Genomic DNA, 57,671 nt, shown 5'->3' on the forward strand with positions numbered 1-57,671 from the left:
GAAGCTGCGGATTGATACCAATGGTATCAGTGGTAGGGGAGCGTTCTAAGGACAGTGAAGTCAGACCGGAAGGACTGGTGGAGTGCTTAGAAGTGAGAATGCCGGTATGAGTAGCGAAAGACGGGTGAGAATCCCGTCCACCGAATGCCTAAGGTTTCCTGAGGAAGGCTCGTCCGCTCAGGGTTAGTCAGGACCTAAGCCGAGGCCGACAGGCGTAGGCGATGGACAACAGGTTGATATTCCTGTACCACCTCTTTATCGTTTGAGCAATGGAGGGACGCAGAAGGATAGAAGAAGCGTGCGATTGGTTGTGCACGTCCAAGCAGTTAGGCTGATAAGTAGGCAAATCCGCTTATCGTAAAGGCTGAGCTGTGATGGGGAAGCTCCTTATGGAGCGAAGTCTTTGATTCCCCGCTGCCAAGAAAAGCTTCTAGCGAGATAAAAGGTGCCTGTACCGCAAACCGACACAGGTAGGCGAGGAGAGAATCCTAAGGTGTGCGAGAGAACTCTGGTTAAGGAACTCGGCAAAATGACCCCGTAACTTCGGGAGAAGGGGTGCTTTCTTAACGGAAAGCCGCAGTGAATAGGCCCAAGCGACTGTTTAGCAAAAACACAGCTCTCTGCGAAGCCGTAAGGCGAAGTATAGGGGGTGACACCTGCCCGGTGCTGGAAGGTTAAGGAGAGGGGTTAGCGTAAGCGAAGCTCTGAACTGAAGCCCCAGTAAACGGCGGCCGTAACTATAACGGTCCTAAGGTAGCGAAATTCCTTGTCGGGTAAGTTCCGACCCGCACGAAAGGTGTAACGATTTGGGCACTGTCTCAACCAGAGACTCGGTGAAATTATAGTACCTGTGAAGATGCAGGTTACCCGCGACAGGACGGAAAGACCCCGTGGAGCTTTACTGTAGCCTGATATTGAATTTTGGTACAGTTTGTACAGGATAGGCGGGAGCCATTGAAACCGGAGCGCTAGCTTCGGTGGAGGCGCTGGTGGGATACCGCCCTGACTGTATTGAAATTCTAACCTACGGGTCTTATCGACCCGGGAGACAGTGTCAGGTGGGCAGTTTGACTGGGGCGGTCGCCTCCTAAAGTGTAACGGAGGCGCCCAAAGGTTCCCTCAGAATGGTTGGAAATCATTCGTAGAGTGCAAAGGCATAAGGGAGCTTGACTGCGAGACCTACAAGTCGAGCAGGGACGAAAGTCGGGCTTAGTGATCCGGTGGTTCCGCATGGAAGGGCCATCGCTCAACGGATAAAAGCTACCCCGGGGATAACAGGCTTATCTCCCCCAAGAGTCCACATCGACGGGGAGGTTTGGCACCTCGATGTCGGCTCATCGCATCCTGGGGCTGTAGTCGGTCCCAAGGGTTGGGCTGTTCGCCCATTAAAGCGGTACGCGAGCTGGGTTCAGAACGTCGTGAGACAGTTCGGTCCCTATCCGTCGTGGGCGTAGGAAATTTGAGAGGAGCTGTCCTTAGTACGAGAGGACCGGGATGGACGCACCGCTGGTGTACCAGTTGTTCTGCCAAGGGCATAGCTGGGTAGCTATGTGCGGAAGGGATAAGTGCTGAAAGCATCTAAGCATGAAGCCCCCCTCAAGATGAGATTTCCCATAGCGTAAGCTAGTAAGATCCCTGAAAGATGATCAGGTTGATAGGTTCGAGGTGGAAGCATGGTGACATGTGGAGCTGACGAATACTAATAGATCGAGGACTTAACCATATAATATGTAGCAATGTTATCTAGTTTTGAGAGAACATAAAAAACTTGTTGACTTTTAAAGTAAATAAGTTATAATAATGATTGTCTCAAAAGAATAATGTCTGGTAATGATGGCAGAGAGGTCACACCCGTTCCCATACCGAACACGGAAGTTAAGCTCTCTAGCGCCGATGGTAGTTGGGACCTTGTCCCTGTGAGAGTAGGACGTTGCCAGGCAATATTATTCCGCAGTAGCTCAGCGGTAGAGCTATCGGCTGTTAACCGATCGGTCGTAGGTTCGATTCCTACCTGCGGAGCCATTGGAGAGCTGTCCGAGTTGGCCGAAGGAGCACGATTGGAAATCGTGTATACGTCACAAGCGTATCAAGGGTTCGAATCCCTTGCTCTCCGCCATAGGATTTATAATATTTGGCCCGTTGGTCAAGTGGTTAAGACACCGCCCTTTCACGGCGGTAACACGGGTTCGAATCCCGTACGGGTCACCACTTTGGAGGATTAGCTCAGCTGGGAGAGCACCTGCCTTACAAGCAGGGGGTCGGCGGTTCGATCCCGTCATCCTCCACCATATAAATTTTATATGAATAGTATTATCGCGGGGTGGAGCAGCACGGTAGCTCGTCGGGCTCATAACCCGAAGGTCGCAGGTTCAAATCCTGTCCCCGCAACCAAATGGTCCCGTGGTGTAGTGGTTAACATGCCTGCCTGTCACGCAGGAGATCGCCGGTTCGACCCCGGTCGGGACCGCCATTTTAATAAGGCTCGGTAGCTCAGTCGGTAGAGCAGAGGACTGAAAATCCTCGTGTCGGCGGTTCGATTCCGTCCCGAGCCACCATTTATTTTAATAAAATACGCCGGCTTAGCTCAATTGGTAGAGCAACTGACTTGTAATCAGTAGGTTGGGGGTTCAAGTCCTCTAGCCGGCACCATGTAAGTTTCGGAGGGGTAGCGAAGTGGCTAAACGCGGCGGACTGTAAATCCGCTCCTTCGGGTTCGGCAGTTCGAATCTGCCCCCCTCCACCATTTACATAGGGGCATAGTTTAAAGGTAGAACTGAGGTCTCCAAAACCTCCAGTGTGGGTTCGATTCCTACTGCCCCTGCCAAATATATTTACACAACATGGCGGTTGTGGCGAAGTGGTTAACGCACCGGATTGTGGCTCCGGCATTCGTGGGTTCGATTCCCATCAGTCGCCCCATTTTTATTTTAAAAATTACAAATAATCTAATGGATACTTACATATAATTAAGTAAGAATTCGATGGGCTATAGCCAAGCGGTAAGGCAACGGACTTTGACTCCGTCATGCGCTGGTTCGAATCCAGCTAGCCCAGCCATTTTTGCGGAAGTAGTTCAGTGGTAGAATACAACCTTGCCAAGGTTGGGGTCGCGGGTTCGAATCCCGTCTTCCGCTCCAATAAAATTTAATATGGCGGCATAGCCAAGTGGTAAGGCAGAGGTCTGCAAAACCTTTATCACCGGTTCAAATCCGGTTGCCGCCTTTTCTTTTGTGCCGATGTGGCGGAATTGGCAGACGCGCACGACTCAAAATCGTGTTCCTTCGGGAGTGTCGGTTCGACCCCGACCATCGGTATCATGAACGGCGTAATAAAAGACTCTACACCAAATGTGTAGAGTCTTTTTATGTTTTCATCATACTATAAAATAAGCAAAAATGGTGTGTTGGTGAAATGGTTATAAATGATTAAGGTAAACTTATTCATTTAGTACATGCGATACATTTGGGGAAAGCTACAAAACAATAAAGGGATAAATTTTTATCCCTTTATATAATTTCATTATTTTATAAAGAATTTCTCCAACCTGGTGACATGAAGTTAAATCCGACGCCACCAGTAGATATTAGTACATGATCAGCTGTTAATTTCGTAATTTCTAAGAACTTCTTTTCAAACTCTTCTCTGTTGTATTTGTACATAGTTGAGTGGCATGACCACATGTGCGTTGAAGTACTCAACCAGTCTCCTAATTCCTTTAATTCAGGAAACGACTCAAATCGAATTGGTTCATCTAATTTCATGAATCTCACTTGATAGATAGTTGGGTTTAACTTCTCTCCTATTCCTTTAAAAGCATGTGATTTTTTGTCTTTGGAATGTGTCATAATTCACCCTCCATCTTTTCTTCAAATTTTTTCCTATTTTTATTATACAACAATAGAAAACAATTATGGGAATAATATGGAAATCTTTATTGGCAATATAAAAAGACTGTAACAGAAATGTTAGAGTCTTTTTGTTAAATTATACTATGTGCTTCTAAAATTCGTAATAAACGTAGGAATTCATGTATAATATAACTTGTCGAAAGAACAAAATGATAGTGATTTATATTATGTCTGTAATATGAATCAAAAATGAACTTTTTATATTTCTTTTAAAAATGTGTTGAACACACATTATATTTCATATTAATATTTTTATGTAGATTTAAAACGGGAAAGAGAGTGGAAAGTATGGGCCGTAAATGGAACAATATTAAAGACAAAAAAGCATCAAAAGATGCAAATACAAGCCGTATATACGCGAAATTTGGGCGTGAAATTTATGTGGCAGCAAAACAAGGCGAGCCAGATCCAGAATCAAACCAAGCACTAAGAGTTGTATTAGAGCGTGCGAAAACATACAATGTTCCAAGAACAATTATTGATCGTGCAGTTGAAAAAGCAAAAGGCGGTTCAGAAGAAAATTATGACGAGCTTCGTTATGAAGGATTCGGACCAAATGGAGCTATGGTTATTGTAGATACACTTACAAATAACGTAAACCGTACTGCAGCAGATGTACGAGCTGCATTTAGCAAAAACAGTGGTAATATGGGTGTGAACGGTTCTGTAGCTTACATGTTTGATGCGACAGCTGTTATCGGCCTTGAAGGTAAAACATCAGATGAAGTTCTTGAAATTTTAATGGAAGCAGATGTAGATGCACGTGACATTCTAGAAGAAGAAGATTCTGTTATCGTGTATGCTGAACCAGATCAATTTCATGCAGTACAATCTGCACTTAAAGGTGCTGGCGTTGAGGAGTTTACAGTTGCAGAATTAACAATGCTTGCACAAAGTGATGTAACACTTCCTGAAGATGCTCAAGAACAATTTGAGAAAATGGTTGATGCATTAGAAGATTTAGAAGATGTTCAACAAGTTTATCACAACGTAGACTTAGGAGAGTAATACGATAGATGACCCTTTTCGCTTAGCGGATAGGGTCTTTTTTATGAAGTTAATTAAGGTGATGAAGTATTAAAGGTATTTTGTTGTAGGTAGGGAATATGATTATAGGGATATATAAAATATTCATTATCTCTAGGAGGCTTAATATGGAACATAAGACACCAAAGCATATCGTTGCTGTAGCAGGTTATTTAACAAATGAAAAAAATGAAGTGTTATTAACAAAAGTGCACTGGCGAGCTGATACGTGGGAGTTGCCAGGAGGACAGGTAGAAGAAGGCGAAGCGCTCGATCAAGCTGTCTGTAGGGAAATAAAAGAGGAAACAGGGTTAACGGTGAAGCCTATCGGAATTACAGGCGTTTATTATAATACTTCTATGCATATTCTAGCTGTCGTTTTTAAAGTAGCATATATAAGTGGTGAAATAAAAATTCAACCTGAAGAAATACAAGAGGCTAAATTTGTTGATTTAAATGAAGAGAACATAGATGAGTATATAACGCGTCCTCATATGAAATCCAGAACGCTTGATGCAATGAGAGCAACACATTTTATTCCGTATGAAACGTGGGAAGTACAGCCGTATAATTTAATAGGAAGATTGTAAAGAAAAGAGTAGCCGATTTGAGATACATTCGAATCACTACTCTTTTTTTGTATACTGTTTAAGAAAAAGGTCAAAATAATAATAGCACTAGTATTGATTTCGGGAACGTTTGTTCTGTATAATAAATCTATATGTTATATACATTTAGATTACTAGATAGTCAAAAGTATATATATTTGTAGATGATATAATTAAAGTGTAAAGTGAAAATATAATAGTCTTAAGGGTTTCTCTTTTATTGGTTATTCGTACTTTAACATAACCTATATTCAATATTTCAGATGAATAGTAGATAAAAAAAGACTGTGATACAATACTTTTTTATCCCACTATTTGCTGGGCAGTAAGCTTGATTAATGAGGACCGATTAAAGTTTCACTTTATACCTTACAATGATGTAAGGTACGTGTAAGAGAAATCGATGGGATATTTTTTTACAACAATGTATTCTTAAAGTAAGAGTTATATGCTGTGTGGAAAAGAGGTGTTCAAGATGAAAGAACGAGTATTATCTAGGGTGAACTATCATCAAAAAGTTGCATTAAATCCAATGACTAAACTTTTTTATAAAGCCATTATATTATTATTATTGTTAAGTTGTACGTTATTATTCATTGGAAATGTAATGATTGAGAAAAGTGATATTAGTAAATTACATGTACCGGCTAAGTTAGAGGTGCCAGAATCATTAACACATGCATTTATTGCGACAGAAGATAAAAGATTTTATCATCATAACGGTTTAGATTATATAGCAATTATTAGGGCCTCTGTTGAGAATATAAAGGCTGGTGGTGTCGTGCAAGGAGGAAGCACAATTACACAGCAGCTATCTAAAAATGCCTTTTTAACGAATGAACGTACATTTTCTCGGAAGTGGAAAGAGATTTTTTATACGAAAAAAATTGAACGCACATTTACGAAGGATGAAATATTAAAATTATATGTAAGTAATATTTATTATGGAGAAGGAGCATGGGGAATTGAAAAAGCAGCAAACCTTTACTTCGGTAAAAAGGTGAACCAATTAACGTTGGCTGAAAGTGCAATGATGGCTGCTGTAGTAAAAGCACCTGCTTATTACTCACCTGCCCAAAATTATGATAAAGCAGTAGAGAGACGTAATGTCGTTTTGAGACTAATGGAGAAAGAAGGCTATATAAGCCATGATGAGTATGTTCAAGCAGTTAGTGAGAAATTGGTAATTCGTCATGATATAAAAATAGAGCAGTCGATGTTAAATAGCGCGCGTAAAAAAGCAGTAAGTTAAGAGAAGTTCCTATAGAGGAGCTTCTTTTTTTTGAATAAATTGTGACAAATTGTGACACAATATCGTCACAATTATTGTGTTTTTGTAATTTATGTGAGCGTGTTCATTGCGTGACGTATATAAGTGTTGATATTATGTGTATTGTGTACAATGCTGTATACAGAATATGAATTTAAAGAGGAATGTATATGAAATCAAATAAACTCATGGCTCTTGGTATAGTTTTTTCTATCGCAGTATTGATTGTAATTGGAACAATTGCGTATAGCATCATAAATGACAAAAAAGATAAAGGGAATGAGATGTTTGCTTATTCTACGCAACAATCTTTAGGGAAAGATGATGCTCCAGTTAAGGTAGTTGAATTTGGAGACTTTAAATGTCCTGCTTGTCGTACTTGGGATGTAACAGTATTACCTCGATTAAAAGAAGAGTATATTGATAAAGGCAAAGTGCAGTTATATTTTATTAACTTCCCATTTATCGGAAAAGACTCAGATTTAGGTGCAGCAGCTGGTGAAGCAATTTATAAACAAGATAAAGATTCATTCTGGATTTTCTATGATGAGATTTATCAAAATCAAAAGAAAGATACGGAAGAATGGATTACAGAAGATTTGCTTCTTAGCATTGTGAAAGAGAAACTTCCAAAAGTTGATGTAGAGCAATTTAAGAAAGATTTACACAGTAAAGACATTAAAGAAAAAGTAAGTAAAGATTCAGATCGTGCTCAAAAATTAAAAGTTCAAGGTGCTCCTTCTGTATATGTAAACGGAAATCTTGCAAATCCTGATTTTGATAGTATGAAGAAGGCAATTGATAAAGAATTGAAAAAGTGATGAGGTCTCTCATCACTTTTTCGACTTTTTTCGATAAAATTCTTGCCTCTACTTTTTTTACATGCTATACTATTTTACATAAGTTATTCTAATATCTTATATGTAATTCATATTTGCGGGTGTAGTTTAGTGGTAAAACAAGAGCCTTCCAAGCTCTGGTCGAGAGTTCGATTCTCTTCACCCGCTCCAAATTTTATTAAAAGTTTTTCTATAAATTGTGATCAACGCAGTGTTTCGTTTCCGAGATAAACGAGGCATTGCGTTTTTTAATGTTTGAAAAATATAATTACATGCGAAAATAGAAGTAAATGATAGTATTCCAAACGTGAATTACTAACCAATAGAGTGGTTACATAAGGGGTGGATTCATCTGAGGAGGCGATTAAGAGTGGATTTTGAACAATTAAAGCAAGATGTAATTGCGTATAGTAAAACAATTGGCATAGATAAAATAGGCTTTGCGAGCGCTTCTCCTTTTGAGGAATTAAAGCAGCGCTTAATCCAGCAACAACAATTAAATTATCAATCTGGATTTGAAGAGCCTGATATAGAGAAGAGAACGAATCCGCAACTGTTATTACCGGGTGCTAAATCAATTATTGCGATTGCTTTAGCATATCCTTCAAAATTAAAAAATGCACCATTAAGTAAGCGTGGAGAACGCCGTGGGATTTTTTGTCGTGCTTCTTGGGGACAAGATTATCATCTTGTTTTACGAGATCGTTTGCAAAAATTAGAGGCATATTTAATTGAAAAACTTCCCGATATAGAAGTGAAGTCCATGGTTGATACAGGTGAATTAAGTGATCGAGCTGTATCAGAGCGTGCTGGTATTGGATGGAGCGGTAAAAACTGCTCTATTATTACACCTGAATTTGGTTCGTACGTATACTTAGGGGAAATGATTACAAATGTTCCATTCCCGCCAGATAAGCCGATAGAAGATCAATGCGGAGGCTGTACGAAATGTATCGATATTTGCCCTACCGGTGCTTTAATACAGGGGGGACAGTTAGATTCGAAGAAGTGCATTGCGTTTTTAACACAAACGAAAGGATTCCTACCTGAAGAATATCGCGATAAAATAGGAAATCGCATATATGGATGTGATACGTGTCAGACTGTTTGTCCGAAAAACAAAGGAATGGATTTTCATAATCATCCTGAGATGGAGCCGGATCCTGAGCTAGTTAAACCATTATTAACGCCACTTTTAACAATTAGTAATCGTGATTTTAAAGAGAAATATGGGATTATGTCAGGGTCATGGAGAGGGAAAAAACCACTGCAAAGAAATGCGATTTTAGCATTAGCACATTTTAAAGAAGCATCGGCAATTCCAGATTTAATTGGTGTTATGAAAGATGACCCAAGACCGGTACTACGCGGAACGGCAGCATGGGCACTTGGGAAAATTGGCGGAGATGGAGTAGGCGAAGCGATTGAGAAAGCGATGGAACGTGAGAAAGATGAAGAAGTGCTTCATGAAATGAATCGCGGGCTTGAATTGTTAGCACAGAAAAAAGAGTAGATAATATTTCCCTTTTTCATATTGTAATATGGGAGGGAGACAGAATGGTTGTAAAAACGAAGATTGAAAACCAAGTACAACAATTTTTAGCATATATAACGGAGAAAAGAACGAATGTGGATGGTATTGCTGAGGATTTACTACAAATGGCACTGAGAAAGAAACAATTGTTTCAAAGGCGTAGTGCACATATAGTGAAAGCAACTGCGGATGTTTCTTTCATTAGACAATTAAATAGTAATGACCATCAAGAAATTGATTATCAAATACATTTTAAATATTTAATTAAGCATAAAGAATTATTTTATATTGAAGAGGAACAATTAAAACGAAGAGTTTGTTTAAATAATAGTCGAATTATAGGCGATTCTGCTATTGAAGTGTCAGAAGAAATTAGAATGGGTGAGACATTAGAAAGGGATATTACGAAAGAGAAGTACGGTTCTTATCAGTATAATCGTTTAGAGGCAGTGAAATATGCAGAGCGTTGGTGGGATGACCGGAATCCTATGTATCGTAATTTCCCTGATAATTGTACGAATTTCATTTCTCAATGTCTTCATACTGGAGAAGTACCTATGAACGGGTATCCTAATATTCGTAAAGGATGGTGGCAAAGGGAGAATCAGTGGAGTTGGAGCTGGGCTGTTGCACATTCTTTTTATTGGTATTTGTCAGGTGCTACAACAGGACTTCGAGCAGAGGCGGTAGAGAGGCCAGAAGAACTTATTCTTGGAGATGTCATTGCTTATGATTTCGAGGATGACGGAAGATGGAATCATACGACGATTGTAGTAGCAAAAGATGCAGATGGTATGCCGCTTGTAAATGCACATTCAGCGAATAGCCGTCGACGTTATTGGAACTATGAAGACTCTAGTAAATATACACCACAAATGAAATATAAATTCTTTCATATTATTAATGGGTAGAGATTTTTCGCTCAAGTGGTATAATACGTAGTAGACAAAAAACAGAGGTGAATATCGCGTGGGAGTACATGTTGTTTTATATCAGCCAGAAATTCCAGCAAATACAGGGAATATTGCTCGTACTTGTGCAGCAACTGGAACAGAATTACATTTGATTAGACCGCTTGGATTTTCAACGGATGATAAAATGTTAAAGCGTGCAGGATTAGATTATTGGCAGCACGTAAAAATTACGTATTATGATTCAATTGAAGAATTTTATGAAAAAAATAAAGACGGTGAATTCTTCTATTTAACAAAGTATGGCGAGAAAGCTCATACAGCGTTTGACTATAGCAAGCGTGAGAAGGATTACTATTTTGTATTTGGAAGAGAAACAAACGGCTTACCAGCTAATGTAATCGAAGAAAACTTTGATCATTGTTTACGTATTCCAATGACAGATAAAGTACGTTCATTAAATTTATCTAATACAGCAGCAATTTTAATTTATGAAGCGTTCCGTCAACAAAATTACCCTGGATTAGATTTAGAAATCGTTTATTAAAAGTCGCCATATGGCGACTTTTTTTTATAAAATAAAAATAATATATAATCATACATTTAAAAGAGAGGACATAATCATATAGAATGGGATATATGATTAAAAATAGATAAGACGGGTTGAGATAAATATGAAGGAAGAATATAGTAATCAAAATACCTTTTTAAGTATGATAGATATGGATTTAATTAGACAAGGATTATTACATGCTATTCAAGATTTAGTATTCATATTGAAAGTTATTGATAATGAAACGTTTCAATATATGTATGTGAATAAAATAGGAATGGATTATGCTAGGTTAAGCGAAGAGTGCTATGGAAAAACTTTTGCAGAAGTATTACCAAAAGATATAGCGGGGATATTGCAAAGGCAATATGCAAAAGTAGTGAGAGAAGCGAAAGCACACACCTTTTGTGATGTAGTCAATTTACCAAAAGGTGAGATACATTATGAATCTTCACTTAATCCTGTCTGCGACGAAGAAGGAATATGTCAATTTGTTATTTGTATTACAAGAGATATTACAGCTCAAATTGAGGAGAAGACAAAGATAGAGGAAAAACAAATGTTATTTAAGTCGTTACTGGAATATAATAATGACTCAATTATATCTATAGATTCTATAGGGAGAGTTACATATGCAAATCCGGCAACGTATGAAATATTTGGATACCGGTATGAGGAATTAAATAATAAATTTATTTTTGAATTCATTAATAAAGAATATGAAAAAGATTTTCAAATTATATTTAAGGGATCGATGCAAGGAAAAGCAAAACAAATTGTTTCAAAGAAATATGTTCATAAAGAAGGGTACGAGCTATATATTTCTTTGAGAACTATCCCGATTATTGTGAACGGTGAAATTGTTGGGATTTATATTGTTACGAGAGATGTTACAAGGCAAGTATTAAACGAAATGCGAACAGAATATTTAGCTTACTATGACCAGTTAACGGGATTAATGAATAGAATTTCATGTACAAATAAGTTAAATACTTTTTTAAATGAGAGTGTAAATTTTGCGCTTGTATTTATAGATTTAGATGAGTTTCATCGTATTAATGATACATTTGGTCATAAAGAGGGAGATAAAGTATTACAAAAAGTTACAGAATGTTTAAGCAATCTAAAAATAGAAGGTATGCACTTATTTAGAGAACACGATGATCAATTTGTTATGTTGATAGAAAATATAACGAAAGAATATGTAGAGGAAGTTGCAAAAAGCATACTGAAAAATATTAGTGAATATTTTGTAATCGAAGAAGAAGATGTATATTTAAGTGCATCAATTGGAATTGTAATGGCTCCAGCAGATGGAGAAGATGAAAAAATACTATTTCAGAGGGTCGATGCTGCTTTAGAAAAAGCAAAAGAAAAAGGAAAAGGACATTATCATTTTTATTGTAGTGGATTAGACTGTGAGCGTGAACAAAGGTTTATAATAGAAAACCAGTTACATCGTGCTATAGAAAAAAATGAATTTTTCTTATATTATCAGCCACAAATTAATATTGAAACGAAAAAAATAGCTAGTATGGAAGCTTTAATAAGGTGGGAGAATAAGGAATTAGGATTTGTTTCTCCAAACCAATTTATTCCGTTGGCAGAAAGAACAGGATTTATTATTAAGCTCGATGAATGGGTAGTAAATCAAGTGTGTCAGCAACTGCGCGAATGGTTAAATAAAGGATATGAAGTGGTCCCAATTGCGGTTAATATTTCAGCTAGACACTTTCGTTCTATTACATTAATAGAGATGATTACACGGGCTTTAAATAAGTACAATGTATCAGCTCATTTATTAGCGATAGAGGTTACAGAAGGAGCTCTTATACATAAAGATATATCAAAGAGAGTGTTACTACAATTAAAAGAACAAAATTTAAAGATTCATTTAGATGATTTTGGAACAGGCTATTCATCTTTAAGTTATTTAAAAACATATCCAATTGATACTTTAAAAATTGATCGTTCTTTTATGGAAGGTATACATATAGATGAACGTGATACGAATATTACAGCTGCAATTATTCATTTAGCTCATACTTTAGAATTGAATATAATTGCAGAAGGAGTAGAAAAAAAGGAGCAAATACAGTTTTTGAAAGAAAAGAATGTGAAGCTTGTACAAGGTTATTATTATAGCCGACCACTATCCAAATATGATATGGAAAATATGTATTATAAATAAAAAAATGATGTGCTAAAAGCACATCATTTTTTATGTGTACCTGGTTTGTCATTGTAACCGGATGTAAAAATAGCTGTAAGAAATGTGAGTGATACACCTAAAATTAATAATAATTTCATACTAATATCCTCCTTACTGTTTTCGGTTTATGAGTTTTATTTATTATCCAAAATGTATGTAAGGTTCTTAGAAGAAAAGAATTTATTTATAATGAATAGCAGTGTAAAAATGTTAATACCTATATTATACAGAATTTTCTTTGAATTTTGGAGAGAATTTTAGCGTGCTATTATATATTTCGTTTTGATTTAAAGAATGTTTAAGGACATCCTAGCATACCTTTTATAATAATCCGATTGAACAAGGAGATGGGGGAGGAGCTATAATGGATATTCTAAAAAAGATTGAACAGCATCGAGCAGCAGAAGAACGTTTACAATGGGAAGGTACGTTTGCGGAGTATTTGGAGCTTGTGAAAGAAAGACCATGGGTGGCTCAAACAGCACACTCTCGCATTTACAATATGATAAAAGACGCTGGAATTGAAGAAGTTGATGGTAGAAGAAAGTATAACTTCTTTAGTAATCAGCTCTTTGGATTAGAGGATGCTCTAGAACGTCTTGTAGAGGAATATTTTCATCCATCTGCAAAACGATTAGATGTTAGAAAAAGAATTTTATTATTAATGGGTCCTGTTAGTGGAGGGAAATCAACGTTAGTTACAATGTTGAAACGAGGATTAGAAACATATTCAAGAACAGATCGCGGAGCAATTTTTGCAATTAAAGGATGCCCAATGCACGAGGATCCACTGCATTTAATTCCACATCATTTACGAGATGATTTCTTTGATGAGTATGGGGTTAGAATTGAAGGGAATTTATCACCACTAAATGTCATGCGTTTAGAGCAAGAATACGGATCAAGAATTGAGGATGTAGTTGTAGAGCGTATTTTCTTCTCTGAAGATCGCCGTACAGGGATTGGTACATTTAGCCCGTCTGATCCAAAATCACAGGATATTGCAGATTTAACAGGTAGTCTGGACTTTTCTACGATTGCAGAATATGGTTCAGAATCAGATCCGCGTGCGTATCGATTTGATGGAGAATTAAATAAGGCAAACCGAGGAATGATGGAGTTCCAAGAGATGTTAAAATGCGATGAGAAGTTTTTATGGCACTTATTATCGCTTACGCAAGAAGGGAATTTCAAAGCGGGAAGATTTGCGCTTATTTCAGCAGATGAATTAATTGTAGCGCATACGAATGAAACAGAGTATCGCTCATTTATAGCAAATAAGAAAAATGAAGCATTGCACTCAAGAATTATTGTAATGCCAGTTCCTTATAATTTACGAGTAAGTGAAGAAGAACATATTTATGAAAAAATGATTCGTGAAAGTGATGTATCGAATGTTCACATTGCACCACACACACTTCGCGTTGCAGCAATGTTCACTATTTTAACTCGTTTAAAAGATCCGAAGCGTCCGGATATTGATTTAATTAAAAAGATGCGTTTGTATGATGGAGAAACGGTAGAAGGTTATAATGCGATTGATGTAGAAGAATTACAACGCGAATATCAAGATGAAGGTATGAAGGGTATTGATCCTCGTTATGTCATTAACCGAATTTCGTCTACAATCATTCGAAAAGAGGTACCATCTATTAACGCGTTAGATGTACTTAGATCTTTAAAAGATGGGCTAGATCAGCATCCATCCATTAGTAATGAAGACCGTGAACGTTACATGAACTTCATCTCATTAGCGAGAAAAGAATACGATGAAATCGCGAAGAAAGAAGTACAAAAAGCGTTTGTTTATTCATATGAAGAATCAGCTAAGACGCTTATGGATAATTACTTAGATAACGTTGAGGCGTACTGCAATAAATCGAAATTACGTGATCCGTTAACAGGAGAAGAAATGAGTCCAGATGAAAAATTAATGCGCTCAATTGAAGAGCAAATTGGAATTTCAGAAAATGCTAAGAAAGCGTTCCGTGAAGAGATTTTAATTCGCATTTCTGCTTATGCCCGTAAAGGAAAACGCTTTGATTATAATTCACATGAACGTCTTCGTGAAGCGATTCAGAAAAAACTATTTGCTGATTTAAAAGATATAGTGAAAATTACAACATCAACGAAAACGCCGGACGAAAATCAGCTTAAGAAAATCAATGATGTTGTTGCGCGTTTAATTGATGAGCATGGTTATAATTCTTCTTCAGCAAATGAATTACTACGCTATGTAGGTAGCTTGTTAAACAGATAGTTTGATAACAAAACGCTGTCTCTTGTATTTTGCGGGACAGCGTTTTATTATCCGTTCATATGTGTATAAAGTGTCATACCTTGTCCAAATGTAATAAATTAAGATGCAATTTTATGAATTTATTGTCAATTATTTTTACAATATGCATATGATAGAGTAACCAACCATTCATACGAAAAAAGCCAACACAATACAATATGTTGCAAAGTAAAAATGTGTGCAACAATGCATTGTGTTTCTTTCTTATCAGTGGCTGAATATTTCTTTCTATTTATGTGAGTGGCAAAATTTTGTTTAGGATGCTCGGGGTATTGTATGAAAAACGTTATAAATGTTTATGGGATGATTTTCTGTGGGCAGTTACCTTTCAAATATTCTAGCTTGCATATTACAGAACAAAATTTATAGATTGCTGTTCATACAGGAAGACAATTACAGTAAGGAGGGAAAGGAATGGGCGAAGAAAATCAACCAAATTATACGATTTCACAGGAAAACTGGTCCCTCCATCGCAAAGGATATGACGACCAACAGCGCCATCAAGAAAAAGTACAAGAGGCAATTAAGAATAATTTACCCGATCTTGTAACAGAAGAAAGTATAGTTATGTCTAATGGCAAGGATGTTGTAAAAATACCAATTCGTTCTCTAGATGAATATAAGATTAGATACAATTATGATAAAAATAAACATGTTGGGCAAGGAAACGGTGACAGCAAAGTTGGTGATGTCGTTGCGAGAGATGGATCAGGTGGTCAAAAACAAAAAGGGCCAGGAAAAGGGCAAGGAGCAGGAGATGCAGCTGGGGAAGATTACTATGAAGCTGAAGTCTCTATTTTAGAATTAGAGCAAGCGTTTTTCAGAGAGTTAGAACTTCCTAATTTAAAGAGAAAAGAAATGGATGAAAACCGGATTGAACATGTTGAATTTAATGACATTAGAAAAACAGGATTATGGGGAAATATCGATAAGAAACGAACAATGATATCCGCATATAAACGAAATGCGATGGGTGGTAAAGCATCTTTTCATCCAATTCATCAAGAAGACTTAAAGTTCCGCACTTGGAATGAAGTATTAAAGCCAGATTCAAAAGCTGTTGTATTAGCGATGATGGATACGAGTGGATCGATGGGAATATGGGAGAAATATATGGCACGTAGCTTCTTTTTCTGGATGACAAGATTTTTACGCACAAAGTATGAAACAGTTGATATTGAATTTATTGCTCATCATACAGAAGCGAAAGTCGTTACAGAAGAAGAATTTTTCTCAAAAGGAGAAAGTGGCGGAACAATATGTTCTTCCGTATATAAAAAAGCATTAGAACTTATCGATAATAAATATTCACCTGACCGCTATAATATTTATCCATTCCATTTTTCAGATGGTGATAATTTAACATCAGATAATGCTAGATGTGTAAAACTTGTTGAAGAGCTAATGAAGAAGTGTAATATGTTTGGGTATGGGGAAGTGAATCAGTACAACCGCCACAGTACACTCATGTCAGCCTATAAAAATATTAAAGATGAAAACTTTAGATACTATATTTTAAAGCAAAAAGCAGACGTATTTCATGCGATGAAAAGCTTTTTTAGAGAAGAATCAGGTGAGAAAATGGCATAACCTCTTTTAAAGAGGTTCTTTTTTTGTAAACTTTTTATTTTTTCAGTTGACAATGATAATGAAAATCATTATCATTTATTCGAGAAATGATTACATTTTGAATTATATATTTCGGAGGAGATGTAAAGTTGAAACAAAATAAAAGAAAACGTATAAATGCAATGATTATAGCGGCGGCGTTATCACTTCCGTTTGCTGTGTATTCAACACCTGCTTTAGCGGCAGTAGCAATTGAGGCGAATAAAACTGGACAAGGTTTAGAAGATGGTACATATGACGCTGTTATTAAAGCGTATAAAGATAAAACGAATGAAGAGTCTATGGCAGCTGTTTATATAAAGGATCCGAAATTAACAATTGAGAATGGAAAGAAAATTGTAACAGCAACGTTAAGTGATAGTGATTTCTTTCAATACTTGAAGACAGAGGATATTCACACTCCAGGTGTGTTTCATGATGTGAAAGTAATATCAGAAGACAAAAAGAAAAATGGAACGAAAGTGATTCAGTTTGAAGTAGGGGAATTAGGAAAAAGGTATAATATGCGAATGCATATTTATATTCCAACAATGGCCTATGACAATAAGTACCAAGTACAGTTTGAAGTAAATACATTGAATTTAGATAAAGATGTTCCAGAAGCACAAAAGGAAAATAAAGAGGATAAAGTGGATCAACAAGATGCAAATGTAATAGTAGATAAGCAATTACAAAGGCATATTAATAAATATAACTTGAATAGAGAGAATCTAGATAATCCAATAACTAAGGAAGATTTATTAAAAGTTAAATCCTTAATAGTCGTTGAAGCTAAAAGTAAAGGAATAAAAGACGTAAGTGGTCTAGAATATATGACGAACTTAGAAAACTTAACGTTGGAAGAAGTTAAGTTAAAAAATATAAAATTTATCTCGGACTTGAGACAATTGAAATCATTAAGTATAACCTATGGTGAACTTGAAGATATTGGACCTTTGGCTACGTTAGAGCATATTGAGTTTTTAACTTTGAGAAACAATAAAATCTCAGATTTAAGCCCATTAAGCCAAATGAAGAAGATTAAAATGCTAGATTTAAATAGTAATTATATAAAAGATATTAAACCATTATTTACAGTGAAATCTTTAAGGACTTTGACGGTAGCAAATAATCAAATTAGTAATGCAGGTCTTGAAGGAGTTCACCAATTAAAGAATTTAAAGACATTTGAAATAAGCAATAATGGATTGAGTAATGTTGAACATATTAATGGGATGAATAAATTAATTGAATTAGGGCTTTCCAAAAATGAATTAGTAGATCTTACGCCATTATCAAAATTGTCAGGGTTACAGAAATTAAATCTAGAAGAAAACTATATTTCAGATATAACGCCACTTAGTCAATTAACAGGTTTATATGATTTAAAACTAGGTTCAAATGAAATTCGTGATGTTAGACCAGTTCAAGAATTAGGAAAAAGAATGTATATCGATATTCAAAGACAAAAAATTTTTTTAGATGATGTAGAAAAAGATAAGGAAGTTAAAATACCTATTTATAATTTACAAGGAGAGGCACTTGATACTATTCAATTGAAGAGTGAAGAGGGGATCGTTAATAATGGTTCTGTTAAATGGGGGACTACCGGTGAAAAAACATATGAATTTATGTTGGATATAAATCCAGAAGAGAATCGTATTAAGTTTAATGGAACAGTAATTCAAAATGTTGTTGAAAGATTAGACGAAATCAAGGAAACAATAAAAGAGAATAATGAACAAAAGGAAAATGTAATTCTCGATAAAACTTTACAACAACATATTAATAAAGAGAATTTAGGTAGAGAGAATGTAAACGCTCCTATCACAAAAGAAGATTTATTACAGATTAAAAAATTAGAGATACTTAAAGAAAAAGGAAATGAGATAAAAGATATAACAGGTTTAGAATACATGACGAATTTAGAAAAACTTACTTTAGAAGGAGTAGGCCTGAAAAATATTGAGTTCATCTCAAACTTGAAACAATTGAATAATGTGAATATATCTCATAATCAAATTGAAGATATAACACCACTATCTTCATTGGAAAATTTACAGTGGTTAAATCTTGCGGACAATCATATTAAAGATGTAACGGTTATTGGTTCCATGCTAAACTTATTTAGCTTAAATCTAGCTGGGAATGAGATTCGTGATGTAAGGCCGTTAATACAATTAGGTCAGTGGTTTACAATTGATGTTGGAAGACAAAATATCATTTTAAATGATGCAAAAATAAACGAAGAAATTCAAGTTCCTGTATATGATTTAGAAGGAGAAAGTATTGAAAATATTCAATTGGCAAGTGAGGGAGGGACGTTTAATAACGGAGTAATAAAATGGAATACCCTAGGTGAAAAGGTGTATAAATTTGATTTAGATTCTGATGAAATTAGCATCAGGTTTAACGGAACAGTTATACAGAATATAGTGGAAAAAGAAGAAGAAAAAGAGCCGGTAAAAGAAATTGAAGAAACAAAAGAAGAAGTGAAAGAGCCGGTAAAAGAAGTTGAAGAAACAAAAGAAGAAGTGAAAGAACCAACAAAAGAAGTTGAAGAAGCGAAAGAAGAAGTAAAAGAGCCAACAAAAGAAGTTGAAGAAACAAAAGAAGAAGTGAAAGAACCGGTAAAAGAAGTTGAAGAAGCGAAAGAAGAAGTAAAAGAGCCAACAAAAGAAGTTGAAGAGGTAAAAGAAGAAGTAAAAGAACCAACGAAAGAAGTTGAAGAAACAAAAGAAGAAGAAAAAGAACCGGTAAAAGAAGTAAAAGAGGAAGTAAAAGAGCCAACGAAAGAAGTTGAAGAAGCGAAAGAGGAAGTGGACGAGCCAACAACAGGAGTTGAAGGATCGAAAGCGGAGGTAAAAGAAACAGGAAAAGAAATTGAAGGTTCAAAAGACGCGGTAAATCAATCAGCAGTAGTCCAAGAACAAAACGTGAATAATCAAGTTGTGAAAGAAAATAAACTAGCTGTTAATAAGCAAGAAGAAAGTAAGAAATCATTAGGAGCAACAGGTGGACAAGAGAATACATCAACATTACTTTCAGGCATAGCGTTAGTTCTTTCAGCACTGAGTATGTTTGTATTTAGAAAGAGATTATTTAAGAAATAAAAAACGTTTTATCTTATTATAACGTAAGATGATTATATGAGTTTTTGAGAAGACATTATCATGGCGATTTCATTTTGAAATATGCTTATGGTGATGTCTTTTTTAGAAGGATATAAATAGAAAAGGTGTGAATATATTAGTGAAGGAGGAGAGGTTATGTATGTCAGTTCTATTTTGAAAATTGAAGAGGTGGCAGCATTTATTGCGAATATGAATAAAGATGCTACTCATCATGTTGGCTATTGTGGAGATGAGAAAGAGGAGTTGTTACAGACAATTATTCATGATTTTTCAGATATAGGCTGGGAACAATCTTTTGTTGCTACTTATGAGAATAATAATTTAATAGGTTTATTAGGATTTGATATGGATGAAGTAAAGAAATGTGCAGAGATATGGGGGCCGTTTATTATCGCAGAGAATTGGGAAGAAGTTGCTTTACATATGTGGAAGGAACTTATAGAAAAGGTGCCTTTTCATATTGAGAGATTTTATGGTTTTTATCATGTGGAAAATAATAATTGTGCCCGTTTAATGAGGAATTTACATGCAAAAGAACAAGGTCGACATAGTATTCTCGTTTTAAATAATATTGTGGAGCACCGTATTATATGTAATGTAGAAGAGGCTTTACCACAAGTGTTTGAGCAGTTTATCGCTTTACACAATCATGTGTTTTCTAATACGTATTATGACGGAAACGAAATTATTGAACGTTTAAGTAATACGAATAAATTATTTGTAAGTATGAAGAATGATAAGTTAGAAGGTTATGTATATGTGGAAGTAAATCCAGAGTTTCAAGAAGCGAATATCGAATTTATTGCAACCGCTGAAAATAGTAGAAGAAAAGGTGTCGGAGAGCGGTTATTACAAAAGGCAATTCAGTATATTATTTCCTTCCAAGGAATGAAGGAGATAGAATTATGTTTGAATACGAATAATGATCGTGCGATGAAATTATACAAGAAAGTAGGATTTGAGGAGAAGGCATGTTTACAACACTATATAATAGAGTGAAAACCCATTCGTATGAAAATTATATTTCATACGAATGGGTTTTATTAATCTACTTTTCCCTCAGTTGTTACGGATTCAGAAGTAATTTGAGGTGCTAATCGTTACATAACCTTTTTTATTTTTTGAGATACTTCTTTTGTTTGCAAATTAACATCTTCTTTTCGCAGCTCCTTAAAGAGCGAAATGACCATAAGAATGACTACGATAGAAAATGGTAGTGCTGCGATGATAGCTGCGATTTGTAGTGCATTTAATCCTCCAGCTTGTAATAAAAGAGCTGCAATGATCGCGATTGTTAATCCCCATATAAGTTTTAAACTATTTTTCGGTGATAAGCTTCCGTTACTCGTTTGCATGGAAACAACAAATGTTGCTGAATCAGCAGAAGTAACGAAAAATGTGGCTACTAAAATTAACCCGATAATCGTTAAAAATGTAGAGAATGGTAGATGTGAAATAACAGCAAATAATCCAATCTCTGTACCATTTTTTGCAATTTCATCAGCTATTCCAAGCGATTGGAACATTTCCATATGAATTGCGGTACCACCAAATACTGCAAACCAAAATGTACAGATAAGAGTTGGGACTAATACAACTCCAAAAATAAATTCTTTTATTGTACGCCCTTTAGAAATACGTGCGATAAATGTGCCGACGAATGGAGACCAAGAAATCCACCATCCCCAATAGAAAATAGTCCAGTTTTCAATCCAAGAAGAAGATTTTTCATTAAATGCTCCTAAATTTAATCCCATACTAGGCAAAGCTCCAATATAAGAACCGAGTGTAGATGTGAAATATTTCATAATAAATACGGTTGGCCCTAAAAGTAAGAAAGAGATGAGTAAAATACCTGCAAGAGAGAAATTCAAGTTACTCAAATATTTAATCCCACGATCTAAGCCAGTTTGTGCACTTGTTAAATATAAAACAGCGAAGATAGCTATAAGTACGAGCTGGGTAAGTAAAGTGTTATGAATGGAAGGGAATAAATAGCTTAATCCTCCAGCAATTTGTTGAGCACCAATCCCAACAGATGGTACAATGCCAAACACTGTGGCTAAAACAGCTAAAATATCAACTGTTTTTCCAATACGGGAATTTTTCGATCGATTAAATAATGGAGTAACTGTAGCCCCGATAGTGCTACCTTTTTGTTTGCGGAATGTGAAATATGCAATTGTTAAAGCGACCATTGCGTATAGTGACCACGGAAAGAGTCCCCAGTGGAAAAATGAATATTGCATAGCGAGTTTGGCGCTTTCTTCTGTACCTGCTTTTCCTGTTAACGGATCTGTAAAATGTGAAATCGGTTCAGCGATTCCATAAAAGAGGAGTCCAATTCCCATTCCTGCCCCAAACAACATGGATAGCCAAGATGGATAATTATATTTTGGCTTTTCTCCATCTTTACCGAGACGAATAGAACCGTACTTGGAAAATGCTAAATAAGCAGCCAAAATAATCATTGTAGTCATAAGTAGAGAGTAAAACCATCCAAATTTATTGAGGATAAATGAGTTTAAAGAAGATGTAACACTTTGTAAATCGTAGCCTTGTATCCAACTTGCTGGGGTAATTCCCCATATAATGAATAATGTTGTTAGCAAGAAGGAGATATAAAATACACTGTTTTCTTTTTTTATCATAGAATCCCACCATTATTTAATAAAGTTAACAATTATAATAATCATAACAATTAAGTTTTTAATTGTCAAAAAATTCCCTTTTTATAATGTGAAAGGATGCAATTTGTTTTAGGGAGGTAAAGAGCAATGCGTTCACGATATGTACAAATTATAGGAAGAAATAATATGAAATATTGCATTTTATATTGTTACATCCAGATTTTATGTTAAATTCTTGAATGGAATATTAAAATAGGGGGTCAGGATATGAACAAGAAATCAAAGATCAATAAAGTGATGCTTAGCATTAGTACAATGGCTTTATCGTTAGGCGCACTTCAAACTCATGCAGCAGCGGAAGAAAAAGTACCGTATAACGTGTTAAAAACGAAACCGGTTGGAATTGAAAAGTCGGTAGATGAAGTTGGACATATTTCAAAAGTTGATGAAACTTTATCATTTCAAGAACGTTTAAAAGTAGGAGATTTTTCACAGCGACCAGCATCTATTACGAAGAAAACTGCAGTAAAGCAGGTTAAAGAAAGCTATTCAATGGCTGATTTAAACAAAATGAATGACCAAGAATTAGTTGAAACGTTAGGCAGTATTAAATGGCACCAAATTACAGACTTATTCCAGTTTAATGAAGATGCAAAGGCTTTTTATAAAGATAAAGGAAAAATGCAAGTCATTATAGATGAATTAGCTCATAGAGGTAGTACATTTACGAAAGATGATTCAAAAGGAATTCAAACGTTTACTGAAGTGCTGCGTTCAGCTTTTTATCTTGCATTTTATAATAGTGAATTAAGCGACTTAAATGAAAGAAGCTTCCAGGATAAATGTTTACCTGCTTTAAAAGCAATCGCAAAAAATCCAAACTTTAAGCTTGGTACAGTTGAACAAGATACAGTCGTATCTGCATACGGTAAATTAATTAGTAATGCTTCAAGCGATGTTGAAACGGTTCAATACGCATCGAATATTTTAAAGCAATACAATGATAATTATACTACTTATGTAAATGATCGAATGAAGGGACAAGCAATATACGATATTATGCAAGGTATTGACTATGATATACAGTCGTACTTAACTGAGGCTCGTAAAGAAGCGAATGAAACGATGTGGTATGGAAAAGTAGATGGGTTTATTAATGAAATAAATCGTATTGCTCTTCTAAATGAAGTAACGTCAGAAAATAAATGGCTCGTTAATAATGGAATTTATTTTGCTAGCCGTTTAGGGAAGTTTCATAGCAATCCAAATAAAGGATTAGAGGTTGTTACACAAGCAATGCATATGTACCCGCGCTTAAGTGAACCGTATTTTGTTGCGGTAGAACAAATTACAACAAATTATAATGGTAAAGATTATAGCGGGAATACAGTAGATTTAGAGAAAATACGTAAAGAAGGAAAAGAGCAATACTTACCAAAAACGTATACATTCGACGATGGATCAATTGTGTTCAAAACAGGAGATAAAGTATCAGAAGAAAAAATTAAGAGACTATATTGGGCTGCGAAGGAAGTAAAGGCACAGTATCACCGTGTAATTGGAAATGACAAAGCGTTAGAGCCAGGAAATGCGGATGATGTATTAACGATCGTAATTTATAATAGTCCAGATGAATATCAGTTAAATAGACAATTGTATGGATATGAAACAAACAACGGTGGAATTTATATTGAAGAGACAGGTACATTCTTTACATATGAGCGTACACCAGAGCAAAGTATTTATAGTTTAGAAGAGTTATTCCGTCATGAATTTACTCATTATCTGCAAGGGAGATATGAAGTTCCTGGTTTATTTGGAAGAGGAGATATGTATCAAAATGAAAGGCTAACTTGGTTCCAAGAAGGAAATGCAGAGTTTTTCGCAGGATCTACTCGTACGAATAACGTTGTACCAAGAAAGAGTATAATTAGCGGATTATCATCTGATCCTGCAAGCCGTTATACAGCAGAGCGTACACTATTTGCTAAATACGGTTCTTGGGATTTCTATAATTACTCGTTCGCATTGCAGTCTTACTTATATACGCATCAGTTTGAAACATTTGATAAAATTCAAGATTTGATTCGTGCGAATGACGTGAAAAATTATGATGCATATCGTGAAAATCTAAGTAAAGATCCTAAGTTAAATAAAGAGTATCAAGAGTATATGCAGCAGTTAATTGATAATCAAGATAAATATAATGTACCGGAAGTAGCAGATGATTATTTAGCTGAACATGCACCGAAATCGTTAACTGAAGTGAAAAAAGAAATTAGTGATACGTTGCCTATGAATGATACAAAAATGACAAAACATAATTCTCAATTCTTTAATACATTTACATTAGAAGGTACGTATACAGGTAGTGTCACAAAAGGTGAATCAGAAGATTGGAAAGCAATGAGTAAAAGAGTAAATGAATCTTTAGAACAATTGGCGCAAAAAGAATGGAGTGGCTACAAAACTGTTACAGCATACTTCGTCAATTATCGTGTGAATAGCTCAAATGAATTTGAATATGATGTAGTCTTCCATGGAATCGCAAAAGATGATGGAGAAAATAAAGCTCCAACGGTTAATATAAATGGCCCTTATAGCGGTCTTGTAAAAGAGGGAATTCAATTTAAAAGTGATGGCTCAAACGATGAAGATGGAAAAATTGTTTCTTATTTATGGGAATTTGGAGATGGAAGCACAAGTGCAGAAGTGAATCCAGTACATGTATATGAAAGAGAAGGTTCTTATAAAGTATCGTTAAGAGTAAAAGATGATAAGGGAAAAGAGAGCAGAAGCGAAACAACTGTTACGATTAAAGATGGAAGTTTAACAGAATCAGAACCAAATAATCGTCCAGAGGAAGCAAATCGTATCGGGCTAAATAGTACGATAAAAGGTAGTCTTATTGGCGGGGACCACACTGATGTTTATACATTTAATGTAGCATCAGCGAAAGATATCGACATTTCTGTTTTAAATGAGTATGGAATTGGGATGACATGGGTACTTCACCATGAATCAGATATGCAAAATTATGCAGCTTACGGTCAAGCTAATGGGAATCATATAGAAGCAAAATTTAATGCAAAACCAGGTAAGTATTACTTGTATGTATATAAATATGATAATGGCGATGGAACATACGAATTGTCAGTAAAATAAGTGATTTTCCAATGTATGTTTAACTTTACTTTTTGTGGAAAATAGTATATTATATAGATATATAATATATCGGTTATTTTCTAGGAGGAGCCTGTCACAATAGGTTTCTCCTGTTCTTTTTTAGGGGCCTGTTTTACAGGCTTTTCTTTAAAGATTAAATAACTGAAAATTAAGAACTATAATCTTTGAAAGAGGTGGGGCATACACATAACAAAAAAGGGATTGTTTAAGAAAGGGGGATAAGAAATGGTCTTGTTTGGTTATCCACTTGAAGCAATTTATTTATATGGATTTATTATTGCTACTATACTCACTGTTATTTATATCTTCTTTGGAGATATATTTGAATCGATATTTAGTTTTGGGGGCGGATCTGTATCCGTTGTTACTTTATTACTTAGTTTCTTCGCCATGTTATGTGGGCTTAGTTATATAGGAGAGTACTTATTTTCCTTTAATAGTATTACTATTTTCGGGGCTGCATTTGCTATATCTTTTATCGGTGTTTTCATCATGAAAATACTAATTTTAAAACCGATTGCAGAAGCAGAACAAAATACGATGCAACGTATGGATGAATTTATCGGTTGCAAAGGAGAAGTCATTACGACAATTCCTACAGAAGGATTTGGTGAAGTATTAATTTTATCCCAATTTGGAAGTAATGCAATCCCAGCTAAAACTGTTGGAAAAAAAGATATTTCGCAAGGAACAGAGGTTATTATCGAGGGAGTCCAAGATGGTGTTTTACTTGTACAAAACATCGCTTATTCTTTAAAAAAACCAAAATTATAAGGGGGAATTTACATGACGATTCCATTAATTATCGGTGGAGTTTTACTGGCAATTTTAATTCTACTCATTTTAGTATTCATTACGAAGTATCGTACGGTTGGTCCAGATGAAGCATTAATTGTTACAGGGAACTGGCTTGGTGGAGGAAAGAATGTTGTTACCACTGATGATGGAAAGAAGATTAAGATTATCCGCGGGGGCGGTACTTTCGTAGTTCCAATTATGCAAAGAGCAGAGCCTTTAAGCCTATTAAACTACAAATTAGAAGTTGGTACACGTGATACGTATACGAAGCAAGGTGTTCCAGTTACAGTAAATGGTGTTTCTATTATTAAAGTAGGTTCTACAATTGAAGAAGTATCTACTGCAGCTGAGCAATATTTAGGAAAAGAAACAGAAGAGTTAAAAGTAGAAGCAAAAGAGGTTTTAGAAGGTCACTTACGTGCAATCTTATCTTCTATGACAGTAGAGGATGCGTATAGTAATAGAGAGCAATTTGCTCAAAAGGTACATGAAGTAGCTTCTACAGATTTAAAGAAGATGGGACTTCGCATTGTTTCTTTCACAATTAAAGAAATAATGGATAAAAACGGATACTTAGATGCGCTTGGTCAGCCGCAAATTGCGACAGTTAAGCGTGATGCAACAATTGCAAATGCAGAGCGTGAAAAAGAAGCACGTATTGAAAAAGCACGTGCTGAAAAAGAGGCAAAAGAAGCAGAATATCAACGTGATGCACAAATCGCTGAAGCTGAAAAACATAAAGAATTAAAAGTACAGTCCTATAAGAGAGAACAAGAGCAAGCACGTGCAGATGCGGATCTTTCTTACGAATTACAACAAGCGAAAGCACAACAAGGTGTTACAGAAGAGCAAATGCGCGTTAAAATCATTGAGCGTGAAAAGCAAATCGAGTTAGAAGAAAAAGAGATTGCGCGTCGTGAAAAGCAATACGATGCAGAAGTTAAGAAAAAAGCAGATGCAGATCGTTATGCTGTTGAGCAATCAGCAGAAGCAGAAAAAGTAAAACAAATTAAAAAGGCAGATGCGGATCAATATAAGATTGAAGCTGAAGCGAGAGCTCGTGCGGAAGAAGTACGTGTGGAAGGTTTAGCGAAGGCGGAAATCGAAAAAGCGCAAGGTCAAGCGAAAGCGGAAGTACAAAAAGCGCAAGGTACAGCAGAAGCAGATGTTATTAGATTAAAAGGTTTAGCAGAAGCAGAAGCGAAACAAAAAATTGCTGAAGCATTTGAATTATATGGTCAAGCGGCAATTATGGATATGGTTCTTAAAATGCTTCCAAGTTATGCGAAGGAAGTTGCAAGTCCGCTTAGTAATATTGATAAAATCACAGTTGTCGATACAGGCGGCGGTGGTAAAAATAGCGGGGCCGGAAAAGTTGCGGGCTATGCGACTGATTTAATGGCAACGATGCAAGAAACGTTAAAGGCTTCTTCTGGAATTGACTTAAAAGAGCTATTAGAAGGATTTGCAGGAAAAGGAGCAGTGCAACAATTATCAAGTGATAAACCTGTTGTATCTGTAGTAGAAGATAAGAAAAAAGAAGTAGATAAAGAATAGTAAGGTGGAAAGAACCTCTAGTAAGTGAAATACTAGAGGTTCTCCTATGAATTATAATATTTCGAATAATATACATTTTTATACATTGTTTTAATTATTTAATTTATATAGAATGAAAAAGATATGTATCAATTCTTTAGATGTATAAAAAGATAGAGAGTCTCATTGATACATTTAAATCGTATTATTTTTATAGAAAGATTAAATGTTAATTAATTACATTTAAAACGGTATGGAGGGGTAGAAGTATGTTTCAAGGGAATTTAAGGAGTAGTAGTTTAAAAACAAAGTTACTTGTATCATTTATTATTATTTTAATTCTTCCAAGTATTGTAATTGGTTGGACGTCTTATCAACAGGCGAAGACGAATTTTAATGAAACGATTTTAAACTCGGCGAAAGATAATATAAAAATTTTGGATAATGTAATTAATAAAGAATTGGATAGTAAAAAAGTAGATGCAACTTATTTTACGAAATTATTCACACAATCAAGTTACCACGCAGATCAAATTCAAAACATACAAAATAAACTAGAAGAATACAATAAACTGCATCCAGAAATGGAAGCAATCTATACAGGATCTGGTAATGGACAGTTCATTCAATCACCAGCTATTCAGATGCCAGATGGATATAATCCTACAGAAAGAGATTGGTATAAAGAGGCCGTGAAGAAAAGTGGAGAGGTAATTGTAACTGCTCCATATAAGTCAAAAACGACAGGGAATATTGTTATTACACTAGCAAAACAAAACGAGGATAAAAGTGGAGTTCTTGGGATTGACTTAATCATTAATAATATTGTTACTACTTCCAAGATGGTTAATATTGGTAAGGAAGGATATGTAGCGATATTTGATCAAGATAAAAATGTAGTAGCGCACCCGAAAATGAAGCCAGGAGAGAAATTAGAAGAGAAACTTAGTAAAGAATTGTATAAACAGGAAGCTGGGGATTTTCATTATTCATTAGATGGTGAAGATCGCAATATCACTTTTAAAACGAATAAGAAAACTGGGTGGAAAATAGCAGGAATTATGCCTTCCAAAGAAATTATCGAAGCGGCTGAACCTATTTTCTATAAAACAGTAACTGTTCTTGGAATTTCACTAATAATCGGTGGGATTGTAATTTACTTCATAATTGCGTCTATTATTAAACCGTTAAAACAACTTGTCATATCATCGAAGAAGATTAGTGAAGGTGATTTAACAGAATCAATTACAGTTCATTCTAAAGATGAAATTGGACAGCTAGGAGAAAGTTTTAACGAGATGGCTGCATCGTTACAAAGTGTCATTTCCAATATAAACACTTCAGCAAGTCATGTAGCGGCATCTTCAGAAGAATTAACAGCTAGTATGAAGCAGACAAGCGAAGCAACGGAACAAATTACACAGGCGATAGAGCAAGTATCAAGTGGTGCAGAAATACAAACGAAAGAAGTTGAAGAAGGAGCAACATTGTTAGAAGAAGTTACAGAAGGAATTCAGCGTGTTGCAGATAGTTCTTCATTAGTATCTACAGCCTCTATGTATACGAAGAAAAAAGCTGAAAATGGTGGGAAGTTAGTTGAACAAACTGTGAATCAAATGCAATTAATTCATGAGTCTGTTTCACAGTCAGACAAAATCATTGGTTTGTTAGACGATAAGTCGAAACAAATTGGAGCAATCCTTGAAGTGATTCAACATATTGCAGAACAGACAAATTTATTAGCGTTAAATGCGGCAATTGAGGCTGCGAGAGCTGGAGAGCAAGGAAGAGGATTTGCAATTGTAGCAGATGAAGTGCGAAAGCTAGCAGAACAATCAGGACAGTCTTCTACGGAAATTGGGAAACTAGTGAAAGAGATTCAATTTGATATAAAAGAAACAGTAAGCTCTATGAATCAAGTTGGAGCAGAAGTACAATCAGGACTTGTAGTTGCAAATGAAACGAAGCAAAGCTTTGCCGAAATATTGAAGTCTACAAATGATACAGTTGTACAAATTGATAGCATGGTAGATGTAGCAAAACAAATGACGGTAGATGCAAAACAAGTAAGTGCATCTATTAATGAAATTGCAGCCACAATTGAAGAAAATGCAGCAAGCGTTCAAAATATTGCTGGTTCTTCAGAAGAACAATTAGCTTCAGTAGATGAAATAAATGCAGCAGCAGTCCATTTATCACAAATGGCAGAAGAATTACAAGAGATGATTAGTAAGTTTAAAGTGTAATAACAAATATTAAGAAACGAGGTAATAATTTTACTTCGTTTCTTTTTTTATGAAGAGAAAAAGAAAGAAATATAGAGTAACCGTGTTATGATTAAGTATAATTAAAGAGACTGTATATTCTTTAAATTCTATCTTTAATCATGTTAGGGGAATGGTTTTGAAATTAAAAAAATTAAAACTCCAACCGAGAATTACATTAACTATTAGTACACTTATTTTAGTGGTACTTCTGCTAACGAGTTATTTATTTTATTACATATTATCTGAAACGGTAGAAGAGCAAATTGGGAAACGGGCTTTACATGTTGCGAAAACAGTTGCCGCGATACCAGAAATTCAGGAAGCTTTTCAAAAAGAAAATCCAGCTTCTATTATTCAGCCAATCGCAGAAAAAATTCGAATGGATACAGAGGCTGACTTCATTGTAGTTGGAAACAAAGAGGGGATTCGTTATGCGCATCCTGAGCGAGATAAAATAGGAGAAAAAATGGTTGGCGGAGATAATAAAGGCGTTTTATTAGAAGGAAAATCATATGTTTCGAAAGCAACTGGATCATTAGGCCCTTCATTACGCGGAAAAGTTCCAATCCGTAATCAGGAAAATGAAATCATTGGTGTGGTGTCTGTTGGATTTTCAATGGCTGATATTCATGGAGCGGTAGAAGTGTATGGAAAGCGTGTATTTTGGATTACAATAATAGGGCTATTAATTGGAGTAATCGGCTCTATATATTTAGCGGCAAGTATAAAAAGAATGATGTTCGGGATGGAGCCAGAAGAAATTTCATCTTTATATGAAGAGCATAGTACAGTGATTCAATCTGTACGTGAAGGGATTATTGTAATCGATAAAAATGGCATGATTAGTTTAGTCAATCAAGCAGCTTATGATATTCTTTCGCTAGATAAACAACAAAATATTATTGGGGAATTTATTTTAAATGTAATTCCTAATTCAACGATACTAGATGTACTTCAAACTGGTGAAGAACAGTTTGATCGCCAATTAAATATAAAAGGACAGGCTGTTATTGCGAACCGTCTACCTATTAAAGTAAAGAATAAAGTAACTGGTGTTGTATCGAGCTTACGTTTGAAATCTGAAATGGATCAGTTAACAGCAGAATTATCTCAGACGAAGCAATATACAGAGGCATTACGAGCGCAAGCGCACGAATATAATAATTTATTGTATACGCTTTCAGGTCTTATTCAATTAGAATCATACGAAGATGCTTTAGAGCTTATTCATAAGGAAACAGCGGTATATCAAGATTTTGTTCAATTTATTATGAAGCGGATTCAAAATCCATGGCTAGGTGGAATTTTAATTGGATTTTATAATAGAGCACGAGAGTTGAAGATTGATTTTATGCTAGATAGAGAAAGTGGTTTAGAAAAATTAAGTCCACATATTGAGAGTAATTATGTCGTTTCTATTTTAGGAAATTTAATTACGAATGCATTTGAAGCAATTGAAAAAAATGAAGAGAATGATAAGAAAGTAAGGATGTTTGTAACTGATATTGGAGAAGAAATATTAATTGAAGTGGAAGATTCAGGGCAAGGGATTCATGATGAAATAATTACTAGCATATTCTATAAAGGCTTTTCGACGAAAGAAGGAGGAGAGCGAGGATATGGATTAGCAAAAGTGAAAGAGTTAGTAGAAGATTTAAATGGAAGTATTGCAATTGAAAAAGGGGATTTAGGTGGTGCGTTATTTATTATTGCACTACCGAAAGAGAGAGGCGAATAGTAATGGGTGAGGAGATTGAAGTATTAATTGTAGAAGATGATATTCGGATTGCTGACATTCATCGTCGTTTTACTGAGAAAATTGAGGGATTTAAAGTAATTGGAACGGCAACGACTGGAGAACAAGCGAAAGAATGGCTAGAGCTTGTGAAGCCACAGCTTGTTTTATTAGATGTGTACTTACCTGATATGCAAGGAACGGAACTTGTCACATATATTAGGCATCATTTGCACGATACAGATATTATTATGATTACAGCGGCATCGGAAACAGATGTAGTGAGGCACGCCCTGCGGGGCGGAGTAACAGATTATATCGTAAAGCCACTAATGTTTGATCGATTTAAAGCAAGTCTGGAAGGCTATCAAAAAAAGATTATACAGTTAAAGAAAAATAATCAATTATCTACGGAGCAAATTGAATATTTATGGTCTCAAAGAGGGGTGAAGGGAGATCAAATAGAATATGCCCCGAAAGGGATAGATCCTTTAACTTTAGCGAAAATAAAAAAGCATATGTTAACAGTTAATGAAGAAGGGATTACAGCAGAGGTGCTAAGTTCAATGGTAGGCGTAAGCCGATCAACGGCAAGGCGTTATTTAGAGTATTTGATATCTGGGAAGAAAGTTCACGCAGAGCTAATATATGGAAGTGTTGGGAGACCCGAGAGACGTTATTTTCTTGTTTCTTCATAATAAAAAACAGTAGAGGATTTTATTCCTTCTACTGTTTTTTTGCATCTTATATTGGAATAATCCCAATTACAATTCCGGTAATTAACATAACCATTGTCGTTCCAACGGCCCACAATAAAGTGAAGCGTTGATGTTCACCGAAATCAACTTTTGCCATTCCGACCAATAAATAAGTGGAAGCGACAAGAGGACTTAATAAGTGAACGGGTTGCCCAAGTAAGGAAGCGCGTCCCATTTCAGCTGCACTAATTCCGTAAGTAGCAGCAGCTTTCGTCAAAATAGGTAATACCCCGAAGTAAAATGCATCATTAGACATGAAAAATGTGAATGGCATACTGAGAAGTGCTGTAATAATTGGCAATTGTGGTCCAAGTGCATCTGGTATAAGAGTTACTACACTGTTAGCCATTGCATCTACCATTTTTGTTCCAGATAAAATACCAGTGAAAATACCGGCAGCAAATACGAGAGAAACAACTGCTAATACATTCCCAGCATGAGAAGCAATACGTTCTTTCTGTTGCTCTAAGTTTGGATAGTTAATCATAACAGCGATAGCAAAAGCGACTGTAAATAAAACAGGTAATGGCATAACTTCTAGTATGAGACAGACAAGTAATGTGGCGGTTAATAAAAAGTTAATCCATAGAAGTTTAGGGCGTTTATGCACTGCTGCTTCGACAGTTGCAGCTTGCTCATCCATTGTTTGCATTTGTTTTAAATACTGTACATCCATAATTCCTAAACGTTTTCTTTCTTTTTTTCCAAGATAGTAGGCAACGAAAACAACCCAAATTGCACCAGCAATCATTCCTGGAATAAGAGGTGTAAATAATTCGGAAGCCTCAAGCCCAAGTGCGCTCATAACACGAGCTGTGGGTCCACCCCAAGGTGTAAGATTTGTTACCCCTGCCCCTAACATAACAACTCCAGCTAATATGAGGGGGTTCATTCCAAGGCGCTTATATAGTGGATACATTGCGGAAACTGTAATCATGTATGTTGTTGTACCATCACCATCTAGAGAAACGATAATAGTCAATATAGCCGTTCCGACAACGATTTTTAAAGGATCTCCTTTTACAAATTTTAAAATCTTACTAATGACAGGATCGAATAAACCGCTATCAATCATAATCCCAAAATATAAAATAGCGAACATAAGCATAATACCAGTAGGTGCTAATTTTTGGATCCCCTCTAACATCATAGGTCCCATATCGGCATAGAATCCGCCAATTAATGCAAAAACACTCGGAATTAATATTAATGCTACTAGCGCTGACATACGTTTCGTCATAATTAAAAACATAAAGACAAATACCATCGCAAATCCAAGTAGTGCTAACATGTAATTTCCCCCTCAAAAAAATGATTGCGCTTTCAAAATAGAATAAAAATTCAGAAAAAGGTTTTTTATTTATAATAAAAGCATCTATTCAAATGGTAAATAATTTGAAAAATAACATCATTAGAAGCATAATTTTTATTTTGTTCATTTTGTTCACGGTAGTTAATTTGAATTTTTAAAAAGTAAGCTGCTTCTCGTAAGAATGGTAGAATAAGATGAAAATAGTGAAGTGTGAAATAGGGAGTAGATGTTATATGAAAACGAGAATTGAAGAGATTTATAGCTCTTATGAAGGAAAAGTAGAGGAGATTTTTATCAATGAATCTTCTTACGTATATGAATGGGAAAAATTACTGATGATCCGAAAAAATGACGGTGAGCTTAAAAAAATTGCAGTCGGGATTAGTGGAAATATAAGATTGGTAAATGTAGAAGTTGGACAGGAAATTAGTGCGGATACATTATTAGTTAAATTAGAAGATGATTTGTTAATTACAGGTTGCGAGTGATGAGAGATGTGTAGAAATAACTACACATCTTTTTTTGTTTCCTATATTACAAAAAGCACATTGTTTTTTCACAAATCTCACACAACCTTTTGGTATTCTTTTCGTGGAGTATACGGTTTCTAGGGAGGAATATTGATGAAAGTAAAATATGTCGTACTTGCTATATGTTTATGTTTCGTATTTACGGTAGTCGGGTGTGGGAAAAAGGAAACAGCAGCTGTTGCCATTGATGAGAAACATGATAAATGTGATATTTGCCAAATTGGGGTAACAGATAATCAATTTGCAACAGAAATTATTTTAGAAAATGGAAAAGCGTTAAAGTTTGATGATATCGGTTGTATGTATAAATGGATGGAGATCAACTCAGATGAAAAGACGAAAGAGAAATTTGTCCGAGATTATGATTCGAAAGATTGGATTTCGTTAGAAGACGCTACTTACGTATATGATAAAACAATAACGACACCGATGGCTTATAATGTCATTTCATTTAAAAATAAAAAAGATGCAGAGAGCTTTGTATCTAACTATAAGGGGAAAGTTCTTTCGTATAAAGAGCTAGCAGAGCATAAATGGGAAATGAATAAAGAGATGATGGGGAAACCGAAAGCAGGAAATCATGGTGGACATCATTAATAGAAAAAGACAACTATGTAGTTGTCTTTTTCTATTATTACTCAGGTGCAAATATAGAAAAGGTGTAAAATTTTTAGCAGAACGGTTACAATGGAATATAGTAACCTAAAGCAATCATTTATGTACTTTTTAGAAATGTATACAAATGCGGTAAAAACGTGCTAAACTAATTGCTTCATAATGTTAATGATGGGGCCATCAGGCGTATCATTTCAATAGGTTGAGAAACATAGTATAAGCTTAAGATAATCCGATTAAAGAAGGAATCTAAAGGGCTTATGGATAAATGTACTCAAGAAGAGTTATTGTATGTGATGGAGGAATGGTTAAGAAAACATTATCTTTCATAGGAGCTGTAGTTGTGAGAAAACAAAAAATTTTATTATGTATTTTATTAGGACTTTTAATGACGGTAGTGGCTTGCGATAAGCAAGAAGAACCAGAATCGAAACCGGTTCATGTGAAAAATGAGAAGAAAAAAGAGAAGCATAAAGAACAGGAAGAATCTAAAGAAGAGAAAAGTATAAATTTAATGGACAAACAGTTGTTACTTTCAGCTACTCTTGGAGATACAGAGACAGCTATGAAGTTGATTCAGGATGGAGCGAATATAAACGTAGAAGGTGACAACGGAGAAACGCCTGTCCTTGCAGCGACGTACCAAAATCATGTAGAGACAGTTAAAGCATTAATTGGTGCAGGTGCTAATATTGAAATTAAAGATGAGAAAAAAAGTAATCCACTTCTTTATGCAAGTAGAGAAGGATATACGGATATTGTAAAAGTATTAATTAATGCAGGAGTTAATACGAAAGAAACGACTAGGTCAGGTGGGACAGCACTTATTTCTGCATCTGAGCGTGGCCATGTAGAGGTTGTTAAAGAATTATTAGAGCATACAGATATTGATGTGAATTATAAAAATGAACGTGGTGGAACAGCGTTATTAGAAGCAATTGTATTAGGAAATGGTAGTGAAAACCATAAGAAAGTAATTCAATTACTTATTGATCACGGTGCAGATGTAAACATGGCTAACAAGGAACATCTGACGCCACTGCAATACGCTGAAAAAAGAGGTTTTAAAGATATTGTAAATATGTTGAGGGTAGCTGGAGCGAATGAAGTAGTACAGCCACAACAACCAGTAGAGTAAAAAACGAAAAATAATCCCATTTAGATAGACAGAATGAAGAAATCAGTTAGTATGATGGATTCAGTAATGTGTATTTGAATGGGATTTTTATTTTGAACATGAAAAATAGATTATGAATGGATGGTAAATGGAGTAAATAAGGAGGCAACCTTATTTGGCAATTGTAAAAAATGAAAAAGTAGTTTCTGTTTGTTGCAGTGCCAGAAGTACGCCCGTAGCTGCTGAGGCAAGTGTGGAAACTTTAGCGGAGTTTCAAGGGAACGGATATGGTACTGATGTTGTTACAGCCTGGGCCATATCAATACAAGAGAAAAGGCGCATTCCACTTTATAGTACTGCTTGGGATAACTTTAGTTTGCAAGCAGTGGCAAGCAAACTAAAAATCATTAACTATGGAATGAATTTACATATTGATTGAATTTTAAGTATTGTTTCGTTCTATTTATTTATATTTTAATATCTAGATTAATGTAAATAATGATATGGTGAATATTAACATTCGATTAACACCTAATTAACAATCTATCAAAACTGACTTAATAAATGCGTAATATAGTAAAGGTAACAAAATAACTAGGGTAGAGAACATTTGAGAACACCCACTTACATATAATGTGCCACTTTCTTAGGTGTGCTCTATTCCCTAGAGTTCAAATAAGGAGAAAGGCGTTCTATGTAAGTAGGTGTTTTTAGTTTGGATAAAAATAGAACAGTTAGGTGGAATAAATGTTTAAAGAACCTTATATTGCGATGATAAAGGATTGGAAAGGATACAAAGCATACAAAAAATTGCCGAAAACAGTTTTTCTTATGACTGGTTCAATGCTGGAATTACCAGAGCGTGTATATGAATTGCAGAAACATGGACATGATGTATTTCTTCATTGTGATTTTATACAAGGCTTAAATACGAATACAGAGGAAGCGCTTTTGTATATTCAAGATGTTATCGGGGCACAAGGTATTATTTCAACAAAGGGTTCAACAATTCGAAATGCTAATAAAATTGGATTGAAAACAATTCAACGTATTTTTATTGTAGATACTTTATCTCTTACTAAATCAATTGAAAATTGTAAAACGACTAAACCAAATGCAGTAGAGATTATGCCGGGGATTATGCCTTCTATTATTAAGCAGCTAGTAGAGGAAATAGAGTTTCCTATTATTGCAGGAGGGCTGATTCAAACGCGAGAAGATGCGGAAATTGCAATTCGTGCAGGAGCAAGTGCGATTTCAACAAGTCATTATGAAGTATGGATACAAGAAGAAAAAAGGAGTGCAACCTTGTGATTGAATTGAAAAATGTTTCAAAGGTATATAAAAATGCAGAAGAGACAGCGGTTAAAGGCGTATCGGTTCATATTAAGAAGGGTGAATTTTTTGTTTTAGTTGGACCTTCGGGATGCGGGAAAAGCACATTATTACGAATGATCGCTGGCTTAGAAGAGATTTCTTCAGGAGATTTAATTATTAATGAACGTGTTGCAAATGATCTAGAGCCGAAAGACCGTAATCTATCAATGGTATTTCAAAATTATGCATTATATCCACACTTATCTGTAGAAGAAAATATTTTATTTGGACTTAAGGTAAGAAAAGTACAAAAAGAAGAGCGACAAAAGCGATTAATGGAAGCTATTGAAATGGTAGGACTGAAAGAGTATGTGAAAATGAAACCAGGCCAATTATCAGGCGGACAAAGACAGCGTGTTGCACTTGCCAGGGCAATTGTGAGTCAAGCGCCAATCTGTTTAATGGATGAACCACTTTCGAATTTGGATGCGAAATTACGTGCGCAAATGAGAATTGAAATTAGAGAAATTCAGCAGCGATTAGGAATTACGATGATTTACGTTACCCACGATCAAATAGAAGCGATGACTATGGGTGATCGTATCATGGTTTTAAATAAAGGAAGTATACAGCAAGTTGGAACACCACTTAACATATATAACGAACCAGCAAACGAATTTGTTGCAAGCTTTATAGGTTCTCCTTCTATGAATATAAATGATGGGGAAGTAAATAAAGAAAAAGGTGTATTACATATAGGACAATTGCAAATTCCATTATCTATTAGACAGTTAAAGCAATTACCAGAAGGAACAATTCGCATAGGCATGCGCCCTGAGCATATTGCACTGTCTGAGGAGGGACAAGAAGTGACGTTGCAATCTGTAGAAGTATTAGGGAATGAATCTATATTGAACTTTGCGGTAAATGGAACAACTTGGAGTGCGAAAGTTATCGGACAGTTACTCCTGAACAAAGGTGACAAAGTAAAATTATTATTCTCGCAAGAAAAGTTATGCTTCTTTAACGAAAACACGAATGAACGCTTAAAAGTGGTAGGTGAAGAAGAGTTGAAAGTGGTGGCGAAATAATGATCGAAGTAAGTAAGTTACCAGTTCAAACAAAGGTGTCAAAAAAGAAAAAATTATGGGAGAGAACGAAAGATTTAAGAATAGGATTATTGTTTTTGGCGCCATCTATTTTGCTATTTTCGATTTTTCTGTTCTATCCATTGTTTAGGACGATTTATTATAGTTTTTATTTAACCGATATACATGGAGAAGCTAATCTTTTCGTTGGCTTAGAAAATTATCAATATTTATTCTCTGATCCAGCCTTCTACAAAAGTATAAAATCAACTTTATTATTTGTTTTATATACAGTTCCTACGAGTATTATATTTGCTTTGTTTCTTGCATTGATTGCAAATGGAAAGGTAAGAGGTATTGGGTTATTCCGAGTTCTTTTTTCTTCGACGATGGGAATATCAGTAGCTGCTAGTGCAGTGATTTGGCTATTTTTATTTCATCCAAGTGTAGGATTATTTAATAATATATTAGCCTCTATGAACCTTCCTGCAATCGCATGGTTAACGAGTCCGGACTGGGCACTATTCTCTGTATCAGTTACAACAGTTTGGGTGAATACAGGTTTTGCATTTTTAGTTATATTAGGTGGTTTACAAAATATTGATACGTCTTTATATGAGAGTGCATCTATAGATGGTGCTAGTTATTTATATAAGCTTCGCCGTGTTACATTACCGATGCTATCACCAACTTTATTCTTTATTGTAACAGTAACATTAATTAGTGCGTTCCAAAGCTTTGGACAAATTGATATTTTAACGCACGGTGGACCAAATGATGCAACGAATTTAATTGTGTACTCGATTTACAAAGAGGCGTTTGTGAATCATCAATTTGGAACAGCAAGTGCACAAGCGATGGTATTATTTGTTTTCATTTTCGTTGCTACATTACTTCAATTTAAGTTTGCTGAGAGAAAGGTGCATTATAAATGATTGTTAAACAGTGGAAACAAAATTTCCTATTATACATGCTACTCATTATTAGTGCAGTGATGGTATTTTTTCCTGTACTGTATGTATTTTTAATAAGCTTTATGACACCAGACGATATTCAAATGAGAAGGTTATTTCCGACCCAGTTTACTTTTGATAATTTCATTAATATTTTTCAGAAAGTACCGATTTTTACATACTTATATAACAGTTTAATTGTATCGACAGTCGTTATGATTGGACAACTTATCGTATCAAGTTTAGCAGCTTATGCTTTTGTTTTTCTTCAGTTTAAAGGGAGAAACTTAATTTTCTTCCTGTTTATTTCAACGATGCTTATTCCGTGGGAAGCAACGATGGTGCCTAACTTTTTAACGATTCAAAACTTTGGCTGGATCAATAGTTTCGCCGGGATGACAGTGCCGTTTTTTGCAACAGCTTTCGGTATTTTCTTGTTACGTCAACATTTTATGACACTCCCGAATGAACTGAAAGAAGCTGCTTTTATTGAAGGGATTGGAAATATAAGATTTTTATTCAGCGTTGTAATACCGTATTGTAAAACGAGTTTTATTACGCTTGGAGTATATAGCTTTTTAACAACATGGAATATGTATTTATGGCCACTTTTAGTGACCACTGATGAAAAAGTAAGAACAGTGCAAATCGGTGTAAAGCAGCTTCAGTCTCAAGAAGTTGCAACTGATTGGGGAAGCGTAATGGCCGGTGTTACGGTTATCGTTATTCCAACATTGATTTTACTATTTTTAGGACAAAAGCAATTACAACAAGGATTAACAAAAGGTGCAATTAAATAACTAAGAGAAGGTGAGATTTAAATGAGTCTAGTTAAAAAAGGTGCTGCTCTATTAATGGTAGCAACAATGGCATTATCTAGTGCAGCTTGTTCAAATAGTAAAACAGAGGGAAAACCTGAAGTACAGGCAAAAGTAGCACCAGTTGAAAAAAATGGTGATAAAACTGTAATTCGCTTCTGGCATGCGATGGGTGGAAAAACACAAGGAGTATTAGATGGTCTTGTTGCAGACTATAATAAGTCGCAAAATAAATATGAGATAAAGGCAGAGTTCCAAGGGACATATGAAGAGTCTTTAACGAAATTTAGAACGATGTCTGCAACGAAAGAAGCGCCAGCTCTTGTTCAATCGAGTGAAATTACAACGAAATATATGATTGATAGCAAAAAAATCACACCAATTGATAGCTGGATAAAAAAAGATAAGTACGATACGTCAAAATTAGAAAAAGCAATTACAAATTATTATTCAGTTGATGGAAAAATGTATTCTATGCCATTTAATTCATCTACACCAGTATTAATTTATAATAAAGATGCTTTTGCAAAGGCGGGCTTAGATCCAGAGAAAGCTCCAAAAACATATGCGGAATTACAAGAAGCAGCGAAAAAGTTAACGATTAAAGAAGGCGAAAATGTAAAACAATATGGATTCTCCATGCTTAACTACGGTTGGTTCTTTGAAGAATTGTTAGCGACACAAGGTGCTTTATATGTAGATAACGAAAACGGCCGTAAAGATGCTGCAAAGAAGGCGGTATTTAACGGTAAAGAAGGACAGAAAGTATTTGGAATGTTAGATGATTTAAATAAAGCTGGCGCACTTGGAAAGTATGGAGCAAGTTGGGATGATATTCGTGCCGCGTTCCAATCTGGACAAGTTGCTATGTATTTAGATTCTTCAGCAGGTGTTCGTGATTTAATCGATGCATCTAAGTTTAATGTAGGTGTTTCATATATTCCGTATCCTGAGGATTCGAAACAAAATGGTGTTGTTATTGGTGGAGCATCATTATGGATGACGAATATGGTTTCAGAAGAAACGCAACAAGGTGCTTGGGACTTTATGAAATATTTAACGAAGCCAGACGTACAAGCAAAATGGCATACTGCAACAGGTTATTTCTCAATTAATCCAGATGCATATAATGAGCCATTAGTAAAAGAGCAATATGAAAAATATCCACAGTTGAAAGTAACAGTAGATCAATTGCAAGCGACGAAGCAATCTCCAGCAACACAAGGGGCTTTAATTAGTGTATTCCCAGAATCACGAGATGCAGTTGTAAAAGCATTAGAAGCGATGTATGACGGGAAGAATAGTAAAGAAGCGTTAGATGAAGCTGCCAAAGCAACAGATAGAGCAATTAGCATTTCAGCTCGTACGAGTCAAAAATAAGAGAAAGCCGTATCCTTAAAAGGGATACGGCTTTCTTTATAGGGAGATAAGGGATCAAAGAAATGATGAAGTCTTATCTCTTTTATATGAGTAAAGGGTCTAGAGTGAATGTTGTCCTTTTCATTATTTATTTAACTCCATTGCGACTTGTTTACCATTTACGAAAACCTCTACTACCGCTACTACAACTTCCATTACTTTTTTCATCTCTCATCTCTCCTTATTTTTTGTTTCATTTCTTACTCTCAGTATAAGGAAATACAGTAATTACAACTATCGAATTGGATGACAAGAGACTTACATTGTTGTAAGGATAATAGTTTAGTTTGTAATAAAGTGAAACTGTAATCAGTGGGGGGCTTACTGCCCGTTAATGCGGGATTTCAATTCTGAACTTTCTGTCGTTTTGAACTATAATTAGAAAGAGGGGGGATAATATGAAAAGAATTCTTGTTATTAGTGATATTCATGGAGAGATAGAAAAGTTCGAACATTTATTGGAAGAAGCTCAATATGATGCGAAACAGGATCAATTAATCTTACTGGGAGATTATGTAGATCGTGGTCCAAATGCGCGTGCTGTAATTGAAAAGGTAAGAGAATTGAAAAAAGATGGAGCACTCATTTTAAAAGGAAATCATGAAGATATGATGATTAAGGCGTTAACGACAAATGAGGAACGTTCATGGAACCATTGGGTAAAAAGAAATGGTGGAGATAAGACATTATATAGCTATGGATTTGTAGAAGAAGATATTGCGGTTAATGAGAAAGACTTCCAAAAACCGATTTTACACTCTCGTGTATTAGAGGAACATATAAAGTTTATTCAAGAATTAGATCATTACATTGAAACAGAAGAGTATATATTTGTACATGCTGGGGTTGAACCGATGAAACGAGTTTCTGAATCTGAACCATATACATTAATGTGGATCCGTAATGAATTTCATAATGGATATAGCGGTGAAAAGGTTATTGTATTTGGGCATACGGAAACAAAAACGCTTCATGGTAGTGAGGATTGCGGAGTGTATTTTGGTAGTAATCGTATTATTGGGATTGATGGCGGGGCTGTGTATGGCGGTCAGCTAAATTGTTTAGAGTTGCCGAGTAAAAAGGTATATGTAATAAAAAATTGAAAGAGATAAGAGGAATCTTATTTCTTTCAATTTTTTATTAAGCTAAATTTAAGACAAAGTTTTTATAATAAAACTTCAAAATTTTAGAAGGAAATAGTTAAAAATGAAATTACGTAATGTAACTACATTCTTTTGTTATGAAGAGAAGAAATGTAATAATAAATAGAATTGAACTATTTGATGGAAGGTGAGAGCATGCGTTTACTTGTAGTAGAAGATAATGCTTCGTTATTAGAGTCTATCGTACAAATTTTACGTGATGAATTTGAAGTAGATACGGCAATAAATGGAGAAGATGGATTGTTTTTAGCTCTTCAAAATATATATGATGCAATTTTGCTGGATGTGATGATGCCAGGGATGGACGGATTTGAAGTGATTCAAAAAATACGAGATGAAAAGATTGAAACACCAGTCCTGTTTTTGACAGCGAGAGATTCTTTAGAAGATCGGGTGAAGGGATTGGACTTTGGTGGAGATGACTATATTGTTAAGCCATTTCAGGCCCCTGAATTAAAAGCGAGAATTCGTGCTTTACTACGCAGAAGTGGTAGTTTAACAACGCAGCAAACAATTCGCTATAAAGGCATTGAATTGTTCGGAAAAGATAAAGATGTTCAAGTAGATGGAAAAGGTATGAAGTTATCATTAAAACAATATGAGCTTCTAGAGTACCTTGTTCAAAATAGCGGAAAGATTTTAATGCGTGAACAAATTTTTGATCGTGTTTGGGGATTTGATTCAGATACGACAGTAGCGATTGTAGAAGTGTATGTGCATCATTTACGTAAAAAATTAGAGCCATTCGGTTATCAGAAAGATATTCAAACCGTTCGAGGTATTGGATATATATTAAAAGAACAATGAAAAAAGGAAGTATGTTTCAAAAAACACGCATTCGTTTGACTATAGTGAACTCATTAGTATTTATTCTATTAATAGGTATATTAGGCAGTATTATTTATTCGTACACATACAAGCGTATTTATAGTGAAGTAGATCAATCTATAAAAATGATAGCTCAGTATAGAGAAAAATTAGATGTTAAAGTACCACCAAGAAAACGCATGGAGAATATCCAAATTGGAGATCCGCGAGTAACTAGAATAACTTGGAATGGGAAAATAGTGAAAATAGAGGGCGATAACCGTAAATTCCGTTCTATTTTTGAAGAGAATTTGGAAAGTTTTTCTCCCGAAAAATTAGAGGAGTTACAAGATATTGAAGTACAAGGACGATATTTTAGAGCATTTTCGCTTCAAAAAGATGGAGAAATAGTTCAAATCGTGCGAGATATAACAGCGGAAGAAGGAATGTTAAATACTTTATTTTTAATTCTTGTTATAGGTTGTAGCATAGGAAGCCTCTGTGCGATAGGTATTGGCTTTTTCCTAGCTGGTAGAGCACTTGTACCTATTCAAAGTTCATGGGAGAAACAGCAACAATTCGTTTCTGATGCATCACATGAACTCAGGACACCACTTGCAGTTATTCAATCAAAAACGGATGTTTTATTCCAGTCACCATCCGCTACGATAGAAGAAAAAGCGATGGATATTTCTACAATTTCAAAAGAATGTAGGCGGTTATCGAAACTCGTTAGTAATTTATTATTGCTAGCACGTTCTGATTCTAATCAAATTGAGATGGATAAGAAAATATTTGAACTTGATAAATTGTTAGAAGAAATAGTAGCTCCATATAAAGAGATTGCTTCTTATCAAGAAAAAGAAATGATGCTAAAAGTAGAACGTGGTGTATCTTTTATGGGGGATAGAGAGCGGATTCATCAAATGATGGTCATACTGTTAGATAATGCGATGAAGTATACAAACGAAGGTGGGCATATTCAAATTGATTGCACGCAAACGAGTAGTTCAATTCGCATACAGGTGAAAGATGACGGGATAGGAGTGAAAGAAGAAGATATTCCGAAATTATTTGATCGTTTTTATCAAGGGGATAAAGCAAGAAGTACGTCAGAAGGAGCTGGATTAGGTCTTTCAATCGCAAATTGGATTGTAGAAAAGCATTACGGAAAAATATCAGTAGAGAGCAAATGGGGAGATGGCACTTGTTTTGAAGTGATTTTCCCTAAAAATCAAAAAATATAAGTAAGAAGACGACCTTGTTTTTACAAGGTCGTCTTTTTTTAAGGGAAAGTTAAGAAACTATTTATATTATGTATGGCATAAAGAAAGTTCGTTACATGAAGAAGAGATTAGGTGTATGTGAGTGGGGTTTATCAATCATAATGTTATCTCAAGCAGCGATGAGATGTATGTATAGTATTAAAAAAACTAGGGGAATGATGGGAAAGAAAGTATAAGAGGGAGGAATTAATTTTGAAAAAGAAAATGATGACGGTATTCACTATTGGAGTAATGAGTTTAAGTATATTAGGGGGGGCCTCTCCTTCTGAAACACAAAAAGGAAAGACAGATTACACGCAGCGCAGTAAAGAACAATTGAACAATGGTAAGATACATGCAGTGCATACAGAAGAAAAAGCAGAGAAACTAGGTATTGAAACGGAAGGAAAAGAACAAATTACACTAGAAAAAGAAATTCATGAAACAGAAGTAGGAAGGGAAGCAGAGCAGTTAGGCATATCGATTGAAGGAAAAGATGTTGGGATGCTGTCAGAAGAAATCTATGAAACAAAAGTAAAGCAAGAAGCGTTAAAGCTAGGTATATCTATAGAGAATACATCAATTGTAGATTTAATTACTCAAATTAATGCGATTAAAATTAAAGATGAAGCAGATAAATTAGGTATTTCGACAGATGGAAAAGAAATCGAAGACATCGCGGAAGAAATCTACGGAAAGAAAGTAAGAGAAGAAGCAGGAAAGTTAGATATTTCTCAAAAAGGAAAAGAAATTGAAGAGTTAGCACAAGAAGTGTACGAACAAAAAGTACAAGAAGAAGCAAAAAAACATCATATTGATTTGTATGGTAAAGATATATATCAAATATTAAGAGAAATTAATGAACAAAAGGTGCTACAAATGGCAGATGAGCTTAATATGGATAAAATGAATATGAATATTCAAGAGTTAGCGGAAAAGATAAAAAAAGATCAGCCTGAAAAAGGAAAAGAACTAAATTTTGTACCGATGGTACGAACGGATGCTGACGCATTTTATTCTTATTTAACGAATTAATAAGGGTGTGAAAGCGATAAGAAAATTGAAGTGGTATATATGTACAGCTTTACTAGGTGCAGCAATATGGAGTGTATATACAAATGGAATTCCAAAGTATGTAGAGAAGTTAACATTCTCAAATATACAAAGAGGAAAAGAAACGGAGTTTAGTAATAACGATGAAAAAGTCATCTTAGCAAATGTTCCCTTAATTCAGCAGTTACCAGAATTGGATAGAGGCTGTGAAGTGACGAGCTTAGCGATGATGTTACAATACGCTGGTGTTTCAGTGGATAAGATGACATTAGCAAATGAAATAAAAAAAGTTGATTTTATAGACGATGGTGTGCGCGGGAATCCGAATGAAGGATTTGTAGGTAATATTTATACATTTTCTGAATCGGGATATGGTGTATATCATGGGCCACTTTTTCAGTTAGCGGAAAAATATTTACCTAATAAAGCTGTAGACTTAACAGGGAAGAATATAGAAGAAATTTATAAGAGTATAAAAGCAGGGCAACCTGTAGTCATGATCACAAATGCAACATTTGCACCATTAGATGAAGCTGAATTTACTACATGGGAAACAAATAGTGGAGATGTTTCTATTACGTATAATGAACATTGTGTTGTACTTATTGGGTATGATCAGGAATCTGTATATATTCGAGATCCACTTGAGGATAGCTTAGATGTAAAAGTACCGAGAGAAACCTTTGAACAGGCATGGGTACAAATGGGAAGTCAGGCAATTAGTTATGTAAAGAGCGCTAAATAAATTAGGACGAAGAGTTTTAGTAATATGACTATAAGGCGAAGGGTAAAGATTTGAGGATTATAAGAGAAGTTTTATAGAGTAGAAGCTGTTAAGAAATAAGAGAACTTTAGCATATATAATGCTAAAGTTCTCTTATTTTTATGATTAAAATACGTATAAGGAGTGGATATGCAAAAATGCATAATTGACGAAAAAATTACATGTTATCATTATATATTGTTTTATATATATTAATTGTATAAAATGACACAAGTATCCACATTACATAAAGGAGGCTTATTATGCAAAAAATATTTAACTGGGTTAAATGTATGAGTATCAATAAAAAATTAATCATTTCATTTTTTATTATTTTAACTATACCAGGAATTATTATCGGTGGTGTTTCATATCAAACTGCCAAAACAAATTTTGAGCATCAAATGACAGATAAGGCAAAGGAGAATATTTCGATTTTAAATACTGTTATTTCTCAAAATATAGAAGAGAAATTTGTTGATGCGACGTACTTTGCAGACATCTTAACAGAGGATACATATCTAAATGGACAAGAAGAAATAGTAAGAACGAAGTTAGCACAATATATAAAGCTTCATCCAGAAGTAGAAGGTATTTATATTGGAACAGAGACGGGAAAGTTTATAAGAGAACCATTTATTCAAATGGCTGATGGGTATAATCCAACAGATAGATCTTGGTATAAAGAAGCACATGAAAATAAAGGGAAAGTAATTGTTACTGCGCCATATCAGTCAGCATCTACAAAAAATATGGTAGTGACGATTGCGAAAGAAGTAAAAGATGGTAAAGGTGTTATAGGAATTAATTTAAATTTAGATAACATCTTAAAAATTTCCAAAATGATTAACATTGGTGAAAAAGGTTATGCAGTTATTTTAGATCAAAATAAGAAAATTGTTAGTCATCCATCTAGAAAACCAGGTGCAAAAGTTACTGATCCTTGGATTAAACCAATTTATGAAGATAAACAAGGAAATGTGTCTTATACAGAACAAGATGATAAAAAGAATTTAATCTTTGCAACAAATGAGAAAACGGGCTGGAAAGTAGTTGGTGTTATGTTCGATGAAGAAATTACCCAAGCTGCCAGTCCAGTGTTTTATAAGACTTTGATTGTCATTGCTATCGCTATTGCATTTGGTAGTATATTAATTTATTTCATTACAAAGTCTATTACAAGGCCATTACGAAAAATAGCTGAATCGGCATATAAAATTAGTAAGGGAGATTTAACAGAGAAAATTACAATCCATTCCAAGGATGACATAGGGAAATTAGGGAATTCATTTAATGAAATGTCTACGTCTTTACAAGATGTTATTACCCAAATTAGCTTTTCAGCAGAACATGTTGCAGCATCGGCAGAAGAGTTAACAGCGAGCGTACAGCAAGCAAATGATGCGACAGATCAAATTACAATTGCAATGGAACAAGTATCAGGTGGGGCTGAATCACAAAGTCAAGGTGTTGAAGAAGGTGCGGCTACATTGCAACAAGTAAATACAGCAATTCAAGATGTAACTGGAAGCGCAGAGTCAATTTCTATTTCCTCATTACATGCGCGAGAAAGAGCTGAAGAGGGAGAAGATTTAGTTGAACAAACTGCAAAACAAATGCAGTCTATTTCTAGGTCGGTATCCGAGTCAGATGCTATTATTAAACTGCTTGATGAGAAATCAAAGCAAGTAGGAGCTATTTCTGAAGCAATTCAAAACATCGCAACTCAAACAAACTTATTAGCTTTAAATGCGGCTATTGAAGCAGCAAGAGCAGGTGAACAGGGGCGAGGATTTGCTATTGTAGCAGATGAGGTTAGAAAATTAGCAGAGCAATCAGGAGAGTCATCTGGAGAGATTGCAAATTTAATTGCAGAAATTAAGGCGGATATTGAACATACTGTTAAGGCGATGGATAATGTGAATGGAGAAGTTCAACAGGGCCTTGATGTTGTAACAAAAACGAAAGTAAGTTTTACGGAAATTTTAAGTTCTACTACACATATTGTTTCTCAAGTTAATCAAATGGTAGAAACAACGAAGAGAATTGCTGGGGATGCAAATGAAGTGACAAATGCTATTGATGAAATTGCAGCTGCTGCAGAAGAAAATACAGCTAGTATGCAAAGTGTTGCAGCTTCAACAGAAGAACAGGTTAATTCCATGGAGGAAATTAGTTCAGCTTCGCAAAACTTAGCTGAGATGGCAGAAGAACTACAAGCGATGACTAGTAAATTTAAAGTATAATAACAGCAGATAAGTAAGGTGAAAATAATATCACCTTACTTATTTTTCTATTCAGCAATTAGGGGAGTCATTAACGGGATGAAAAAAAGAAAAAGACTATGGAATTTATGGAAAACGATTACATTGTTAGTTTGTACAGTTGTAATTTTTTCTTTACTTGTGACAGATATATTAATTAGTCATAATGTAGAACGGACGACGGAGGATAGCCAAGCAGAGAAGGCAAAAACAATTGCACACATTGTGGCGAATGATTCGATTGTAATCGATGGTTTGGTTGGGAAAGCAGATACCTCTGCAATCCAAACGTATACAAATAGAATATTACAAAACACAGGTGTTCAGTTTATTGTAGTTATGGACATGAATGGAATAAGAAAGTCACATCCAAATCCTCAAAAAATAGGGCATCATTTTATTGGGGGAGATGAAGGGCCTGCATTGAAAGGAAAAGAACATGTATCGTTAGCAGAAGGAACTTTAGGTATTTCCATGCGAGTGTTTGTACCAATATTTTCTGAAACAGGTGAACAACTTGGAGCTGTGGCTGTTGGTATTTCAGCAGATAATGTAAAAGAGAGAGTTAAGGAAAGTAGACATATCATTTATATTGGTGTCGGAGTTGGTGTATTAGTCGGAATTATAGGAGCAATATTGCTAGCTAGACATATAAAGAAAAGTTTATTCGGTCTTGAGCCGCACAGGATAGCAAAAATTCTTGAAGAAAGAAATACGATGCTACAATCTGTAAAGGAAGGTATTATTGCTGTAGATAAAGAGGCTAGAGTAACATTAATTAATAATGAAGCGAAACGTCTATTTAAAAAAAGCGGACTTGAAGAAGATTTTATCGGTAAAGATGTTGAGTTGTATATGCCAAATTCACGTATAAAAGAAGTATTGCAAACGGGAGAAGTACAATTAAACGAAGAACAAAATATTTATGGAATTACGATTGTGACGAATCGAGTTCCTTTATATGTAAAAGGAGAAATAGTTGGTGCAATTGCAACATTTCGTGATAAAACAGAGATTAGAAAACTAGCAGAGGAACTAACTGGTATTAGACTATATGCAGAAGCATTACGGGCACAATCTCATGAGTTTATGAATAAGATGCATGTCGTATTAGGGCTTACACATATGAAGCAGTATGAAGAATTACAGAAGTATATAAGCGGCATGGTATCAGAGCATCAATATGAAATTGGTGGAGTTATGAAAAGAATAAAAAGTCCAGTATTTGCTGGTTTTTTACTAGGTAAGCTCAGCTATGCTAGAGAGAAAAATATAAAATTAATTATAAGTGAAGATTCTTATATGCCGGAAATAGATGATGAAAGTATTACTCATGAACTTATTACGATTGTCGGAAATTTAATTGATAATGCATTAGAGGCAGTTACGAATTGTGAAAAGAAGCGAGTTGAAGTTAAGATACAACATGGGGATATACTAACTATTACAGTACAAGATACGGGAAAAGGTATACAAGAAAAAGAAATAGAGCAATTATTTACGAAAGGTTATTCCACAAAGGGAGATAACCGCGGTTATGGTTTGTATCTTGTAAAAGAAAGTATACAGCGAATAAATGGGGAAATTCATATGCATTCATTAGTAGGTAAGGGAACAACGATAACAATTGAAATACCTAAAGGTAGGGATGAGAGGCAAATATGATTAAAGTTTTAATTGTAGAAGATGACCCGATGGTAGCAATGCTAAATACGCATTATTTAGAGCAAGTAGGAGGATTTGAACTTGTTCAAGCAGTTAACTCAGTAAAGTCGGCGATCGAAATATTAGAGAAATCACGAGTAGATTTAGTATTACTTGATATTTTTATGCCTGAAGAGACTGGTTTTGAGCTTTTAATGTATATCCGGAACCAAGAAAAAGAAATTGATATTATAATGATTTCAGCTGTACATGATATGGGAAGTATTAAAAAAGCATTACAATATGGTGTAGTAGATTATTTAATTAAACCATTTACATTTGAACGATTTAAAGAGGCATTAACTATATATCGAGAAAAACTTACTTTCATGAAAGAACAACAAAAAATTAGTCAATCGGAATTAGATTCGTTAATTTTACAAAAAGAAAAAAGGGAGCCTACTGTCACGAAAGAGCTTCCGAAAGGGTTAACGAAGCAAACGTTGCAATTAATTTGGCAGAAGATCGAGTCGTTGAATGGAAGAGTGTTTACAACAGATGAAATGGCACAATTAGTTGGAATTTCAAGAGTTTCTATTCGAAAATATGTAATGTTTTTGACTGACATTGGAGTGTTAGAAAACGAAATGATGTACCAACATGTGGGCAGACCTGTAAGTAAATTAAGATGTGTTGATCAAAAGAAAATAGAGTTTTACGTATAAGCGACTTAATATAAGTCGCTTATACTTTTTTTAATTACAAAATCAATTACAAAACTTACAAAAACTATTTTTACTATTGAAAGCGTTTTAATATTGTTATTAAGAAAACGAGGGGGTGCCATATGGGAATTCAAAAGAATGTGGAAGCGGTATCATTTTCTGAAGGAAATGAAGTACAAAGAGAATCTTTCGCTTCTAAAATTATGAATGTAAAAATCGGTGTTATACCTTTACCGTTATATGTAGTATTGGCTGCTATTATTTATGGGGCATCTGTATATAATAAATTGCCAGCAGATATGATTGGTGGATTTGCAGTTATTATGATCATGGGGATTTTCTTAGGCGATATTGGGATGAGAATTCCAATTTTAAAAAATATCGGTGGTCCAGCAATACTTTCGTTATTTATTCCATCATTACTTGTATTTTTTAACTGGATGAATCCAGCTTCAATGGAAGCTGCGACTATGTTAATGAAAAAATCGAACTTTTTATATTTATATATTTCTTGTTTAGTAGTCGGAAGTATTTTAGGAATGAACCGTAAAGTGTTAGTACAAGGTTTCGTTCGTATGTTTATTCCTTTAGTAGTAGGGACGTTAGCTTCTGTAGCAGTAGGGTTATTGGTCGGTTCATTATTTGGATTTGAAATGAAGCACACATTCTTCTTTATCATCGTACCAATTGTGAGTGGTGGTATCGGGGAAGGGATTTTACCATTGTCGCTAGCTTATAGTGATATTTTAAATGAATCATCAGCGACGTTTGTATCACAGCTTATTCCAGCAGCTATTATTGGAAATATGTTCGCAATTGTAAGTGCAGGGTATATGAAGCGTTTAGGTGAGAAGAAACCGGAGCTTAGTGGTAACGGTGTATTAGTGAAAACAGACAATCAAGCAGAATTATTAAAAGAACAAAATACAGAGAAGCCAATTGACTTCTCATTAATGGGAGCAGGTTTATTAATTGCGTGTACGTTCTTCATCTTTGGAGGATTTGCTTCTAAGTTCATCGGTATTCCTGGGGCAATCATTATGATTTTTTCAGCAGCACTTGTGAAATACTTTAAATTAATGCCAGCAAAAATGGAGCAAGGAGCATTCCATTTATATAAATTTATTTCGAAGAATTTAACTTGGCCTTTAATGGTTGGATTAGGATTGCTATATATTCCGTTAAAAGACGTAGCAGCAGTTCTTTCAGTAGGATATGTTGTTGTGTGCGCATCGGTTGTTCTTACAATGGTAGCATCAGGTTTTCTTGTAGGGAAAGTGATGAAGATGTATCCAGTTGAATCGGCGATTGTAACTGGATGTCATAGCGGTTTAGGCGGAACTGGAGATGTTGCTATTTTATCGGCTTCAAATCGTATGGAATTAATGCCGTTCGCGCAAATTTCAACTCGTTTAGGTGGGGCGGCAATGGTTGTAACGGCGACAATATTATTAAAAATGTTTTCATGATCAAACAAGCTAGCTATATTCATATAGCTAGCTTGTCAAATTAAGGGGAGATTATAAGTATGTTAGCAAATCAAATTAATGAAAGATCATTGTTATTGCATAAAGAATTAGTAGGGAAAATTGAAATTACAAGTAAAGTGGAGGTAAATTCAGCGGATGATTTAAGCCTGACGTATACACCAGGTGTAGCGGAGTCGTGTAAAGCAATTGCGGCAGATGAAGAAACAGTGTATGACTATACAGCACGTGGCAATATGGTGGCAGTTGTTTCAGATGGAACAGCGGTACTCGGTTTAGGAAACATTGGACCGAAAGCGGCTATGCCTGTTATGGAAGGAAAAAGTATTTTGTTTAAGAAGTTTGCGAATGTAGATGCTTTCCCATTATGTTTAGGCACAACGGATGTAGATGAAATCGTTACCCTTGTAAAAAATTTAGAGCCTACATTTGCAGGGATTAATTTAGAAGATATTGCAGCACCGCGTTGTTTTGAAATTGAAAAACGATTAAAAGAAGAAACGAATATTCCTGTATTCCATGATGATCAACATGGAACAGCTATTGTCGTTTTAGCAGCTGTTATTAATGCATTAAAAGTTGTTAGCAAACAAATGGATAATGTGAAAATCGTTATTAACGGTGCGGGTTCGGCAGGAATTGCAATTGGAAAATTATTATTAAAGGCTGGTGCAAAGCACATTACGTTAGTTAGCCTAGAAGGTATTGTTTGTGAAGGTGAAACATGGATGAACGAAGCACAAATTGAAGTTTCAAAAAAGACAAATCGTGAACATGTGCGTGGAACGTTAAAAGAAGCAATTCACCAAGCTGATATTTTTATTGGCGTATCTGCTCCTAACGTATTAACGAAAGAACTTGTACAGACGATGAATGAGAAAGCAATTGTGTTTGCAATGGCGAATCCAATTCCAGAAATCTTCCCTGAGGATGCATTAGAGGCTGGGGCAGCTGTAGTAGGAACTGGACGCTCGGATTATGCGAATCAAGTAAATAATGTATTGGCGTTTCCCGGAATATTCCGCGGTGCGTTAGATGTGCGCGCAACTGATATTACAGAAGAGATGAAATTAGCGGCAGCATATGGGATCGCTAACATCATTACTGATGAAGAACGTAATGCGAATTATGTAATCCCGAATCCATTAGATAAAAGAGTTGTTCCAAGTGTTGCAGAAGCAGTAGCGAAAGCAGCTATTGATTCAGGCGTGGCACAAATTACGAAAATACCACGTTATTAATAGCGAAAAGCAGTGCCTAAAAGGCACTGCTTTTTTGAGATAAGAAATCAAAATAATGAAGAAGTGTAGAATTATTTATGTTTCTTCATTATTTATTTAATTCCATTGCAACTTGTTTACCATTCACTAAAACCTCAGTTACTGCTACGATCACTTCTATCATTTTTTTCATCTCTCATCTCTCATCTCTCCTCGTTTCATTTCTTACTTTAAGTATAAGAGAAGAGAGATAATTCAACTATCGAAGTACATGACGTAGAAATTACATTGTTGTAAGAAAGTGGTTTATTTTTGTCACTTTACTCAGCAGTGATTACAAACTGATCATAATATTTTTCATTCACATATATATTTAATAACCATAATCCAGATGAAGGTAGTGACATAGTGAGAGGGAGTTCGTTTGTAGTAGAATCGATTGTATTTGAAGTAGTCCAAGTTTGTTTGGAAGTTTCTTTTTGAAAGAGTACTTGTGTCGGAGTTACAGATCCTTGTTTTAGCGCAATAATAGACAATTTTCCAGTTGGTATTTCAGAATCTAGAAAGTGCCACATTATTTCATTTTGTTCATTTGCGATAATAGGACTATCAGCCATTGCGACTTTACCTTCGATGCCTTTTAAAGGCATTTTTCCTTCTACGAAAGAAGGTGTTTCTTCCCAATTTACATCTTTTAAAACACTAAGGTGAAAGAAGGAAGGTGCGTTCACTTGAGTGGATGACGTTGCTATTACGTCTTTTTTTTGTTCTTTTGAATCCGGTTGCGTTTGTGTGCATCCAGTGATGAGGAAGGAGAGAAGTAGCATAGTTCCGATTTTTTTCATGGTGCCACACTCCTAGTTTTTATTGTTAGTGTAATTGTATTTGCTAGAAGGCGGGACAATTCCTTTAAAGTATAAAAAGAGGTCGTAAGTTTTGTACGACCTCTTTTGACATTTTTATCCCGTAAAAGCCCGATTGGTGTAGGTTAATAATTAGTGGGAGATAGTCCCCACTAATTAAAGTTTCATTTTATATTTGTTCCGTTGTATAGGTTGGTTCGGTTTCTTTTTGAGGCATCGTCAAAAAAATAACGGACAGAACGATACATACGCCGCCTAATAATTGATATGTTCCAAAAGATTCATTTAGCCAAGTGATTGAAACGATGGCAGCTACAAGGGGTTCAATGCTAGATAAAATGCTTGTTTCTGTTGCTGCTAAATATTTAAGACTACCGATATATAGAAGGAAAGAAAGGGTACCACTAATAATGATAAGAATAAGCATAGAAAAAGTTTTTAGTGTAAGGGTTTGTGAAAATTGATTCCACCCGAATGAACGATTATAAATAAGTAGTGCAATTCCTCCGATTAACATCCCCCAACCAATTACTACAGTTGTCCCGCATTCTTTAATGAGAGAAGCCGGATGAAGGGTATAAAATGCAAATCCGATTGCTGTTAATAGTCCAAAAATAATAGCTTCTTTGGATAAAACAATATTTTCAATTGAGCCATTTGTAATAATAAAGTATGTTCCTATTAGCGCGGCTATAATTGCGAATAGTTGCATGGAAGCAGGGAATTTTCTTTGTTCAAATGCAACATACATGGTAATAAGAACAGGACCTAGAAATTGAAATAGCGTTGCTGTGACTGCATTACTAATATGAACCGTTTCGATAAAGGCGTATTGCGCACCGAGCATGCCGAGAATAGAGAAAATAATAAGTTGTATAGAATATCTAGGGTGTTTCCAAATTTGAAATATGTTTTGTTTCTTTATAAGTAAGAAAGACAAAATAAATATTCCTGCAAGCAACAATCGAATTGTTAAAAAATCAATTGAGGATACATTAGTATGTTGAAATAGCCACTGAATCATTGGACCAGATAATCCCCATAATGTAGCCCCTGTAATAATCATAATGAGTCCGATACGTCTACCATTGTTCATTATCATGTTTCTCCTCTCCAGTATTTGATTTTTTATGTGTGACATGATAAAAGGAATTATATATAACTTCTGGTACTGTAAAAAGTATCAGATTTTAGTTTTATTAAGGGGTCAGATATTATGTTAGAATTAACGCCTAATTTAAATATGAATAGTAAAAAGGCATTGTATGTGCAATTGTATGAGTATATAAAAAAAGAAATTAAAGATGGATCGATTGTCCCTTTTACGAAATTACCGGCTAAGCGAAAGTTAGCGATACATTTACAAGTAAGTAAAAATACAGTAGAGGCAGCGTACGAACAATTACTGGCAGAAGGTTATATTGAGTCGATATCGAGAAAAGGTTATTTTGTATGCAAGATTGAGCAAATGGTTCATATAGAGGATAGCGGAGATAGAATAGAAGAAGTACCGTTTCAGGAGAAGAGTTATAAATTTGATTTTACACAAACAGGAATTGATACAAATGCTTTTCCATTCAATATGTATCGGAAAATTGTAAATGAAATATGGCAGCCGCATAATAACGAACTTCTCTTTCTAGGACACCCTCAAGGAGAAGCGAGCTTAAGAGAAGAGATTACGAATTATTTGTATGAATCTAGAGGTGTACGTTGTTCAGCTAGTCAAATTGTATTAGGAGCGGGAACACAAATATTAGTGAAACTATTGTTTCAATTGTTAAAGGGAAGCAATTATGCAGTTGAAAACCCAGGGTATCATAGAAAGATGGTTGTTTTTGAACAGGGAGAAGCAAGAGTCCAAATGTTATCTTTAGATAGAGATGGAATTTGTATTGCGGATTTAGAAAATAGCAATGCGAATGTTGTATTTGTTACACCTTCCCATCAGTTTCCGTATGGAATGATTATGCCTATTACGAGAAGGATGCAGCTTTTACAATGGGCCAAGAAAGAAGAGAGCAGGTATATTATTGAAGATGATTATGATAGTGAATTTCGCTATTCTGGAAAGCCTATACCGGCGCTGCAAGGGTTAGATACAGAGGGGAAAGTTATTTATATGGGGACGCTATCTAAAGCATTATTACCATCGCTACGGATGAGCTATATGGTGTTGCCGAAGAAATTAATTAAAAAGTATCAACAGCAATATTTATTTTATACACAAAGTGTTTCAAGAATGGACCAAGAAGTGATTAGAAGATTTTTAAATGAAGGCTATTGGGAAAAACATATTCATAAAATGCGTGTCGTCTACCGAAAGAAGAGAGATCGACTTGTTTTTGAAATAGAGAAATATTTCTCTAATCGTGTTGAAGTGATAGGAGAAGATTCGGGATTACACATTTTATTAAAAGTGCATAATAGAATGCG

The 57,671-nt window shown here is 35.0% G+C and carries 42 protein-coding genes, 16 tRNA genes, 2 rRNA genes and 2 pseudogenes (2 of these 62 cut by a window edge); 57 read left to right on the forward strand and 5 right to left on the reverse strand.

Annotated elements, in window-relative coordinates; translation table 11 throughout:
• The 17 genes from ACX9TM_RS02765 to ACX9TM_RS02845 all read left to right on the forward strand — a co-directional run.
• Nucleotides 1-1,723, forward strand: a 23S ribosomal RNA gene (locus ACX9TM_RS02765) (it extends 1,199 nt beyond the left edge of the window).
• A gap of 100 nt (nucleotides 1,724-1,823) precedes the next feature.
• Nucleotides 1,824-1,939 (forward strand): 5S ribosomal RNA (rrf, locus tag ACX9TM_RS02770).
• A gap of 8 nt (nucleotides 1,940-1,947) precedes the next feature.
• Nucleotides 1,948-2,022: transfer RNA gene (locus ACX9TM_RS02775), tRNA-Asn, on the forward strand.
• Between the two features lie 2 nt (nucleotides 2,023-2,024).
• Nucleotides 2,025-2,116: transfer RNA gene (locus ACX9TM_RS02780), tRNA-Ser, on the forward strand.
• 17 nt (nucleotides 2,117-2,133) lie between these two features.
• A tRNA-Glu gene (locus ACX9TM_RS02785) sits at nucleotides 2,134-2,208 on the forward strand.
• Nucleotides 2,209-2,212: 4 nt separating this feature from the next.
• A tRNA-Val gene (locus ACX9TM_RS02790) sits at nucleotides 2,213-2,288 on the forward strand.
• 26 nt (nucleotides 2,289-2,314) lie between these two features.
• Nucleotides 2,315-2,391: transfer RNA gene (locus tag ACX9TM_RS02795), tRNA-Met, on the forward strand.
• Nucleotides 2,392-2,394: 3 nt separating this feature from the next.
• A tRNA-Asp gene (locus ACX9TM_RS02800) sits at nucleotides 2,395-2,470 on the forward strand.
• Between the two features lie 9 nt (nucleotides 2,471-2,479).
• Nucleotides 2,480-2,555, forward strand: a tRNA-Phe gene (locus ACX9TM_RS02805).
• Between the two features lie 18 nt (nucleotides 2,556-2,573).
• Nucleotides 2,574-2,649: transfer RNA gene (locus ACX9TM_RS02810), tRNA-Thr, on the forward strand.
• A gap of 10 nt (nucleotides 2,650-2,659) precedes the next feature.
• Nucleotides 2,660-2,743 (forward strand) — tRNA-Tyr (locus tag ACX9TM_RS02815).
• Between the two features lie 7 nt (nucleotides 2,744-2,750).
• Nucleotides 2,751-2,824, forward strand: a tRNA-Trp gene (locus ACX9TM_RS02820).
• A 19-nt stretch (nucleotides 2,825-2,843) separates the two neighbouring features.
• Nucleotides 2,844-2,919, forward strand: a tRNA-His gene (locus ACX9TM_RS02825).
• Nucleotides 2,920-2,982: 63 nt separating this feature from the next.
• Nucleotides 2,983-3,057 (forward strand) — tRNA-Gln (locus tag ACX9TM_RS02830).
• A gap of 5 nt (nucleotides 3,058-3,062) precedes the next feature.
• A tRNA-Gly gene (locus ACX9TM_RS02835) sits at nucleotides 3,063-3,137 on the forward strand.
• A 14-nt stretch (nucleotides 3,138-3,151) separates the two neighbouring features.
• A tRNA-Cys gene (locus ACX9TM_RS02840) sits at nucleotides 3,152-3,222 on the forward strand.
• 10 nt (nucleotides 3,223-3,232) lie between these two features.
• Nucleotides 3,233-3,314 (forward strand) — tRNA-Leu (locus tag ACX9TM_RS02845).
• A gap of 210 nt (nucleotides 3,315-3,524) precedes the next feature.
• Here the strand turns inward: ACX9TM_RS02845 and ACX9TM_RS02850 are convergent.
• Nucleotides 3,525-3,845: a DUF3884 family protein gene (locus ACX9TM_RS02850; RefSeq protein WP_000149743.1), complete on the reverse strand. Its 321-nt coding sequence runs from the start codon at nucleotides 3,843-3,845 to the stop codon at nucleotides 3,525-3,527.
• Nucleotides 3,846-4,196: 351 nt separating this feature from the next.
• On the opposite strand from ACX9TM_RS02850, the gene ACX9TM_RS02855 reads away from it, so the two are divergent.
• The 13 genes from ACX9TM_RS02855 to ACX9TM_RS02915 all read left to right on the forward strand — a co-directional run bounded on the left by ACX9TM_RS02855 (nucleotide 4,197) and on the right by ACX9TM_RS02915 (nucleotide 20,901).
• Nucleotides 4,197-4,916: a YebC/PmpR family DNA-binding transcriptional regulator gene (locus tag ACX9TM_RS02855; RefSeq protein ID WP_050279522.1), complete on the forward strand. Its 720-nt coding sequence runs from the start codon at nucleotides 4,197-4,199 to the stop codon at nucleotides 4,914-4,916.
• A 146-nt stretch (nucleotides 4,917-5,062) separates the two neighbouring features.
• Nucleotides 5,063-5,524 carry an NUDIX hydrolase gene (locus tag ACX9TM_RS02860; RefSeq protein ID WP_000400455.1) on the forward strand — a complete coding sequence of 154 codons (462 nt, stop codon included), beginning with the start codon at nucleotides 5,063-5,065 and terminating at the stop codon, nucleotides 5,522-5,524.
• 493 nt (nucleotides 5,525-6,017) lie between these two features.
• Nucleotides 6,018-6,794: a transglycosylase domain-containing protein gene (locus ACX9TM_RS02865; RefSeq protein WP_000664715.1), complete on the forward strand. Its 777-nt coding sequence runs from the start codon at nucleotides 6,018-6,020 to the stop codon at nucleotides 6,792-6,794.
• Between the two features lie 188 nt (nucleotides 6,795-6,982).
• Nucleotides 6,983-7,633 carry a DsbA family protein gene (locus tag ACX9TM_RS02870; protein WP_000841307.1) on the forward strand — a complete coding sequence of 217 codons (651 nt, stop codon included), beginning with the start codon at nucleotides 6,983-6,985 and terminating at the stop codon, nucleotides 7,631-7,633.
• Between the two features lie 115 nt (nucleotides 7,634-7,748).
• Nucleotides 7,749-7,822: transfer RNA gene (locus ACX9TM_RS02875), tRNA-Gly, on the forward strand.
• A gap of 199 nt (nucleotides 7,823-8,021) precedes the next feature.
• On the forward strand, nucleotides 8,022-9,164 hold the full coding sequence (queG, locus tag ACX9TM_RS02880) for a tRNA epoxyqueuosine(34) reductase QueG (protein ID WP_000345215.1): 1,143 nt from the start codon (nucleotides 8,022-8,024) through the stop codon (nucleotides 9,162-9,164).
• Nucleotides 9,165-9,208: 44 nt separating this feature from the next.
• A complete protein-coding gene (locus ACX9TM_RS02885) occupies nucleotides 9,209-10,096 on the forward strand; it encodes an amidase domain-containing protein (protein WP_000260591.1) in 888 nt (295 codons plus the stop codon).
• Between the two features lie 58 nt (nucleotides 10,097-10,154).
• Nucleotides 10,155-10,643, forward strand: coding sequence for a tRNA (uridine(34)/cytosine(34)/5-carboxymethylaminomethyluridine(34)-2'-O)-methyltransferase TrmL (trmL, locus tag ACX9TM_RS02890; protein WP_000538147.1), 489 nt, complete (start codon nucleotides 10,155-10,157; stop codon nucleotides 10,641-10,643).
• 127 nt (nucleotides 10,644-10,770) lie between these two features.
• Nucleotides 10,771-12,840, forward strand: a complete 2,070-nt coding sequence (locus tag ACX9TM_RS02895) for a sensor domain-containing protein (RefSeq protein WP_000657173.1) — start codon at nucleotides 10,771-10,773, stop codon at nucleotides 12,838-12,840.
• A gap of 385 nt (nucleotides 12,841-13,225) precedes the next feature.
• On the forward strand, nucleotides 13,226-15,121 hold the full coding sequence (locus ACX9TM_RS02900; RefSeq protein WP_000353273.1) for a PrkA family serine protein kinase: 1,896 nt from the start codon (nucleotides 13,226-13,228) through the stop codon (nucleotides 15,119-15,121).
• A 453-nt stretch (nucleotides 15,122-15,574) separates the two neighbouring features.
• A complete protein-coding gene (gene yhbH / locus ACX9TM_RS02905) occupies nucleotides 15,575-16,750 on the forward strand; it encodes a sporulation protein YhbH (protein WP_000503517.1) in 1,176 nt (391 codons plus the stop codon).
• 128 nt (nucleotides 16,751-16,878) lie between these two features.
• On the forward strand, nucleotides 16,879-19,881 hold the full coding sequence (locus tag ACX9TM_RS02910; RefSeq protein WP_065381984.1) for an NEAT domain-containing protein: 3,003 nt from the start codon (nucleotides 16,879-16,881) through the stop codon (nucleotides 19,879-19,881).
• 156 nt (nucleotides 19,882-20,037) lie between these two features.
• Nucleotides 20,038-20,901, forward strand: coding sequence for a GNAT family N-acetyltransferase (locus ACX9TM_RS02915; protein ID WP_063220132.1), 864 nt, complete (start codon nucleotides 20,038-20,040; stop codon nucleotides 20,899-20,901).
• Between the two features lie 101 nt (nucleotides 20,902-21,002).
• Here ACX9TM_RS02915 and opuD read toward each other — a convergent pair whose 3' ends face one another.
• A complete protein-coding gene (gene opuD / locus ACX9TM_RS02920) occupies nucleotides 21,003-22,553 on the reverse strand; it encodes a glycine betaine transporter OpuD (protein WP_063220131.1) in 1,551 nt (516 codons plus the stop codon).
• Between the two features lie 246 nt (nucleotides 22,554-22,799).
• Between opuD and colA the strand changes: the two genes are divergently transcribed.
• The 7 genes and pseudogenes from colA (at nucleotide 22,800) to ACX9TM_RS02955 (ending at nucleotide 32,752) form a co-directional block, all read left to right on the forward strand.
• Complete coding sequence (gene colA, locus ACX9TM_RS02925) at nucleotides 22,800-25,697, forward strand: collagenase ColA (protein ID WP_001036408.1); 2,898 nt, start codon at nucleotides 22,800-22,802, stop codon at nucleotides 25,695-25,697.
• A 246-nt stretch (nucleotides 25,698-25,943) separates the two neighbouring features.
• The gene (locus ACX9TM_RS02930) at nucleotides 25,944-26,492 is read left to right on the forward strand and encodes an NfeD family protein (protein ID WP_065381985.1); all 549 of its coding nucleotides are present in this window, start codon (nucleotides 25,944-25,946) and stop codon (nucleotides 26,490-26,492) included.
• A gap of 12 nt (nucleotides 26,493-26,504) precedes the next feature.
• On the forward strand, nucleotides 26,505-28,073 hold the full coding sequence (gene floT, locus ACX9TM_RS02935; protein WP_000155020.1) for a flotillin lipid rafts scaffold protein FloT: 1,569 nt from the start codon (nucleotides 26,505-26,507) through the stop codon (nucleotides 28,071-28,073).
• A gap of 248 nt (nucleotides 28,074-28,321) precedes the next feature.
• Nucleotides 28,322-29,356, forward strand: a pseudogene (locus tag ACX9TM_RS02940) (HAMP domain-containing protein); the annotation flags it as partial.
• Nucleotides 29,357-29,437: 81 nt separating this feature from the next.
• Nucleotides 29,438-30,298 carry a methyl-accepting chemotaxis protein gene (locus ACX9TM_RS02945; RefSeq protein ID WP_370622813.1) on the forward strand — a complete coding sequence of 287 codons (861 nt, stop codon included), beginning with the start codon at nucleotides 29,438-29,440 and terminating at the stop codon, nucleotides 30,296-30,298.
• Nucleotides 30,299-30,449: 151 nt separating this feature from the next.
• Nucleotides 30,450-32,057: an ATP-binding protein gene (locus tag ACX9TM_RS02950; protein WP_002025277.1), complete on the forward strand. Its 1,608-nt coding sequence runs from the start codon at nucleotides 30,450-30,452 to the stop codon at nucleotides 32,055-32,057.
• A gap of 2 nt (nucleotides 32,058-32,059) precedes the next feature.
• Nucleotides 32,060-32,752, forward strand: a complete 693-nt coding sequence (locus tag ACX9TM_RS02955; protein ID WP_000503461.1) for a response regulator — start codon at nucleotides 32,060-32,062, stop codon at nucleotides 32,750-32,752.
• A gap of 46 nt (nucleotides 32,753-32,798) precedes the next feature.
• On the opposite strand, the gene ACX9TM_RS02960 is transcribed toward ACX9TM_RS02955, so the two are convergent.
• Nucleotides 32,799-34,103, reverse strand: coding sequence for a CitMHS family transporter (locus ACX9TM_RS02960; RefSeq protein ID WP_000880464.1), 1,305 nt, complete (start codon nucleotides 34,101-34,103; stop codon nucleotides 32,799-32,801).
• Nucleotides 34,104-34,357: 254 nt separating this feature from the next.
• Here ACX9TM_RS02960 and ACX9TM_RS02965 point away from each other — a divergent pair, with 254 nt between their 5' ends.
• From ACX9TM_RS02965 to ACX9TM_RS03055, 19 genes and pseudogenes are all read left to right on the forward strand, one after another.
• Nucleotides 34,358-34,612, forward strand: coding sequence for a hypothetical protein (locus ACX9TM_RS02965; RefSeq protein ID WP_000857376.1), 255 nt, complete (start codon nucleotides 34,358-34,360; stop codon nucleotides 34,610-34,612).
• Between the two features lie 135 nt (nucleotides 34,613-34,747).
• Nucleotides 34,748-35,251 carry a nitrous oxide reductase accessory protein NosL gene (locus ACX9TM_RS02970; RefSeq protein ID WP_000865665.1) on the forward strand — a complete coding sequence of 168 codons (504 nt, stop codon included), beginning with the start codon at nucleotides 34,748-34,750 and terminating at the stop codon, nucleotides 35,249-35,251.
• Between the two features lie 286 nt (nucleotides 35,252-35,537).
• Nucleotides 35,538-36,407, forward strand: a complete 870-nt coding sequence (locus tag ACX9TM_RS02975; RefSeq protein ID WP_000287336.1) for an ankyrin repeat domain-containing protein — start codon at nucleotides 35,538-35,540, stop codon at nucleotides 36,405-36,407.
• 142 nt (nucleotides 36,408-36,549) lie between these two features.
• Nucleotides 36,550-36,825 (forward strand): annotated as a pseudogene (locus ACX9TM_RS02980) (GNAT family N-acetyltransferase); the annotation flags it as partial.
• 308 nt (nucleotides 36,826-37,133) lie between these two features.
• Nucleotides 37,134-37,700 carry a glycerol-3-phosphate responsive antiterminator gene (locus ACX9TM_RS02985; protein WP_000472003.1) on the forward strand — a complete coding sequence of 189 codons (567 nt, stop codon included), beginning with the start codon at nucleotides 37,134-37,136 and terminating at the stop codon, nucleotides 37,698-37,700.
• On the forward strand, nucleotides 37,697-38,794 hold the full coding sequence (locus tag ACX9TM_RS02990) for an ABC transporter ATP-binding protein (protein ID WP_000571391.1): 1,098 nt from the start codon (nucleotides 37,697-37,699) through the stop codon (nucleotides 38,792-38,794). The genes ACX9TM_RS02985 and ACX9TM_RS02990 overlap by 4 nt, the downstream gene beginning before the upstream one ends.
• On the forward strand, nucleotides 38,794-39,726 hold the full coding sequence (locus tag ACX9TM_RS02995) for a carbohydrate ABC transporter permease (RefSeq protein WP_000573797.1): 933 nt from the start codon (nucleotides 38,794-38,796) through the stop codon (nucleotides 39,724-39,726). Before ACX9TM_RS02990 ends, ACX9TM_RS02995 begins: the two co-directional genes overlap by 1 nt.
• A complete protein-coding gene (locus ACX9TM_RS03000; RefSeq protein WP_065381987.1) occupies nucleotides 39,723-40,544 on the forward strand; it encodes a carbohydrate ABC transporter permease in 822 nt (273 codons plus the stop codon). Before ACX9TM_RS02995 ends, ACX9TM_RS03000 begins: the two co-directional genes overlap by 4 nt.
• Nucleotides 40,545-40,565: 21 nt before the next feature.
• Complete coding sequence (locus tag ACX9TM_RS03005) at nucleotides 40,566-41,942, forward strand: ABC transporter substrate-binding protein (RefSeq protein WP_065381988.1); 1,377 nt, start codon at nucleotides 40,566-40,568, stop codon at nucleotides 41,940-41,942.
• A 437-nt stretch (nucleotides 41,943-42,379) separates the two neighbouring features.
• Nucleotides 42,380-43,084 carry a metallophosphoesterase family protein gene (locus ACX9TM_RS03010; RefSeq protein ID WP_000821949.1) on the forward strand — a complete coding sequence of 235 codons (705 nt, stop codon included), beginning with the start codon at nucleotides 42,380-42,382 and terminating at the stop codon, nucleotides 43,082-43,084.
• Between the two features lie 195 nt (nucleotides 43,085-43,279).
• Nucleotides 43,280-43,951, forward strand: coding sequence for a response regulator transcription factor (locus ACX9TM_RS03015; RefSeq protein WP_001238621.1), 672 nt, complete (start codon nucleotides 43,280-43,282; stop codon nucleotides 43,949-43,951).
• On the forward strand, nucleotides 43,948-45,198 hold the full coding sequence (locus tag ACX9TM_RS03020) for a sensor histidine kinase (protein WP_000715835.1): 1,251 nt from the start codon (nucleotides 43,948-43,950) through the stop codon (nucleotides 45,196-45,198). The genes ACX9TM_RS03015 and ACX9TM_RS03020 overlap by 4 nt, the downstream gene beginning before the upstream one ends.
• 231 nt (nucleotides 45,199-45,429) lie before the next feature.
• The gene (locus ACX9TM_RS03025) at nucleotides 45,430-46,251 is read left to right on the forward strand and encodes a hypothetical protein (RefSeq protein WP_000728585.1); all 822 of its coding nucleotides are present in this window, start codon (nucleotides 45,430-45,432) and stop codon (nucleotides 46,249-46,251) included.
• A 7-nt stretch (nucleotides 46,252-46,258) separates the two neighbouring features.
• Nucleotides 46,259-47,014, forward strand: a complete 756-nt coding sequence (locus ACX9TM_RS03030) for a C39 family peptidase (protein ID WP_033689701.1) — start codon at nucleotides 46,259-46,261, stop codon at nucleotides 47,012-47,014.
• A 281-nt stretch (nucleotides 47,015-47,295) separates the two neighbouring features.
• Nucleotides 47,296-49,278, forward strand: coding sequence for a methyl-accepting chemotaxis protein (locus ACX9TM_RS03035; protein WP_065381805.1), 1,983 nt, complete (start codon nucleotides 47,296-47,298; stop codon nucleotides 49,276-49,278).
• Between the two features lie 78 nt (nucleotides 49,279-49,356).
• Complete coding sequence (locus tag ACX9TM_RS03040) at nucleotides 49,357-50,961, forward strand: sensor histidine kinase (protein WP_000746421.1); 1,605 nt, start codon at nucleotides 49,357-49,359, stop codon at nucleotides 50,959-50,961.
• Nucleotides 50,958-51,665, forward strand: a complete 708-nt coding sequence (locus tag ACX9TM_RS03045; RefSeq protein ID WP_000598666.1) for a response regulator — start codon at nucleotides 50,958-50,960, stop codon at nucleotides 51,663-51,665. Before ACX9TM_RS03040 ends, ACX9TM_RS03045 begins: the two co-directional genes overlap by 4 nt.
• 122 nt (nucleotides 51,666-51,787) lie before the next feature.
• Complete coding sequence (locus tag ACX9TM_RS03050; protein WP_000512722.1) at nucleotides 51,788-53,134, forward strand: 2-hydroxycarboxylate transporter family protein; 1,347 nt, start codon at nucleotides 51,788-51,790, stop codon at nucleotides 53,132-53,134.
• Between the two features lie 59 nt (nucleotides 53,135-53,193).
• Entirely contained in the window at nucleotides 53,194-54,393 is a 1,200-nt protein-coding gene (locus ACX9TM_RS03055; protein WP_000880780.1) for an NAD(P)-dependent malic enzyme, read from the forward strand.
• 299 nt (nucleotides 54,394-54,692) lie between these two features.
• Here ACX9TM_RS03055 and ACX9TM_RS03060 read toward each other — a convergent pair whose 3' ends face one another.
• The gene (locus tag ACX9TM_RS03060) at nucleotides 54,693-55,217 is read right to left on the reverse strand and encodes a DUF4871 domain-containing protein (protein WP_000719692.1); all 525 of its coding nucleotides are present in this window, start codon (nucleotides 55,215-55,217) and stop codon (nucleotides 54,693-54,695) included.
• 187 nt (nucleotides 55,218-55,404) lie between these two features.
• Nucleotides 55,405-56,331 (reverse strand): DMT family transporter, encoded by a 927-nt coding sequence (locus tag ACX9TM_RS03065; protein ID WP_001059054.1) that lies wholly within the window; start codon nucleotides 56,329-56,331, stop codon nucleotides 55,405-55,407.
• A 120-nt stretch (nucleotides 56,332-56,451) separates the two neighbouring features.
• On the opposite strand from ACX9TM_RS03065, the gene pdxR reads away from it, so the two are divergent.
• Nucleotides 56,452-57,671, forward strand: the 5' portion of a protein-coding gene (gene pdxR, locus ACX9TM_RS03070) for a MocR-like pyridoxine biosynthesis transcription factor PdxR (RefSeq protein WP_033696475.1). It continues 181 nt past the right edge of the window; 1,220 of the gene's 1,401 nt are visible here — the first part of the coding sequence; the start codon lies at nucleotides 56,452-56,454; its stop codon lies beyond the right edge, outside the window.

The organism is Bacillus sp. LH1, assembly GCF_057924895.1.

Coding starts and splice junctions, on each gene's coding strand:
- ACX9TM_RS02850 (WP_000149743.1), bottom strand. CDS start 3,845: ATGACACATTCCAAAGACAAAAAATCACATGCTTTTAAAGGAATAGGA.
- ACX9TM_RS02855 (WP_050279522.1), top strand. CDS start 4,197: ATGGGCCGTAAATGGAACAATATTAAAGACAAAAAAGCATCAAAAGAT.
- ACX9TM_RS02860 (WP_000400455.1), top strand. CDS start 5,063: ATGGAACATAAGACACCAAAGCATATCGTTGCTGTAGCAGGTTATTTA.
- ACX9TM_RS02865 (WP_000664715.1), top strand. CDS start 6,018: ATGAAAGAACGAGTATTATCTAGGGTGAACTATCATCAAAAAGTTGCA.
- ACX9TM_RS02870 (WP_000841307.1), top strand. CDS start 6,983: ATGAAATCAAATAAACTCATGGCTCTTGGTATAGTTTTTTCTATCGCA.
- ACX9TM_RS02885 (WP_000260591.1), top strand. CDS start 9,209: ATGGTTGTAAAAACGAAGATTGAAAACCAAGTACAACAATTTTTAGCA.
- ACX9TM_RS02895 (WP_000657173.1), top strand. CDS start 10,771: ATGAAGGAAGAATATAGTAATCAAAATACCTTTTTAAGTATGATAGAT.
- ACX9TM_RS02900 (WP_000353273.1), top strand. CDS start 13,226: ATGGATATTCTAAAAAAGATTGAACAGCATCGAGCAGCAGAAGAACGT.
- yhbH (WP_000503517.1), top strand. CDS start 15,575: ATGGGCGAAGAAAATCAACCAAATTATACGATTTCACAGGAAAACTGG.
- ACX9TM_RS02915 (WP_063220132.1), top strand. CDS start 20,038: ATGTATGTCAGTTCTATTTTGAAAATTGAAGAGGTGGCAGCATTTATT.
- opuD (WP_063220131.1), bottom strand. CDS start 22,553: ATGATAAAAAAAGAAAACAGTGTATTTTATATCTCCTTCTTGCTAACA.
- colA (WP_001036408.1), top strand. CDS start 22,800: ATGAACAAGAAATCAAAGATCAATAAAGTGATGCTTAGCATTAGTACA.
- ACX9TM_RS02930 (WP_065381985.1), top strand. CDS start 25,944: ATGGTCTTGTTTGGTTATCCACTTGAAGCAATTTATTTATATGGATTT.
- floT (WP_000155020.1), top strand. CDS start 26,505: ATGACGATTCCATTAATTATCGGTGGAGTTTTACTGGCAATTTTAATT.
- ACX9TM_RS02945 (WP_370622813.1), top strand. CDS start 29,438: ATGAAGCAGACAAGCGAAGCAACGGAACAAATTACACAGGCGATAGAG.
- ACX9TM_RS02950 (WP_002025277.1), top strand. CDS start 30,450: ATGGTTTTGAAATTAAAAAAATTAAAACTCCAACCGAGAATTACATTA.
- ACX9TM_RS02955 (WP_000503461.1), top strand. CDS start 32,060: ATGGGTGAGGAGATTGAAGTATTAATTGTAGAAGATGATATTCGGATT.
- ACX9TM_RS02960 (WP_000880464.1), bottom strand. CDS start 34,103: ATGTTAGCACTACTTGGATTTGCGATGGTATTTGTCTTTATGTTTTTA.
- ACX9TM_RS02965 (WP_000857376.1), top strand. CDS start 34,358: ATGAAAACGAGAATTGAAGAGATTTATAGCTCTTATGAAGGAAAAGTA.
- ACX9TM_RS02970 (WP_000865665.1), top strand. CDS start 34,748: ATGAAAGTAAAATATGTCGTACTTGCTATATGTTTATGTTTCGTATTT.
- ACX9TM_RS02975 (WP_000287336.1), top strand. CDS start 35,538: ATGTACTCAAGAAGAGTTATTGTATGTGATGGAGGAATGGTTAAGAAA.
- ACX9TM_RS02985 (WP_000472003.1), top strand. CDS start 37,134: ATGTTTAAAGAACCTTATATTGCGATGATAAAGGATTGGAAAGGATAC.
- ACX9TM_RS02995 (WP_000573797.1), top strand. CDS start 38,794: ATGATCGAAGTAAGTAAGTTACCAGTTCAAACAAAGGTGTCAAAAAAG.
- ACX9TM_RS03000 (WP_065381987.1), top strand. CDS start 39,723: ATGATTGTTAAACAGTGGAAACAAAATTTCCTATTATACATGCTACTC.
- ACX9TM_RS03005 (WP_065381988.1), top strand. CDS start 40,566: ATGAGTCTAGTTAAAAAAGGTGCTGCTCTATTAATGGTAGCAACAATG.
- ACX9TM_RS03010 (WP_000821949.1), top strand. CDS start 42,380: ATGAAAAGAATTCTTGTTATTAGTGATATTCATGGAGAGATAGAAAAG.
- ACX9TM_RS03015 (WP_001238621.1), top strand. CDS start 43,280: ATGCGTTTACTTGTAGTAGAAGATAATGCTTCGTTATTAGAGTCTATC.
- ACX9TM_RS03020 (WP_000715835.1), top strand. CDS start 43,948: ATGAAAAAAGGAAGTATGTTTCAAAAAACACGCATTCGTTTGACTATA.
- ACX9TM_RS03035 (WP_065381805.1), top strand. CDS start 47,296: ATGCAAAAAATATTTAACTGGGTTAAATGTATGAGTATCAATAAAAAA.
- ACX9TM_RS03040 (WP_000746421.1), top strand. CDS start 49,357: ATGAAAAAAAGAAAAAGACTATGGAATTTATGGAAAACGATTACATTG.
- ACX9TM_RS03045 (WP_000598666.1), top strand. CDS start 50,958: ATGATTAAAGTTTTAATTGTAGAAGATGACCCGATGGTAGCAATGCTA.
- ACX9TM_RS03050 (WP_000512722.1), top strand. CDS start 51,788: ATGGGAATTCAAAAGAATGTGGAAGCGGTATCATTTTCTGAAGGAAAT.
- ACX9TM_RS03055 (WP_000880780.1), top strand. CDS start 53,194: ATGTTAGCAAATCAAATTAATGAAAGATCATTGTTATTGCATAAAGAA.
- ACX9TM_RS03060 (WP_000719692.1), bottom strand. CDS start 55,217: ATGAAAAAAATCGGAACTATGCTACTTCTCTCCTTCCTCATCACTGGA.
- ACX9TM_RS03065 (WP_001059054.1), bottom strand. CDS start 56,331: ATGAACAATGGTAGACGTATCGGACTCATTATGATTATTACAGGGGCT.